General features: G+C 67.7%; 57 protein-coding genes and 1 pseudogene (2 of these 58 running past the window's edge). 20 read left to right on the plus strand and 38 right to left on the minus strand.

The genetic code is table 11. The annotated features are described in order from the left end of the window. The 3 genes from PGN16_RS08760 to PGN16_RS08770 all read right to left on the minus strand — a co-directional run. Positions 1 to 239: the 5' portion of a M23 family metallopeptidase gene (locus tag PGN16_RS08760; protein ID WP_335309029.1), read on the minus strand. Its footprint begins 898 nt before the window's first position; the window shows 239 of its 1,137 coding nt (coding positions 1-239); it begins with the start codon at positions 237 to 239; its stop codon lies off the left edge, out of view. Positions 240 to 441: 202 nt separating this feature from the next. Beyond that, positions 442 to 888, minus strand: a complete 447-nt coding sequence (locus PGN16_RS08765) for a peroxiredoxin (protein WP_335309030.1) — start codon at positions 886 to 888, stop codon at positions 442 to 444. Beyond that, positions 867 to 3,512 (minus strand): bifunctional [glutamine synthetase] adenylyltransferase/[glutamine synthetase]-adenylyl-L-tyrosine phosphorylase, encoded by a 2,646-nt coding sequence (locus PGN16_RS08770; protein ID WP_335309031.1) that lies wholly within the window; start codon positions 3,510 to 3,512, stop codon positions 867 to 869. Before PGN16_RS08770 ends, PGN16_RS08765 begins: the two co-directional genes overlap by 22 nt. A gap of 39 nt (positions 3,513 to 3,551) precedes the next feature. Between PGN16_RS08770 and PGN16_RS08775 the strand changes: the two genes are divergently transcribed. Further along, positions 3,552 to 3,731, plus strand: coding sequence for a hypothetical protein (locus tag PGN16_RS08775; protein WP_335309032.1), 180 nt, complete (start codon positions 3,552 to 3,554; stop codon positions 3,729 to 3,731). Between the two features lie 91 nt (positions 3,732 to 3,822). On the opposite strand, the gene PGN16_RS08780 is transcribed toward PGN16_RS08775, so the two are convergent. From PGN16_RS08780 to PGN16_RS08790, 3 genes are all read right to left on the minus strand, one after another. After that, positions 3,823 to 4,470, minus strand: a complete 648-nt coding sequence (locus tag PGN16_RS08780) for a sigma-70 family RNA polymerase sigma factor (protein WP_335309033.1) — start codon at positions 4,468 to 4,470, stop codon at positions 3,823 to 3,825. 103 nt (positions 4,471 to 4,573) lie between these two features. Continuing rightward, complete coding sequence (locus PGN16_RS08785) at positions 4,574 to 4,711, minus strand: hypothetical protein (RefSeq protein WP_335309034.1); 138 nt, start codon at positions 4,709 to 4,711, stop codon at positions 4,574 to 4,576. An 88-nt stretch (positions 4,712 to 4,799) separates the two neighbouring features. Next, the gene (locus tag PGN16_RS08790; protein ID WP_335309035.1) at positions 4,800 to 5,594 is read right to left on the minus strand and encodes a response regulator; all 795 of its coding nucleotides are present in this window, start codon (positions 5,592 to 5,594) and stop codon (positions 4,800 to 4,802) included. 266 nt (positions 5,595 to 5,860) lie between these two features. Here PGN16_RS08790 and PGN16_RS08795 point away from each other — a divergent pair, with 266 nt between their 5' ends. From PGN16_RS08795 to PGN16_RS08805, 3 genes are all read left to right on the plus strand, one after another. Then, positions 5,861 to 6,019, plus strand: coding sequence for a NepR family anti-sigma factor (locus PGN16_RS08795; protein ID WP_162143908.1), 159 nt, complete (start codon positions 5,861 to 5,863; stop codon positions 6,017 to 6,019). A 60-nt stretch (positions 6,020 to 6,079) separates the two neighbouring features. Next, on the plus strand, positions 6,080 to 7,618 hold the full coding sequence (locus tag PGN16_RS08800) for a sensor histidine kinase (RefSeq protein ID WP_335309036.1): 1,539 nt from the start codon (positions 6,080 to 6,082) through the stop codon (positions 7,616 to 7,618). A gap of 251 nt (positions 7,619 to 7,869) precedes the next feature. Next, complete coding sequence (locus PGN16_RS08805) at positions 7,870 to 8,004, plus strand: entericidin A/B family lipoprotein (protein WP_335309037.1); 135 nt, start codon at positions 7,870 to 7,872, stop codon at positions 8,002 to 8,004. 231 nt (positions 8,005 to 8,235) lie between these two features. Here the strand turns inward: PGN16_RS08805 and tatC are convergent, their stop codons facing one another. From tatC to petA, 10 genes and pseudogenes are all read right to left on the minus strand, one after another. Then, positions 8,236 to 9,018 (minus strand): twin-arginine translocase subunit TatC, encoded by a 783-nt coding sequence (gene tatC / locus PGN16_RS08810; protein WP_335309038.1) that lies wholly within the window; start codon positions 9,016 to 9,018, stop codon positions 8,236 to 8,238. Then, positions 9,015 to 9,482, minus strand: coding sequence for a Sec-independent protein translocase protein TatB (gene tatB / locus PGN16_RS08815; protein WP_335309039.1), 468 nt, complete (start codon positions 9,480 to 9,482; stop codon positions 9,015 to 9,017). Before tatB ends, tatC begins: the two co-directional genes overlap by 4 nt. 29 nt (positions 9,483 to 9,511) lie before the next feature. Beyond that, complete coding sequence (locus PGN16_RS08820) at positions 9,512 to 9,748, minus strand: twin-arginine translocase TatA/TatE family subunit (RefSeq protein WP_335309040.1); 237 nt, start codon at positions 9,746 to 9,748, stop codon at positions 9,512 to 9,514. Positions 9,749 to 9,776: 28 nt separating this feature from the next. Continuing rightward, entirely contained in the window at positions 9,777 to 10,346 is a 570-nt protein-coding gene (gene scpB / locus PGN16_RS08825; protein ID WP_335309041.1) for an SMC-Scp complex subunit ScpB, read from the minus strand. Next, positions 10,343 to 11,081, minus strand: a pseudogene (locus tag PGN16_RS08830) (segregation and condensation protein A). Before PGN16_RS08830 ends, scpB begins: the two are co-directional and overlap by 4 nt. A gap of 90 nt (positions 11,082 to 11,171) precedes the next feature. Beyond that, positions 11,172 to 11,714 carry a peptidase gene (locus PGN16_RS08835; protein WP_335309042.1) on the minus strand — a complete coding sequence of 181 codons (543 nt, stop codon included), beginning with the start codon at positions 11,712 to 11,714 and terminating at the stop codon, positions 11,172 to 11,174. An 89-nt stretch (positions 11,715 to 11,803) separates the two neighbouring features. Continuing rightward, a complete protein-coding gene (locus tag PGN16_RS08840; RefSeq protein WP_335309043.1) occupies positions 11,804 to 12,334 on the minus strand; it encodes an adenine phosphoribosyltransferase in 531 nt (176 codons plus the stop codon). Positions 12,335 to 12,451: 117 nt separating this feature from the next. Next, a complete protein-coding gene (locus tag PGN16_RS08845) occupies positions 12,452 to 13,294 on the minus strand; it encodes a cytochrome c1 (protein WP_335309044.1) in 843 nt (280 codons plus the stop codon). Between the two features lie 30 nt (positions 13,295 to 13,324). Then, positions 13,325 to 14,611, minus strand: coding sequence for a cytochrome b (locus PGN16_RS08850; protein ID WP_335309045.1), 1,287 nt, complete (start codon positions 14,609 to 14,611; stop codon positions 13,325 to 13,327). A 14-nt stretch (positions 14,612 to 14,625) separates the two neighbouring features. After that, a complete protein-coding gene (petA, locus tag PGN16_RS08855; protein WP_443019658.1) occupies positions 14,626 to 15,204 on the minus strand; it encodes a ubiquinol-cytochrome c reductase iron-sulfur subunit in 579 nt (192 codons plus the stop codon). 174 nt (positions 15,205 to 15,378) lie between these two features. Between petA and PGN16_RS08860 the strand changes: the two genes are divergently transcribed. Next, complete coding sequence (locus PGN16_RS08860) at positions 15,379 to 15,831, plus strand: tRNA (cytidine(34)-2'-O)-methyltransferase (protein WP_335309047.1); 453 nt, start codon at positions 15,379 to 15,381, stop codon at positions 15,829 to 15,831. Positions 15,832 to 15,930: 99 nt separating this feature from the next. Here the strand turns inward: PGN16_RS08860 and PGN16_RS08865 are convergent, their stop codons facing one another. After that, positions 15,931 to 16,719, minus strand: coding sequence for an AcvB/VirJ family lysyl-phosphatidylglycerol hydrolase (locus PGN16_RS08865; protein WP_335309048.1), 789 nt, complete (start codon positions 16,717 to 16,719; stop codon positions 15,931 to 15,933). 64 nt (positions 16,720 to 16,783) lie between these two features. Between PGN16_RS08865 and hemF the strand changes: the two genes are divergently transcribed. Together hemF and PGN16_RS08875 are read left to right on the plus strand one after the other, a co-directional pair. Continuing rightward, positions 16,784 to 17,626, plus strand: a complete 843-nt coding sequence (gene hemF / locus PGN16_RS08870; RefSeq protein ID WP_335309049.1) for an oxygen-dependent coproporphyrinogen oxidase — start codon at positions 16,784 to 16,786, stop codon at positions 17,624 to 17,626. Positions 17,627 to 17,688: 62 nt separating this feature from the next. Then, positions 17,689 to 18,225 (plus strand): GNAT family N-acetyltransferase, encoded by a 537-nt coding sequence (locus tag PGN16_RS08875; protein ID WP_335310309.1) that lies wholly within the window; start codon positions 17,689 to 17,691, stop codon positions 18,223 to 18,225. Here the strand turns inward: PGN16_RS08875 and PGN16_RS08880 are convergent. Both PGN16_RS08880 and PGN16_RS08885 read right to left on the minus strand, forming a co-directional pair. Then, complete coding sequence (locus tag PGN16_RS08880; RefSeq protein ID WP_335309050.1) at positions 18,195 to 18,938, minus strand: hypothetical protein; 744 nt, start codon at positions 18,936 to 18,938, stop codon at positions 18,195 to 18,197. The two genes, PGN16_RS08875 and PGN16_RS08880, sit on opposite strands and share 31 nt — an antisense overlap. Then, positions 18,935 to 19,762, minus strand: coding sequence for a hypothetical protein (locus tag PGN16_RS08885; RefSeq protein WP_335309051.1), 828 nt, complete (start codon positions 19,760 to 19,762; stop codon positions 18,935 to 18,937). The genes PGN16_RS08880 and PGN16_RS08885 overlap by 4 nt, the downstream gene beginning before the upstream one ends. 133 nt (positions 19,763 to 19,895) lie before the next feature. On the opposite strand from PGN16_RS08885, the gene lipB reads away from it, so the two are divergent. From lipB to PGN16_RS08900, 3 genes are all read left to right on the plus strand, one after another. Next, positions 19,896 to 20,582, plus strand: coding sequence for a lipoyl(octanoyl) transferase LipB (gene lipB / locus PGN16_RS08890; protein ID WP_335310310.1), 687 nt, complete (start codon positions 19,896 to 19,898; stop codon positions 20,580 to 20,582). Between the two features lie 92 nt (positions 20,583 to 20,674). Then, positions 20,675 to 20,935, plus strand: a complete 261-nt coding sequence (locus tag PGN16_RS08895; protein WP_335309052.1) for a hypothetical protein — start codon at positions 20,675 to 20,677, stop codon at positions 20,933 to 20,935. Between the two features lie 220 nt (positions 20,936 to 21,155). Continuing rightward, positions 21,156 to 21,845 carry a hypothetical protein gene (locus tag PGN16_RS08900; protein WP_335309053.1) on the plus strand — a complete coding sequence of 230 codons (690 nt, stop codon included), beginning with the start codon at positions 21,156 to 21,158 and terminating at the stop codon, positions 21,843 to 21,845. Positions 21,846 to 21,884: 39 nt separating this feature from the next. Here PGN16_RS08900 and queE read toward each other — a convergent pair whose 3' ends face one another. The 7 genes from queE to parE all read right to left on the minus strand — a co-directional run bounded on the left by queE (position 21,885) and on the right by parE (position 29,823). Beyond that, positions 21,885 to 22,517, minus strand: coding sequence for a 7-carboxy-7-deazaguanine synthase (gene queE, locus PGN16_RS08905; RefSeq protein WP_335309054.1), 633 nt, complete (start codon positions 22,515 to 22,517; stop codon positions 21,885 to 21,887). After that, positions 22,514 to 23,212, minus strand: a complete 699-nt coding sequence (gene queC, locus PGN16_RS08910; RefSeq protein WP_335309055.1) for a 7-cyano-7-deazaguanine synthase QueC — start codon at positions 23,210 to 23,212, stop codon at positions 22,514 to 22,516. Before queC ends, queE begins: the two co-directional genes overlap by 4 nt. A gap of 328 nt (positions 23,213 to 23,540) precedes the next feature. Further along, complete coding sequence (hslO, locus tag PGN16_RS08915) at positions 23,541 to 24,455, minus strand: Hsp33 family molecular chaperone HslO (RefSeq protein ID WP_335309056.1); 915 nt, start codon at positions 24,453 to 24,455, stop codon at positions 23,541 to 23,543. Between the two features lie 147 nt (positions 24,456 to 24,602). Beyond that, positions 24,603 to 25,520, minus strand: coding sequence for an ornithine carbamoyltransferase (gene argF, locus PGN16_RS08920; RefSeq protein ID WP_335309057.1), 918 nt, complete (start codon positions 25,518 to 25,520; stop codon positions 24,603 to 24,605). A 50-nt stretch (positions 25,521 to 25,570) separates the two neighbouring features. After that, the gene (locus PGN16_RS08925; RefSeq protein ID WP_335309058.1) at positions 25,571 to 26,773 is read right to left on the minus strand and encodes an aspartate aminotransferase family protein; all 1,203 of its coding nucleotides are present in this window, start codon (positions 26,771 to 26,773) and stop codon (positions 25,571 to 25,573) included. A 91-nt stretch (positions 26,774 to 26,864) separates the two neighbouring features. Further along, the gene (locus tag PGN16_RS08930; protein ID WP_335309059.1) at positions 26,865 to 27,506 is read right to left on the minus strand and encodes a YoaK family protein; all 642 of its coding nucleotides are present in this window, start codon (positions 27,504 to 27,506) and stop codon (positions 26,865 to 26,867) included. 340 nt (positions 27,507 to 27,846) lie between these two features. Next, entirely contained in the window at positions 27,847 to 29,823 is a 1,977-nt protein-coding gene (gene parE, locus PGN16_RS08935; protein WP_335309060.1) for a DNA topoisomerase IV subunit B, read from the minus strand. A 119-nt stretch (positions 29,824 to 29,942) separates the two neighbouring features. On the opposite strand from parE, the gene PGN16_RS08940 reads away from it, so the two are divergent. Next, positions 29,943 to 30,803, plus strand: coding sequence for an outer membrane protein (locus PGN16_RS08940; RefSeq protein ID WP_335309061.1), 861 nt, complete (start codon positions 29,943 to 29,945; stop codon positions 30,801 to 30,803). Positions 30,804 to 31,169: 366 nt separating this feature from the next. Here the strand turns inward: PGN16_RS08940 and PGN16_RS08945 are convergent, their stop codons facing one another. Then, positions 31,170 to 31,916: a GcrA family cell cycle regulator gene (locus tag PGN16_RS08945; RefSeq protein WP_335309062.1), complete on the minus strand. Its 747-nt coding sequence runs from the start codon at positions 31,914 to 31,916 to the stop codon at positions 31,170 to 31,172. A gap of 63 nt (positions 31,917 to 31,979) precedes the next feature. Between PGN16_RS08945 and PGN16_RS08950 the strand changes: the two genes are divergently transcribed. Both PGN16_RS08950 and PGN16_RS08955 read left to right on the plus strand, forming a co-directional pair. Next, complete coding sequence (locus PGN16_RS08950) at positions 31,980 to 32,831, plus strand: ABC transporter permease (protein WP_335309063.1); 852 nt, start codon at positions 31,980 to 31,982, stop codon at positions 32,829 to 32,831. After that, on the plus strand, positions 32,789 to 33,529 hold the full coding sequence (locus PGN16_RS08955) for a phosphatase PAP2 family protein (RefSeq protein WP_335309064.1): 741 nt from the start codon (positions 32,789 to 32,791) through the stop codon (positions 33,527 to 33,529). Before PGN16_RS08950 ends, PGN16_RS08955 begins: the two co-directional genes overlap by 43 nt. Before the next feature lie 168 nt (positions 33,530 to 33,697). Here the strand turns inward: PGN16_RS08955 and galE are convergent, their stop codons facing one another. Then, complete coding sequence (gene galE / locus PGN16_RS08960; protein WP_335309065.1) at positions 33,698 to 34,699, minus strand: UDP-glucose 4-epimerase GalE; 1,002 nt, start codon at positions 34,697 to 34,699, stop codon at positions 33,698 to 33,700. A gap of 67 nt (positions 34,700 to 34,766) precedes the next feature. Here galE and msrA point away from each other — a divergent pair, with 67 nt between their 5' ends. Beyond that, positions 34,767 to 35,306 (plus strand): peptide-methionine (S)-S-oxide reductase MsrA, encoded by a 540-nt coding sequence (msrA, locus tag PGN16_RS08965; protein ID WP_335309067.1) that lies wholly within the window; start codon positions 34,767 to 34,769, stop codon positions 35,304 to 35,306. A 263-nt stretch (positions 35,307 to 35,569) separates the two neighbouring features. On the opposite strand, the gene PGN16_RS08970 is transcribed toward msrA, so the two are convergent. Then, entirely contained in the window at positions 35,570 to 36,496 is a 927-nt protein-coding gene (locus tag PGN16_RS08970) for an L-threonylcarbamoyladenylate synthase (protein ID WP_335309068.1), read from the minus strand. A gap of 37 nt (positions 36,497 to 36,533) precedes the next feature. Here PGN16_RS08970 and PGN16_RS08975 point away from each other — a divergent pair, with 37 nt between their 5' ends. Next, positions 36,534 to 38,204, plus strand: a complete 1,671-nt coding sequence (locus PGN16_RS08975) for an acyl-CoA dehydrogenase (RefSeq protein ID WP_335309069.1) — start codon at positions 36,534 to 36,536, stop codon at positions 38,202 to 38,204. A 139-nt stretch (positions 38,205 to 38,343) separates the two neighbouring features. On the opposite strand, the gene PGN16_RS08980 is transcribed toward PGN16_RS08975, so the two are convergent. Genes PGN16_RS08980 through PGN16_RS08990 form a run of 3 tightly spaced genes read right to left on the minus strand, consistent with a single transcriptional unit; the run spans position 38,344 to position 39,821 of the window. After that, entirely contained in the window at positions 38,344 to 38,832 is a 489-nt protein-coding gene (locus tag PGN16_RS08980; RefSeq protein ID WP_335309070.1) for a hypothetical protein, read from the minus strand. A gap of 16 nt (positions 38,833 to 38,848) precedes the next feature. Further along, the gene (locus tag PGN16_RS08985) at positions 38,849 to 39,205 is read right to left on the minus strand and encodes a GntR family transcriptional regulator (RefSeq protein ID WP_335309071.1); all 357 of its coding nucleotides are present in this window, start codon (positions 39,203 to 39,205) and stop codon (positions 38,849 to 38,851) included. A gap of 37 nt (positions 39,206 to 39,242) precedes the next feature. Further along, positions 39,243 to 39,821, minus strand: coding sequence for a nitroreductase family protein (locus tag PGN16_RS08990; RefSeq protein ID WP_335309072.1), 579 nt, complete (start codon positions 39,819 to 39,821; stop codon positions 39,243 to 39,245). Positions 39,822 to 39,948: 127 nt separating this feature from the next. On the opposite strand from PGN16_RS08990, the gene PGN16_RS08995 reads away from it, so the two are divergent. The 3 genes from PGN16_RS08995 to PGN16_RS09005 all read left to right on the plus strand — a co-directional run bounded on the left by PGN16_RS08995 (position 39,949) and on the right by PGN16_RS09005 (position 44,758). Continuing rightward, on the plus strand, positions 39,949 to 41,748 hold the full coding sequence (locus tag PGN16_RS08995) for a peptide MFS transporter (RefSeq protein WP_335309073.1): 1,800 nt from the start codon (positions 39,949 to 39,951) through the stop codon (positions 41,746 to 41,748). Between the two features lie 108 nt (positions 41,749 to 41,856). Further along, the gene (locus tag PGN16_RS09000) at positions 41,857 to 43,485 is read left to right on the plus strand and encodes a long-chain-fatty-acid--CoA ligase (RefSeq protein WP_335309074.1); all 1,629 of its coding nucleotides are present in this window, start codon (positions 41,857 to 41,859) and stop codon (positions 43,483 to 43,485) included. 187 nt (positions 43,486 to 43,672) lie between these two features. Beyond that, a complete protein-coding gene (locus PGN16_RS09005) occupies positions 43,673 to 44,758 on the plus strand; it encodes a mechanosensitive ion channel family protein (protein ID WP_335309075.1) in 1,086 nt (361 codons plus the stop codon). Here the strand turns inward: PGN16_RS09005 and PGN16_RS09010 are convergent. From PGN16_RS09010 to PGN16_RS09035, 6 genes are all read right to left on the minus strand, one after another. Next, complete coding sequence (locus tag PGN16_RS09010) at positions 44,731 to 45,888, minus strand: GGDEF domain-containing protein (protein WP_335309076.1); 1,158 nt, start codon at positions 45,886 to 45,888, stop codon at positions 44,731 to 44,733. The genes PGN16_RS09005 and PGN16_RS09010 overlap by 28 nt on opposite strands. 94 nt (positions 45,889 to 45,982) lie before the next feature. After that, positions 45,983 to 47,380 carry an alpha,alpha-trehalose-phosphate synthase (UDP-forming) gene (locus tag PGN16_RS09015; RefSeq protein ID WP_335309077.1) on the minus strand — a complete coding sequence of 466 codons (1,398 nt, stop codon included), beginning with the start codon at positions 47,378 to 47,380 and terminating at the stop codon, positions 45,983 to 45,985. Continuing rightward, positions 47,377 to 49,158, minus strand: coding sequence for a glycoside hydrolase family 15 protein (locus tag PGN16_RS09020; protein ID WP_335309078.1), 1,782 nt, complete (start codon positions 49,156 to 49,158; stop codon positions 47,377 to 47,379). The genes PGN16_RS09015 and PGN16_RS09020 overlap by 4 nt, the downstream gene beginning before the upstream one ends. Continuing rightward, a complete protein-coding gene (otsB, locus tag PGN16_RS09025) occupies positions 49,155 to 49,898 on the minus strand; it encodes a trehalose-phosphatase (RefSeq protein WP_335309079.1) in 744 nt (247 codons plus the stop codon). The genes PGN16_RS09020 and otsB overlap by 4 nt, the downstream gene beginning before the upstream one ends. A gap of 47 nt (positions 49,899 to 49,945) precedes the next feature. Then, positions 49,946 to 50,578 carry a hypothetical protein gene (locus tag PGN16_RS09030; protein ID WP_335309080.1) on the minus strand — a complete coding sequence of 211 codons (633 nt, stop codon included), beginning with the start codon at positions 50,576 to 50,578 and terminating at the stop codon, positions 49,946 to 49,948. Between the two features lie 269 nt (positions 50,579 to 50,847). Then, on the minus strand, positions 50,848 to 51,909 hold the full coding sequence (locus PGN16_RS09035; protein WP_443019609.1) for an NAD(P)H-dependent flavin oxidoreductase: 1,062 nt from the start codon (positions 51,907 to 51,909) through the stop codon (positions 50,848 to 50,850). A 389-nt stretch (positions 51,910 to 52,298) separates the two neighbouring features. On the opposite strand from PGN16_RS09035, the gene PGN16_RS09040 reads away from it, so the two are divergent. Both PGN16_RS09040 and PGN16_RS09045 read left to right on the plus strand, forming a co-directional pair. Continuing rightward, positions 52,299 to 53,189, plus strand: coding sequence for a UDP-2,3-diacylglucosamine diphosphatase (locus PGN16_RS09040; protein WP_335309081.1), 891 nt, complete (start codon positions 52,299 to 52,301; stop codon positions 53,187 to 53,189). 4 nt (positions 53,190 to 53,193) lie between these two features. After that, positions 53,194 to 54,179, plus strand: the 5' portion of a protein-coding gene (locus PGN16_RS09045; protein WP_335309082.1) for a glycosyltransferase family 4 protein. It continues 37 nt past the right edge of the window; only the first 986 of its 1,023 coding nucleotides appear in the window; its start codon is at positions 53,194 to 53,196; its stop codon lies beyond the right edge, outside the window.

A 54,179-nucleotide genomic window follows, 5' to 3' on the forward strand; every position in this document is an offset into this window, starting at 1 on the left:
ACGCGCGCCTGCATCCGCTCGACCTTGTGCTCCATCGCCTGCATCCGCTGCGCCTGCGCCGCCGCGGCCGGCGTCAGCCCGGCCGCCTGTGCGACCTGCGTCGAGGCTTGCAGCGCGCCATAGCCGGCGAAACCGAGCAGAAGTGCGGCGCCCCCGCGCAGCAGCGCCGGGCGTCCGGCGATCACGGCGTTCAGGCGCACAAGCGGCCGCCCGGCCGGCAAAGAAGCGGTGTCGGTCATCAAACCCCAGATCAAGACTGCGACCGGCGCAACACGCCCCGGTCTTCCCCTTTTTCCGTGCCCGCTCGCGAAAAAACGCCGCAGCGAACGCAAAGGTTTGTGCGCGTCTAAAGGTTAATCAGGCAATAGCTTGTGCCCATGTGCGCGTCCAAGTGCCGGAGTCGTGCGCCGAGTCGTTGTAAGAAGCGGCAGTTCGCGTGATTTAGCGTGTCCTTGCGGCCGCAAGAACGGCCTCGGCATGGCCCGGAACCTTCACTTTGCGCCACGCCTGCACCAGCTTCGCCTCCCGATCGAACAGGAACGTCGCGCGCTCGATCCCCATATAGGTCTTGCCGTACAGTTGCTTCTCGCCCCACACGCCGAACGCTTCGGTAACGCTCCCGTCGAGATCGCTGGCGAGCGTGACGGTCAGCGCGTGCTTGTCGCGGAACTTGGCGTGCTTGGCGACCGTGTCGCGCGATACGCCGAGCACGGTGATGCCTGCAGCGGCAAACTCCTGGGACAAGGCTGAAAAGTCCTGCGCCTCGCGCGTGCAGCCCGGCGTGTCGTCCTTGGGATAGAAATACACGACCAGCGGGCGCGGCAGGTCATGCAGCCGCAACGGCGCGCCATCGACGCCGGTAGCGATCACGTCGGGGAGGGTGTCCATGCGATGCTCTCCTGCCAGCTTGCCGCGACGCTCTCGCGCACCCTCGCCAGCGTGGCAAGCACCGTCTCCCAATCAGGCAGCATCACCGCGCGCGCGATCAGCGCCCGCGTCGCGGCGGCGGCGGGCTCCTGCGCGTCGGGCGCGATCAGCCGGACGGTGACCAGCAGCCGTCCGAGCAGATCATAGGCGGCGCGCAGTTCGGGCGCGAACACGCCGGCCGCGATCAGCATATCCACCGCCCTGCCCAGATCGGGCGTGAACGCGATTCCTCTTGTCAGTTGCGCGACATGCACCGCGAACTCCAGGTCGACCAATCCGCCCGGCAGCAGCTTGGCATCCAACGGCCCTTGGGGCGGCTTGTGCTGCGCCATCTCGGCACGCATCGACGCTGCGTCAGCGGCGATATCGTGCGCGCGCCGGTCACCGTGCAGCACGCCCGCCACGATCGCCTCCACCGCCGCGCGCGCCGCCGCGCTGCCGTAGATCGCGCGCGCCCGCGTCAGCGCCATATGCTCCCACGTCCATGCTTCCTCGCGTTGGTATCGCGCGAAGGAATCGACGCTGACCACCAGCGGCCCCTGCGCGCCCGACGGCCGCAACCGTGTGTCCACCTGATACAGCGGCCCCGCCGCGGTCGGCACCGACAGCGCCGCGGTGACGCGTTGCGCCAGTCGCGAGAAATACAGCGTCGCTCCCAACGGCTTGGCACCATCCGATTCCGCGGTGAAATCGCCGGTGAACAGATAGATCAGGTCGAGGTCGGAGGCATGGGTCAGCGCCGCGCCGCCAAGCCTCCCCAGCGCCAGAAGCACCAATTCCCCCCTCGGCACCCGGCCATGCACCGCCTCGAACGCCGCGACCGTGGCCGCCGTCAGCACCTCGACCGCCGCCTCCGCGACCCGCGCATAGCCTGCCGCCACGTCCAGCGGATCGGCCCGCCCCGCGACGATCTGCGCGCCCAAGGCGAAGCGCCGATCACCGACGACGCGGCGGACATGCTCCAGCACCGCCTGATAATCCGCGTCCCGCTCGGTCGCACGCATCTGCGCCATCAACGTCGCCACGTCGCCGACCGGGTCGAAAGCGCTTGCATCGATCAACCCGTCGAGCAGGTCGGGCCGCCGCGCCAGCGCCTCGGCCAGCGTCGGCGCATGGCTCAATATGTCCGCCAGCAACGTCGCCAGCGCCGGCCGCGCCTCCAGCAAGCGGAAGATGTTGATCGCACTCGGCAATCGCTCAAGCAGGCGATCGAGCTGGTTCAGGGCCGTCATCGGCACCGCGGCTTGCGCCAGCGCCTCGACCAATCCCGGAAGTACCGCCTCCAGCGCGCTTTGCGCCGCGCCACTTCGCAAGGCCGGGTAGCGCGCCTCACGCCACGCGACGATCCGCCGCGCAGCGTCCGCGGTTTCGGCGAACCCGGCCTTCGCGAGATAGGCGAGCAGGCGTTCGGCATCGTGCGGCACCGCGGCGGCCGGGGCCGGCGCCAGCTTGTCGAAGGTCGCGGCGACGCGCGTGACCGCCGGGCGCAACAGGTCCAGCAATGCAGCGCCATCGGCAAGCCCGTGCAAGCGGGCGACCCGGTCGAGCCCGTCGCCGGTCGGCAGCGCATGGGTCTGCCGGTCGTCGATCATCTGGATACGATGCTCGATCGTGCGCAGCAGCGTATAGGAATCCGACAACGCCCGCGCGTCATCGGCGTCGATCCGCCCCGCCGCCGCCAGCGCGGCCAAGGCATCGCGCGTCGCCGGCGCACGCAGCGCCGGATCGCGTCCGCCGTGGATCAACTGGTGGATCTGGGCGAAGAATTCGATCTCGCGAATGCCACCCCGCCCCCGCTTCAGATCGTAACCGGGGCCGAACGCCTGCCCTTGCGCATGATGGTCGCGAATGCGACGCGTGATGTCGAGGATTTCGCCGACCGCGCCGAAATCGAGGCTGCGCCGCCAGATGAACGGGCGGATCGTATCGAGAAACCGCTGTCCCAGCGCGCGGTCACCCGCCGCCGCCCGGGCGCGAATGAACGCGGCGCGCTCCCATGGCAGCGCCTGCGACTCGTAATAAGCGATCGCCGCCTCGACGGGAATGACGATCGGCGTCGCCTCTGGCGAGGGTCGCAAGCGCAGATCGACGCGCAACACATAGCCATCGGCATCGCGCGCCTGCAGCAGTTCCAGCACACGCCGCCCGATCCGCACTGCCGCATCCGCCGCGTCCTCGCGCGGGCGGTGCGGCAGGGTGAGCGGATCGTAGATCAGGATCGGATCGATATCGGAAGAATAATTGAGTTCGCGACTTCCCTGCTTGCCCAGCGCGATCGCGGCGAAACCCTGCGGCACGGCATCGGGGGTACGCTCCACGATCGCGGCGGTGATCGCGCGATCGAGCGCGGAGTCGGCGAAGTCGGTCAATGCGGCGGTCACCGCGGTCAGGTCCATCGTCCCCGCCAGATCGCCCTCCGCGACCTGCAATGCGAGTTGTCGGCGCTCCAGCCGCAGCCTCTTTCCGATCGGCACGTCCGGGCTGGCGAGCGTGGCGGCGGTCACGTCCTCGCGCGCGATCAGCCCGTCCAGAAATGGTGCGAAGCGGGCAGCGCGCGCCCGCGCCTCGGCGACCGGATCAGTCATACGCCCGCAACCTTAGCGCAAAGTCGGCGTTGCGGCACCATGGTTCATGAAGCCTCCTCCAACGGCGTTCCTTCCCACGGCGCCTATGTCGTGCGTGATGAGCACGCCGCGGACGCGCTCGCTGCTCCGCTGCGGGCCGCATTCCGCAAGGAGACGAAGATGCCCTGCGAGATCGAGTGCTGCCTAGATCGGCTCCGGCGCGTCCGCTTTCGCGACTGATCTCACCTGGTGCCAATGCAAGTGCAGCGAGGCAGTCCAACGTCGGGTTGGACTGCCTCGCTGCGCTCACGATGACGAACAGGAACCTGAATCAGGCGTCGCGGTCGCGGCTCAACTCGTCGACTTCGCTCATGATCGAATCCAGCGTCGACCGTTCGCTGTCGACCTCGTGGTCACGACGCGACGACAGCGCGCTACCGGCCATCAGCGCCTCGAGCGCGACACGTCCGCGTGCCACCCGGCTCTTGATCGTGCCCACCGCGACACCGCAGATCTCCGCCGCTTCTTCATAGGCGAAGCCACCCGCGCCGACGAGGATCAACGCCTCGCGCTGCGGCTGCGGCAAGTGCATCAGCGCACGTTGCATATCGGCCAATTCTACATGCTTGTCCTGGCTGGCAGGTGCCGCAAGCACGCGGTCGGCGACCAGATCGTCCCACTCGCCCTTGAATCGCGCGCGACGCATCTGGCTCAGGAACAGGTTGCGCAGGATGATGAAGGTCCAGGCGCGCATGTTGGTGCCGGCCTGGAAACGCTTGCGCGCCGCCCAGGCCTTCAGCAACGTCTCCTGCACCAGATCGTCGGCCAGATCGCGATTGCCCGACAGCGATCGCCCGAAGGCGCGCAGGTGCGGGATCACCAGCGCCAACTGTTTCTTGAACTCCGGGTCGGAGAGCGCGACGTGCTCGACGGGCCCCGTCGCCGGCGCATCGTCTGCGAGCGTATTGGATTGGGTCATGCCGCTCCGTTGTGCTGGATCGGCGCCGTGCTGGCGCCCGTCCGAGCCGTCAAGATAGGTAGCGTCCGGCCGCTTGGCCAGTCCGTGCGTCAACATCCGCGTGTCAGGACAACAGGATCGCAGCGAAGATCGCGACCACCAGCAGCAATGACGCCACCAGGATGTATCGCGTCATGCCCGGCGTGCTGCCCGCCCGCGCCTCGTCGGTGTCGAGGTGAATGCGCTCGTTTTCGTCTGCCATAAGCGATGTAACCCTTCAGAACCGTTTTGGGTCCGTATCGAACACGGACCCGCAACAGGATGCCGGATCGTTAGGCAGCGCGCCGCGATCAGGCCGGAACGGTGCTCTCGTCGAAGAAGAGCGCCTGGCTGATCGCCGCCTTCACCGTGGACCGCTGGAACGGCTTGGTGATGAGGAACGTCGGCTCGGGCCGCTCGCCGGTCAGCAACCGCTCCGGGAAGGCGGTGATGAAGATCACCGGCACGTTGAACTCGGCCAGGATGTCCTTGACCGCGTCGATCCCCGAACTGTCGTCGGCAAGCTGGATGTCGGCGAGCACCAGACCCGGACGATCCTCCATCGCCAGCGCCACCGCCTCGTCGCGGGTCACCGCAACGCCGGTCACTTCATGCCCCAAGTCGCGGACGATCGATTCGATGTCCATCGCGATGATCGGCTCGTCCTCGATGATCAGCACGCGCGCACGGGTCTGCTTCTCGATCTCGGCCAGCGCCTCGGCGACCAGCGCATCGACCTCGGCCGCATCGACCTCGATCAGATACGCCGCATCCTCGGGGGTAAAACCTTCCATCGCGGTCAGCAGCAGCGCCTGCCGCGACAGCGGCGTCATCCGCGACAGCCGCGCGCGCGCCACCGCTTCCTGATCCTCGGCCGGCGTCTCCTCGGCGGTCTCGTCGAAATTGGCGGAATTCCAGATCGCCTGGAAGGTGCGATAGAGCCCGAGCCGCGGATCGACATCACGCGGAAATTCCTCCGGCGCGGCCACGATCGCTTCCAGCGTGGCGCGCACATACCGGTCGCCCTGCGCCTGGCTGCCCGTCAGCGCGCGACCGTAGCGGCGCAGGAACGGAAGGTGCGGCGCGAGTTGTTGTCCGAGCGACATGTGTAGAAAACCCTCCCTGCGGCGCGGCCCAGGCCGGCACCGCCGATACCCAAATGGATGCGGACGTCATGACAGGTCGCAGATGATACCCCCCGACCGGCGATTTTCGTCGCACGGCCATGGAACCAACGACGCCGGGTTTGGTTTCATCGGTCATACGTGCATTACGCGCTTGTCCGGTTGGGGCGTTCGTCCGACGAACGTCCTGCGGTGCTGTGTTGGCCCGTCTGGGGTGCCGATGGTCGGACTGTCTTAGGGGGTTTACGTTGACGTCGGATAAGGAAGCGCCTGAAAAGCCGAAAAAGGGCACCGCGGCACAATCGAAGAACCGCGACATGGGATCGGCGCTGCGCTCCGTCTACCAGAAGACCGTGGAGGAAGCGGTGCCGGACGACCTGCTCTCACTGCTCGGCAAGCTAGACTAAAGCGACGTGGCCGCCCCTTCCGCGGTTGACGCCCCCCGTCCCGCCGCGGGGCGTCTCGACATGGTGTCGCGCTGGCCCACCGGCGCAAAGCTGTTCCTGATCCTCAGCATCGCGCTTTTGCCGCTCGCGCTGATCGCGATCTTCGCGACATTGCGCGTGACGCAGATTGCCGACACCGAATTGCGTTCCCACCTGCGCGTCGCGGCATCCGAATCGAGCCGCGCGATCGCGATCGAGCTGGTCGGCGACATGACCGCGCTGCGCGTGGCGGTCGACGCATTGACCGCCGACCGCGGCGATGCCCCCAGTTGCGCACGCGCGCAGGGCGTGTTCGCCCAGCAATCCGCGGCGGGCACCGGGTTCGTCATCCTTGACCGGCGCGGCCGCGCCATCTGTGGCGAGCCGTTCCCCGGCGCCGCCGCCTTCGCGCGCCAGTCGCCGACCGATGCGGTGAGCGCGCGGCTCGTGGACAAGCGCGGGCTGATGCTTCGCTTCGCCGGACGCAACGACGGCCTCACCGCCGCGGCATATTTTCCTGCGCCCTTCCTCGCGCAGATCAGCCGTCCGAGCGGGTTCGCTCCCGATTACGGCCTGACGCTGGCGCTCGGCGACGAGCGGCTCGAACTGGACCCGCTCGACCGCGAAAGCGCGCTGGAGCGGCGTGAGACGATCCGCAGCGATCTCGGCATTGCCGGGCTCGCGCTGGAGATGCAGGTGCGCAGCGCGCCGATCGGGTCGCCGCTGCTGATCGCGCTCACCTTTCCGCTGCTGATGTGGGCGGCGGCCGCCGCGATCAGTTGGTTCGTGGTCGACCGGCTGCTGATCGCACCGTTGCGCGCACTGCGCGGCAGCATCGCGGCCTATGCGCCGGGCGATCAGCCCGATCCCGCCATGCTGCGCGCGCTTCCGGCTCAGGAGATCCGCGACCTGGGCGACACATTCCGCGCGCTCAGCCGCACGGTCGCGATCCACGAAGCCGAACTTGCCGACGGGCTGATGCGGCAAACCAAGCTGACGCGCGAGGTCCACCACCGCGTCAAGAACAACCTGCAGGTCATTTCCAGCCTGATCAACTTCCACGCCCGTGGCGCGCGCAGCGTCGAGGCGACGCAGGCCTATGCCTCGATCCAGCGGCGCGTCGATGCGCTCGCGGTCGTCCATCGCTATCACTATGCCGAGATGGAGGAAAATCGTGGGGTCGGCTTGCGGGCCGTGCTCGGCGAACTCGCCTCCAGCATCCGCGCCACCGCGCCGGAGGGCACGCGCGTCGGGATCGTGCTCGATATCGACACCTTCTACGTCACGCAGGACGTGGCCGTCGCAGTCGCTTTTCTGGTCACCGAGCTGGTGGAACTGGCGATGACCTGCGTCAGCGAGACGCAAGTGCGGATCACGCTCAAGCCGGTTGACGATCCGCAACGCGCACTGCTTCGCCTGTCGTCGCGCGCCCTGGTCGACACCGACCACCTACGCGAGGGGCTTCAGCATCGCTACGGGCGCGTGATCGAGGGGTTGACGCGGCAATTGCGCTCGACCCTTCAGCACGATCCGCTCACCGGCGCCTACGAAATCGCGATCGCGGTCACCGGGCGCGAGTAGCATTGTAAAATACTTTTGAATTCTCGCATGAAGCGCGGAACCCCGTCCAACCTTCGTCGTTCTCATCCTCGGATAGCGACTATACGCCCCCCCGCTTTCGCTATCCAAGACATGGGCCCGGAAGCACCTACCCTCCCCCCCCCGGTGGTGCTTCCGGGCCTTAACTTTCCCCCCTCCACCTTCATGGCTCACCGCGGAACGAACCGCGGCGATTACGCATTGTGCGCTATGGATTTTTTGGAGACTGTCCCATGCGTAAAGTTCTGACGGCTGCTGTCCTGGCGGGTGCCGTGCTGGTGTCGGCGTGCAACACCGTCCATGGTGTCGGCAAGGACGTGTCGTCGGCGGGCGACGCCGTCGCGGGCGCAGCGGACAAGAACAAGTAAGCTTCGTCACGCCGACGTACAAACGGGCGGCCCGTCGCATGACGGGCCGCCCGTTTTCGTAGAAGCGATCGGCTCGCCTCATCGCCGTCGCCCCGGACTCGATACGGGGCCCCGCTTCTTCCTGGCCGCCGTCAAGGAAAAGAAGCGGGCTCCCGGATCACGTCCGGGATGACGGTGGGAAGTCAGGCGGACGCCGTCGGTATCGCGGGCGTAAGGGCCCGAAAGCTCCGGTTATTCCGCGTTGGCGGCGGCAGCGACGTCCTCGCGTGCACGCCGACGCTCGGTGAACCAGATGCCGATGATCGCGGCCTCGTACAGGATCACCAGCGGGATCGCGAGCAGGAGCTGCGATCCGACATCGGGTGGCGTCAGCACCGCCGCGATGGCGAAGGCACCGACGATCGCATAGCGCCGTGCGCCGATCAGTTGCTTGCGGGTGACGATCCCTGCCCGCTCCAGCAGCATCAACAGCACCGGCAACAGGAACGCCGCGCCGAACCCGAACAGGAATTGCATGACGAAGCTGAGATAATTGCCGATCGCGGGCAATGCTTGCTGCTGCACCCCGCCGATCATTCCCGAATAGCCGAGCAGGAAATGCAGTGCCATCGGGATCGCGATGAAATACGCCATCGACGCGCCCATCAGGAACAACACCGGCGTCGCCAACAGGAACGGCAGCAATGCCCGCCGCTCCTTGCGATAAAGGCCGGGCGCGACGAACTGCCAGAGCTGGTTGGCGATCACCGGGAAGGAGATCATCATCGCCGAGAAGAACGCCACCTTCACCTGAACGAAGAACGCCTCGAACACCTGCGTGTAGATGACCGTCTTCTGCCCGGCATGGAGCAGCGGCTGGACGAGGAAGGCGAAGATGTCCTCCGCGAAATACCAGCAGACGAAGAACGCCACCAGGATCGCGGCGATGCAGTACAACAACCGCCGTCGCAGCTCGAGCAGATGGTCGAGCAACGGCGCGCGCGAATCTTCCAGTTCGTCGACGATCTCGGTCACGATGCAGCCTTGTCCTGGATCACGCGGCCATCGGGCGCATGACGATCGTCGCCGTCACGCACCTCAGTGGGTTGCTCGTTGCGCGGCTCGTCCGCCACCGCTGCCGGCTCGGGGACCACATGCGGCTTCTCGACCATCACGGGATGCTGGACGTCGTCGATCGGCGACGGGGCATCGCTGGCAGAGGCGTGATCGGGCAGCGCAGGCGCAGCCGGCGGGGTCGGGACGAACGGATGCTCGCGCATGATCCGCTCATTCTCCGCCTTCCACTTCTTCTCCATCTCCTCCAGCTCGGCCTCACGCACCATTTCGTCGAAGCCGTTGCGGAACTGGCGGCCGACCGCGCGCGCGCGGCCGACCCAATAGCCAAGGACGCGCATCGCCTTTGGCAGATCCTTGGGACCGATCACGACCAGTGCGACGAACGCGACCAGCAGGAATTCGGAGGGAGCGATATCGAACATTCAGCGCGCGCCGGGCTTGATACGATCGGTCAGCGGCGTTCCTCGCGAACACGATCGGCATCGCGGTCGAACGCCGGCTCGGCGTGGCTCTTGGCCTCGATCCGCGCCTTGGGACGATCGTCCTCGTCCTCTTCGGCCATGCCCTTCTTGAAATTCTTCACACCCTTGGCGACGTCGCCCATCAGGTTCGAGAAACGACCGCCGCCCAACAGCAGGATCGCGACCACCGCGAGGATGAGGATATGCGGAAGGCTGAAACTGCCCATGACGAAATCTCCTAAGATGGAACCGTATCTAGTCTTCCTCGACGGCGTTTTCCACCGCGAGTTGATCGAAGGCCAGATCGACCGGGTCGAGCAGCCCGGCGGCGCGCAGATCGTCGACGCCGGGAAGGTCGCGACGGCTCTTGAGCCCGAAATGTGACAGAAATTCGGGGGTCGTGGCGAACATCAGCGGACGCCCGGGCACTTCGCGCCGTCCGGCGGGCCGTACCCACCCCGCCTCCATCAGCACGTCCAGCGTGCCGCGTGCCGTCTGCACCCCGCGGATCGCCTCGATTTCGGCGCGGGTCACCGGCTCGTGATAGGCGATGATCGCCAGCGTCTCGATGCCCGCGCGACTCAGGCGCCGGATTTCGTCGCGTCCGCGCCGCAGCAGATGCGCAAGGTCCGCCGCGGTCTGGAAATGCCAGCGCCCGCCGCGCTCGACCAGTTCGAAGCCGCGTCCGCGATAATGGATCGTCAGACGATCCAGCGCTCCGCGCACGTCGCCCTCGCCGGCATGGGCGCGGATCGCCTCGCGCGTCAGCGGTTCGGTGGCGGCGAACAACACCGCTTCGACCGCGCGATCATACGCGTCGCTCATGCCGCGGGCCGACGCACGTAGAGCGGCGCGAACGGCGCCTCCTGCTGCAACTCGGCCCTGCCCTGCCGCGCGAGTTCCAGCGCAGCGAGGAAGCTCGACGCCAGCGCCGACCGCCGCAGCGGATTGCTGCCCGTCTCGGGCAGGAAGCGCTCCAGCGCCTGCCAGTCGATCGTCGTACCCAACAGCGCCGCCACCCGCGCGAGTGCCGCCTCCAGCGTCACCACCTCCCGATCACGCACCACGTGCAGCGCGGGCCGGGCGCGGGCAGTCACCTGCCCGAACGCCGCCAGTAGATCATAATATTCGACCGACCAGAACGCCTTGCGATCGACATGCAATCCCTCGGGCGCGCCGCGCAGGAAGACGTCGCGGCCCAGCCGAATCGCGCGCCATCAGGCGCGCCCCGGCCTCACGCATCGCATCCAGCCGCTCCAGCCGAAGCTGGAGCTTGATCGCCAATTCCTCTGGATCGGTCTCTACCTCGGCCTCGCGCGGCAGCAGCAGCGCGGATTTCAGATAGGCCAGCCATGCCGCCATCACCAGATAATCGGCGGCCAGCTCCAACTGCAGCACGCGCGCGCGTTCGACATAAGCGAGATATTGCTCGACCAGATGGAGGATCGAAATATCGCGCAGATCCACCTTCTGCGCGCGTGCGAGCGACAGGAGCAGGTCGAGCGGTCCTTCGAAACCGTCCAGGTCGAGCGTCAATTGCGTGGGCGGCTCGCTCGTCATGCCGTGCCGCTAATCATCAAGGCCGTTCTGTCCCCCACGCCGTAGAGACTGGCATATCGGGCACCGCTCCGCCAGAGCCGGTGGGTGCCGTCAACGGCGCTCGCGCGGTCGAAACGCGCGATCGGGGCGCGGTGTACGGATGCCCTCGGCACGATTCTGGCCACGCAGATCGCGGAAGTCGCGGCGGACGTCGTTGCGATAGGCGCGCCGCGCGTCCTGGCGTTGCTGACGGAACTGGTCGCGCGTGATCTGGCCATTGCGATAGGCCTGCCGGTCGCCCCGCACGTCGTTGCGATAATCCCGCCGCTCGCGCCGGACGTCGCCCCAATTCTCGCGCACGTCACGGTCACCGTAGCCATACCGCCGCTGCGCCCAATAACGTCGCTGGCCGTCGTTCCAGGGATAGGCGCGGCGATAGCGATCGTAGACGTACACGCCCGTACCGGGATAATAATAATCCCCGTACCAACCATAATAACCGTTGCCGTAGCCGCCGGCGTAATAAGGATCGTTGTAATAGCCGCTACCGGCACCGATCCCGATCCCCGAATAGCCATAACCATCGGTACACGAAGCGGTCGCCATCGACAGACCACCCAACAGCCCGATCAGCAGCACGCGTGGCGCGAACATCCTGGCCTCTCCTCACATGGAGCATGGTGGCGATACGCACCACCAATCGAGGTCAACGAGGGGTGAACCGCGTGGTTCCGGCCGCGTGCTCAGTGGCCGGGAAAGGCGACCAGCGCGGATACCGCGATGTCCTCGGCGCGGAGCAGGTCGGCGCCGCCGAGATCGGGGAGGTCGACGACGAACTGGGCCTGCGCGACCACCGCGCCCGCCTTACGAAGCAGCCGCACCGCCGCACGCGCGGTGCCACCGGTGGCGATCAGGTCGTCCACCAGCAATATGCGCGCGCCGGGCGCGCAGGCGTCGGCGTGGATCGCGATCCGGTCGGTGCCATATTCCAGCGCATAATCTTCTGCGATCGTCGCGCCGGGCAATTTGCCGTCCTTGCGGATCAGCAGCACGCCGGCCTGCAACGGGATCGCCAGCGCGGCGGCGAAGAGGAAGCCGCGCGCCTCGACGCCGGCGACCAGGTCGACCGGGCCCTCGACCGCCGCCACCATCCGCTCGACGCAGGTCGCGAGTCCCTGCGGCGAGAGCAGCAACGTGGTGATGTCGCGAAACTGGATGCCCGGCTTGGGGAAGTCGGGGATGGTGCGGATCAGCGCCTTGAGGTCGTCGTTCATACGCTCCGCCTACACGAAAACGGCGACCGGGGGAGTGCCCGGTCGCCGCTTACACCTGATGGACGTCGCCTCATGACACGTCCCGACCCTGCTGGCGCGCCGGGTCGGGACGCCCGATCAATGCTTCACGTCGCGCCACACGTTCTGATAGGCACCCCAGGTCAGATAGACGAAGATCAGCAGGAAGATCACCACCGCGACGCCCGCCGCATGGCGCGCCTCGAGGTTCGGCTCGGCGGTCCAGGTCAGGAACGCGGCGACGTCGCGCGCCATCTGGTCCTTGGTCGCCTTGGTCCCGTCCGAATAGGTCACCTGCCCGTCCGACGTGATCGGCGGCGGCATCGCGATGTTGAGGTTCGCGAAATACGGATTGTAGTGCAGCCCCTCCGGCGTCTTGGCGTCTGGGAACTCCTGCAGCAGCTCGGCCGGCTGGTCGCGATAGCCGGTGATGAGCGCATGGACGTAGTTCGAGCCGTCCTCGCGCGCCTTGGTCATTAGCGACAGGTCGGGCGGGAGCGCATTGTTGTTCGCCGCGCGCGCCGCGACCTCGTTGGCGAACGGCGACGGGAAGTGATCCGACGGCAGGTTCTTGCGCGTCGCCGCCTCGCCCGTTTCCGGGTTCACGCTCGGCTGCTCGATCACCCACTGGGTGGCGATCGCCTTCACCTCGGCCTCGTTATAGCCGATCTTCTGCAGGTCGCGGAACGAGACGTACTTCAGCGAGTGGCAGGCAGCGCAGACTTCCTTGTAGACCTGGAAGCCGCGCTGGAGCTGCGCACGATCGAACTTCCCGAACAGCCCGGCCGAGGACAGGTGGATGTTCTCCGGGTGCTTATGGAACGCATGTTCGGCGGTGTGCGGTGCCGGGTTCTGGATCGCGTCCTTCGCGGTGAAGAAGAGCGCCAGCGCCAGCACGAAGACGAATCCCGCGCCGACCAGCAGTGAAATGAGACGAACCATCTTCTGTCGAATCCTCTCTTCGTCTCTGTCTCAGCTCGCCATCGCGGTCTGCGCGGGGCTGGTGCCGCCGTGCTTCGCCAGCACCGCCTCGGTAATCGAGTTAGGCAGCGGGCGCGGACGCTCGGCCGCCGACACCAGCGGCAGGATGATGAGGAAGTGCGCGAAATAATATCCCGCCGCGATCTGGCCCATCATCACGTTGCGCGCGGTCGCCTCGGCCCCACCGACATAGCCGAGCACCAGCACGTCGAGCAGCAGCACGAGCAGGAACCAGCGGTACGTCGGACGATAATTCGCCGAGCGCACCGGCGAGGCATCCAGCCACGGCAGGAAGAACAGCAGCAGGATCGACCCGAACATCGCCAGCACGCCCCACAGCTTCGCCGGCAGGATGAAGTCCGCGGTGAAGCTCTTCAGGATCGCGTAGAACGGCAGGAAGTACCATTCGGGCACGATATGCGCCGGGGTCGAGAGCGGGTTCGCCTCGATGTAATTGTCCGGGTGACCCAGCAGGTTCGGCGAGAAGAACACGAACAATGCGAAGATCAGGAAGAACACGCCGACGCCGACGCCGTCCTTGGCGGTGTAGTAAGGGTGGAACGGCACCGTGTCCTGCTCGCCCTTCACGTCGACGCCGGTCGGGTTGTTCGAGCCCGGAATGTGCAGCGCCCAGATGTGGAGGATGATGACCCCCGCGATCACGAACGGCAGCAGATAGTGCAGCGAGAAGAAACGGTTCAGCGCGGCGTTGTCGGGCGCGAACCCGCCGAGCAGCCAGACCCGGATCGTCTCGCCGACCAGCGGGATCGCCGAGAAGAAGCCGGTGATGACCTGCGCGCCCCAGAAGCTCATCTGCCCCCAAGGGAGCACATAGCCCATGAAGGCGGTCGCCATCATCAGCAGGAAGATCACGACGCCCAGCAGCCACACCATCTCGCGCGGCGCCTTGTACGATCCGTAATACAGCCCGCGCCCGATGTGGATGTAGACGACCGCGAGGAACATCGACGCGCCGTTGGCGTGCGCATAGCGCAGGAACCAGCCGGCGTTGACGTCGCGCATGATGCTCTCGACCGAGCCGAACGCGACGCCGGCATTGGCGGCGTAATGCATCGCCAGCACGACGCCGGTGACGATCTGGATGACCAACGCCGCGCCCGCGAGCACGCCGAAGTTCCAGAAATAATTGAGGTTGCGCGGCACCGGATAGCCCGCGCCGATCGCGTTGTAGACGAGGCGCGGCAGCGGCAGCTTCTCGTCCACCCAGCGCATCAGCGGCGCCTTCGGCTCGTAATGCTTGGCCCAGGGAAAGCTCATGTCGGTATCTCCCCTCAGCCGACCGTCACGACGGTGTCGGAATTGAACGTATAGTCGGGCACGTGCAGGTTCTGCGGCGCCGGTCCCTGCCGGATGCGCCCGGCGGTGTCATAGGCCGAACCGTGGCACGGGCAGAAATAGCCGCCGAACGGCCCCTTGTTCTCGCCCTCGCCCGCGCCCAGCGGCACGCAGCCGAGGTGCGTGCAGACGCCGAGCGTGATCAGCCAGTTCTTCTTGCCCGCCTTGGTGCGCTCTTCCAGCGTCTGCGGATCGCGCAGCGAGGAGACGTCGACCGCATCGGCCTCGCCGATTTCCTTCGGCGTCAGGTTGCGGACGAACAGCGGCTGCTTGCGGAAGCTGGCCTTGATCGCCTGCCCCGGCGCGATCTTCGAGATGTCGATCTCGGTGGTGGACAGCGCCAGCACGTCGGCCGACGGGTTCATCTGATTGATCAGCGGCAGGACGATCGCGACCGCGCCGACCCCGGCGAACGACACCGCGGCGATGTTGATGAAGTCGCGGCGGCGCGGATCGTGCGCTTCCTCATGATAGGGCGCGGGATCTTCGCCGAGGGGGATTTCCTGCTCTGCCATCGCCATTCGCGTCACACCTCTGCCCGTTCCTCTGTCCGGCGGGTGGCTGATGCCGCGTGCGACACTGTTGCTCCCCGCCTGTGGCCTGCCCGTCCCCACGGCGGCCTTTCCGGCCTGATAGCCGTGCCCTCGCCGCTTTGCCAACAGCATTTTGCGTGCGTAAGGACGGCGGCGATGCGGATCGCACTCTACCAACCGGACATTGCGGGCAACGTCGGCACGCTGCTGCGGCTCGGCGCGTGCCTCGGCGTGGCGGTCGATCTGATCGAGCCGATGGGCTTTCCGTGGAGCGATCGCGCGCTGGCGCGCTCGGGAATGGACTATGCCGGCAAGGTCGAGGTCCGCCGTCACGTAGACTGGGACGCGTTCCTTTCCGCCAGTACCGGCCGGATCGTGCTGGCGACCACCACCGGCGCGGTGCCGCTGACCGCGGCGAGGTTCGCGGCCGATGACATTTTGTTGCTGGGCAGCGAAGGGGCCGGGGTGCCGACTGACGTGCACGACCGTGCCGACCTGCGCGTGCGCGTACCGATGCGCGCCGGGCTGCGCTCGCTCAACGTCGCGGTGGCGGGGGCGATGCTGCTGGGCGAGGCGCTGCGGCAGACGGACGGCTGGCCGGCGGACTAGGGCCGCTCGACATCCTCCCATCGCCTGCCTTCTCCCGTCATCCCGGACGTGATCCGGGATCGCGCTTCTAACGTCGTCGGCAAGAAGCGGGGCCCCGGATCAGGTCCGGGGCGACGAGCAAGGGACTGCCCGGCTCGATCCCTCGACGGTGCTGCACCGGGAAGCTGAACGTCGACCGACCTCAGCACGCGCGACCGCGCCGAGCACGTGCACGAGCAGGCCCTCGCCATCGTGGTGGAGATTGTGGCCGCCCGGCATCGCGATGATCTTCGCGCCCGGCACGCGCAGCTTCGGGCAGAGGCTGTCGTCCTCCTCGTCGCCATAGATGCAGGTCAGCGGCGCCCAGGTCAGCGTGTTGCCCGTCTCCGCGCCGAGACTGTCGGGGGTTCCGCGATAGACCCAGCCGGTCGGATCGGCGCGATAGAAGACCGTCTCCCCCGGCAGGATCAGCACGATCCCGGCGACGTGCGCGCGCAGGTCGGCGGGCAGATGCGCCAGCCCGGTCTGGACGATGTCCGCGCCATAGGACTGGCCCATCACCACCACCCGCTGCTGCCCGGTGCGTTTCAGCGCAGTGCGCACCGCATCGGCGACGAACGCGTCGACCTCCGCGCGGGTGCGGCGGAACCGGAAGAAGACCGGCGACGAGACGCCGAGCACCGTGACGTGATGCTCGGTCAGCCCGCGCGAGGTCGAGGCGCCGAGCAGGAAGCGCAGCCCCATGTCGCCGGAAATGTTGACGACCCCGATCGGGCGTGCGGGCGGCTGTGCCGGATAGAGATGGTACGGATCGCGATCGAAATAGCCGCCCGCCGCGACCATCGCGCAGACGAAGGCGGAGCTGACCGCGGTCACGCGCACCCCGCGCCAGAAGGATTTGGCGTTCATGTGCCCCGCTCTGCCATTGCCGCTGCGCCTTGGCCAGCGCGCACCGACGCGCTAGGTCGGCGGCATGATGACGCTGGATGACGAACAGGCCGCCGCGCGCGCCTGGTTCGAGGAGTTGCGCGACCGGATCTGCGCGGAGTTCGAGGCGATCGAGCGCGAGGCCGGCTCGGATGCCGGGTTCGACTATACGCCCTGGGACCGCCACGATCCCGGCGGCCTGCCCGGCGGCGGCGGGGTGCGCGGCGTGATGAAGGGCCGTGTGTTCGAGAAGGTCGGCGTCAACGTCTCGACCGTCGGCGGCACCTTCGAGGGCGAATTCGGCAAGACCATCCACGGCGCGGGCGACGATCCGCGCTTCTTCGCCACGGGCATCAGCCTCGTCGCGCACATGGCCAATCCGCATGTGCCGGCGGTGCATATGAACACGCGCTTCCTCGTGACGACCAAGCGCTGGTTCGGGGGCGGCGCGGACCTCAACCCGCCGCTGCCGATCGCCGAGGATACCGAGGACTTCCACGCGACGCTGGCGCGCGCCTGCGACGCACACGATCCCGAGCATTATCCGCGGTTCAAGAAGTGGGCCGACGATTATTTCTACATCCCGCACCGGCAGGTGCATCGCGGGGTCGGCGGGATCTTCTACGATCATCTGGAGGGCGATTTCGCGCGCAACTTCGCGTTCACGCAGGATGTCGGGCGCGCGTTCCTCGACGTCTATCCGCGGATCGTGCGGCGACGGATGGACATGCCGTTCAGCGAGGCCGACATTGCCGAGCAGCGCGCGTGGCGCGGGCGCTATGCCGAGTTCAACCTCGTCTATGACCGCGGCACGCTGTTCGGGCTCAAGACCGGCGGCAACATCGACGCGATCCTGATGAGCCTTCCCCCCGTGGCGACCTGGGCCTGACGGTGGCGGGGCTGACCCAATTGCGTGACGATCAGGTCGCCGCGATCGTCACGACGCTGGAGATGACCGAGCGCCCGCGCCCGCGCGCACTGCCGGACGCCTCGCTGCGGCTGGTGCGGTGGGAGCAGCCATCGCCCGACAAATACCGGACGCTGTTCCGCCGCGTCGGCGCGCCATGGCTGTGGTTCTCGCGGCTGGTCATGGACGATGCCGCGCTCATCGCGATCGTCCATGATCCGGCGGTCGAGGTCTATGCCGTGGTCGATCGCGCCGGAATCGAGGTCGGGATGCTGGAACTGGATTTCCGCCACCCAACCGCGTGCGAGATCGGCTATTTCGCGCTCGTCCCCGAACTGGCGGGGCGCGGGCTCGGGCGCTGGCTGATGGCGCAGGCGCTGGGGCTCGCGTGGCGCAGCGGCATCGTGCGGGTGTGGGTGCACACCTGCACGCTCGACCACCCCAGGGCGCTCGGCTTCTACCGCGCGCAGGGCTTCGTCGCGACCAAGCGGACGATCGAGACGTTCACCGATCCGCGCGTGCTCGGCGTGCTCCCCGCCGATGCCGCGCCTCAGGTCCCCTTGCTGGCGCGGATTCGGTAAGCGACGACGCCGAGCAGCAGCAGCGCGACCGCGTAGCTCGTTCCGATCGCGGCGATCAGCGCGTCGACCAGCGCCAGAGCAAGCGGATTGCCCATCCCACTGCGCAACGACTCGTCGGCGAGCAGCAGCGGCGACACCGTCAGCCATTGCGCGAGGAACAGGGTGACGATCGCCCCGGTCAGCGCGCGATCCAGCCCCTTGGTCATCTTCCAGCTCAGCCGCAGCGAGGCGAGCGGCTTCAGCGCCGGATGCCGCGCCATCGCCGGGACCGCGACGATCAGCCGCGCCTGCACGTACAGCCCCGGCAGCACCAGCAGCCACAGCCCCATCGCCACCGGCACCGCCATCGCCGCGGTCGCGATCGTGAACGCCACCAGTCGCACGATCGCCTGCCCCAGCGCCTGCCCGATCGTCAGCCGGTCCGGCTCGAGCAGGAACAGCGCGATCGCCGCGATGCCGTAGGTGCCGATCAATTCCGCCAGCAGGAACCAGATGCCATTGTCCTGGCTCCAGAGCGCGACGTTGCTCAGCCACGCCTCCATCGCCACTTCGCTGCGCGGCCCCGTCGGCAATGACGGCAACGGATCGCACAGAAGCGCGGCGGCGAAGGCGGGCAGGAAGACGAAGGTGCCGGCGATCGGCAGCAGCAGCGTCGCATCGCGTCGGAACAGACGCCATACGACCGACAGCAACCCGGCGAAGCCGATCGTCATGCCAGCGGCGCCATCCGGTGCTCGCGCTCGACCGCGGCGACATAGAAGCGTGCGTAGAACACGCTCTGCACCATCGTGGCGCCGGCCGAGATCAACGTGCTGATCACCGCCACCACGAACCCTACGCCGCCCTGCGCCTCGCCGCCCAGGATCAGCCGCGCGATGATCCCGACCACCGACGTGGCGGCGAGCATCGCGACGGTCGTGATGATGAAATAGAGGATCAGCACGCCGATCAGCTTCAGCGTCGATCCCTTGCTCAGCGCCAGGCTGCGGCGCAGCGCACCCAGCCCGCGCCGTTCGTTGGTGACGATCCCGAACAACGGCACGATCCGCGCGCTGAACCATAGCCCCAGCAGGACCGCCAGCAACACCGACAGTCCCGCGCCGGCCGTATAGCCGGGCGCGGCGTGCGACATGTCGAGCTTGCCGCCCATCGACAGCGTCGCGCCCGACAGCGCCAGCAAAGCGCCCGCGGGAATGAACACCACGATCGCCGCCGCCACCAGCACGACCAACACGCCCAACGCCGGCAGTAACCGCTCACCTGCGATCCGCAACGCCTGCGCGCGGTCGACCGCCGGATCGCTCGCGACCGCGGTCATCGCCAGCACGCCCAGGATCAACAGCACCAGCACACCCAGGCGAAGCAACGGCCCGACGATCGCGGCGGAACCGGCCAAGGGCACCAACGTCCCCAGCGCCGCCCCGACGATGCCGGGCAACACCAGCGTCAGCAACGCGATGCTCGTGAGGATTCCGGCCCGCCCGCGCAGGACGTCCACCGTCCGATCCCACACGTCGCCGATCCTGATCATCGCCACCTCATGCCGCCTGCGGATGCCTCTACTCCGGGCGTAGGGGCAGTTCGGTCGCTCGGCAATGGTCGTCGTCCACGGGCGGACGCTTGCCAACCGCCCGGCGTGCTCGCATCTGTGCCGCGTGGACACGAACAGCATGACCGACATCGCAGCGGGCGTTACCGGCCCGACGGGGATCGAATGGCGCGTGACGCCGGGGCTGACCGATTATGCGGTCGCGCTGGCGGAAATGGAGGCGCGCGCTGCGGCGGTCGCCGCCGGCGAGGCGCGCGAGCTGATATGGCTGCTCGAACATCCGCCGGTCTATACCGCCGGCACCAGCGCCGATCCCAGCGAGCTGGTCGATCCGCGCTTTCCGGTCGTGCCCGCCGGCCGCGGCGGGCGCTACACTTATCACGGCCCGGGACAGCGCGTCGGCTATCTGGTGCTCGACCTCAACAAGCGCGGCCGCGACGTGCGATGTTTCGTTCATGCGGTCGAGGGATGGGTGATCGACGCGCTGGCGCGGATCGGGATCGCCGCCTTCCGTGCGCCCGGCCGGATCGGGATCTGGACGCATGACGCCAGCGGGCAGGAAGCCAAGATCGGCGCGATCGGCATCCGTGTACGCCGGTGGGTGACGCTGCATGGATTTTCGGTCAACCTTTCGCCAGACCTGCAACACTTTACCGGGATCGTGCCGTGCGGATTGGCCGAATATCCGGTGACCAGCGCCGCCGCATTGGGGATTGGTTCGGACCCTGCAACTTTCGACGCTGCTCTGGCGTTCACCGCCGAGGCCTTTCTCAATAGCCTGACTTGTGCCGGTGAAAACGAGACTTGAGAGGCCGATCATCTGTCATTAATGTCCATGTCGGTTTGGGAACAAAAAAACGGCCGCAGGGTCGCCAAATCCACAGTCTAGGGAGCAATTTCATGCGTGCAGTCATCACCAAGTTCGTGGCCGGCTCGGCGCTCGCGGCGGCCGCTCTCGCGGTTTCGGCGTGCGGTTCGAAGACCGAAGGCACCGAGAACACCATGGTCACCGACATGAATGCCACCGAGGGCATGGACACCATGACCGACAACATGACCGCCGTCGACGGTGGCATGAACAGCGGCGCGATGGCCAACGATTCCATGATGAGCAACGACATGATGATGTCGAACATGGGCGGCATGTCGAACGCGATGTAATCTGCCGCACTGGCGATTGTATCCGAAAGGCCGTCCGGCACGACCGGGCGGCCTTTTTCTTTGCGCATGCGAACCGTTACGCCCCGCCAACAAGTCTCGGCCTCGCAAGGCATTTGCGATGAACCGAATCCGATGCGCGATAGTTTGCGCTTGGGTCATCACCCCAAATCATCGTAAAAGCCCGACAACGGCACGGGCGTGTGCGAGGAGTGTTGGGGAAATGCAAAAGGTGGGGTTCGCCCGCGCGATCGCGGCGTTGGCGGCTGGATTGCTGGTCACGACGCCAGCGGCGGCACAATTCTATATGAAGAGCAAGGATCTGCGCGGCGAGCGCGTGCGCGGTGACGAACCGGGCATCGGACAGCTACTGCCCGGCGCAAACGCCGACGAACTGCGCGCGGCGATGGTCTGGAACATGCGCGCCGCGTTGAACGTCGCCGCGCTGCAATGCCAGTTCGAACCGACGCTGCTCACGGTCCAGAACTACAATGCGATTCTGGCCGATCATAAGCAGGAGCTGGCGCAATCCTACGCGCTGCTCGGCAAGTATTTCGAGCGCACCGCCAAGTCGAAGAAGGAGGGCCAGAACGCGCTCGACCAGTTCGGCACCCGCACGTACTCGGGCTTTGCGACGGTCGCGGCGCAATATGGCTTCTGCACCACCACGTCGAACATCGGGCGTGAAGCGCTCTATGCGCCGCGGGGCTCCTTCGGCGAGATCGCGCTCGGCCGGATGCGCGAGGTCCGCAACAGCCTGACGCCGTGGGGCGAGCAGCAATTCCCGCGGATGCTGGTCTCCCTGACCCCCGCCGCGCTGCCGCGCTTCGACAAGGCATGCTGGAAGAAGGACGAGTTCGTCGTCAAGAAGTGCGGGCAGCCGTTCGGCGCGGTCAGCTACGCCGCGCGGTGATGCCGCGGCCGGTGCGGCGAACCGCACCGGCCATTACGATCAGCGCAAGCCGAGCAGCTTGTGCGTCTGGAGCGACAGCCGCCAGCGCGGGCGATCCATGACCACCGCCATCGCCGCGGCGACATTCGCGTCGCCGGCCGCATCATCCAGCGGCTGAAGCAGGAAGTGCTGGAAGTCCCAGCCCTCGATCGCCGCGATGTCGGTGCCCGGCTGCGGCCAGACGAGCTTCAACTCGTCGCCGATGCGCTGCACCGTCTCGCTGCCCGCCTTGGGGCTGATGCACACCCAGTCGATGCTGGGATGCACCGCCAGCGTCCCGTTGCTTTCGATCGCGATCTCGAACCCGGCGTCATGCAACGCATCGACCAGCGCATCGTCGACCTGCAGCATCGGCTCGCCCCCGGTCAGGACGACGAAGCGTCGCGCACTCCCCTCGCCCCAGAAGCGCTCGACCGCCGCGACGAGCGCCGCGGCATCCGCGAACTTGCCGCCGCCCGGCCCGTCGGTACCGACGAAATCGGTGTCGCAGAACCGGCACACCGCGGTCGCGCGGTCCTGCTCGCGCCCGCTCCACAGGTTGCACCCGGCGAAGCGCACGAACACCGCGCGTCGCCCCGCCTGCACGCCCTCGCCCTGGAGCGTCAGGAACATTTCCTTGACGGCATAGCTCATGGCGCGGGCGGCGTGACCGCATAATCGGTCGGATCGGCGACGCCCGCTTCCTCGAACCCTTTGTGCCGCAACCGGCAACTGTCGCACAGTCCGCAATGCCGCGCGCCGGGTGCGGGATCGTAGCACGACCAGCTCATCCCCATGTCCAGACCCAGCCGCGCGCCCTCCCGGACGATATCGGCCTTGGTCATGTGCTGGAGCGGCGCGCGGAAGCGGAACGGCACGCCCTCGACCCCGGTCTTGGTCGCGAGTTCGGCGAGATGCTCGAACGCGGCGATGAACTCCGGTCGACAGTCGGGATAGCCCGAATAATCCAGCGCATTGACGCCGAGATAGATGTCACGCGCCCCCGCCGCTTCCGCCCAGCCGAGCGCCAGGCTGAGGAAGATCGTGTTGCGCGCCGGCACATAGGTGACCGGGATCGCTTCTCCGACGCCGTCCTTGGGCACGTCGATCGCGCTGTCGGTCAGCGCCGAGCCGCCGAACGCCGACAGGTCGATCGGCAGCACGACGTGACGAACCGCGCCGAGCGCCCGCGCAACGCGGCGGGCGGCGGCGAGTTCGACCTGATGCCGCTGATTATAGTCGATCGACAGCGCGTAAAGCGAATGCCCGGCCTCGCGCGCCAGCGCCGCGGACACCAGGGAGTCGAGCCCGCCCGAGACGAGCACGACCGCAGGAGTGGAATGGGTCATGATCCGCGCGAGCTAGGCGCACTCCCGCTCCAGTGCAACCACCGCGCTGACCGAAGATGGTGCAAAAAGAACGGGCCGCCCATGGGCGGCCCGAAGGGTGCCCGTACGACCGGGCGGGGGAGAGAGCATGCCGCCGAAACAGCATGGCATCCTTATGACGGACAAGGGTTAATGAACGGTTAGGACGGATCGGGTGCTCTCAACCCGCATCCACTCTTGTCGCCCCGGACCTGATCAGGGGCCCCGCTTCTTCTTCGAACCAGCCGAAGCAGCGGGATCCCGGATCAAGGCTCTCTCCTGAGCTTGTCGAACGGTCCGGCGCGACGGATTACGCCGCCAGATCCTCCGCGCGCAGCGGGAAGACCGTCGAGCAAAAGGCGCAATCGACCGCGATCAGCCCGCGCTCGTCCGCCATCTCCAGCCGCTGTTCGAGCGGGAAACGCTCCAGCACCGAACGGATATGCTCGACCGTGCAGCGACAGCCGCGCGAGACCGGCTGCCCGTCGAGGACGCGCACCTCGCTCTCCTCGTTGAACAGCCGCCATAGCAGCGTCTCCAGCGGCAGTTGCGCGTCGGCCAGCTCGTCAACCGCGATCGTCCGCCCCAGCGCCTCGACATGCTCCCATTCGGGGTGGTCGAGCTTGGTGTGGAGCCGCTCGCGCCCTTCCTCGCCCTCGGGCAGATGCTGGAGCAGCAGGCCGCCCGCGACGCACTTGCCCGCCGCGTCCTTGTGCATCCCGACCCGCACGAGCGTCGGGATCTGCTCGGACTGGTAGAAATAGCTCTGCGCCGCCTCGGCGAGCGTCGCGCCGTCGAGCGGCACGATCCCCTGATAACGCTCGCCGGTGCTCGCCAGATCGAAGGTGATCGCGAGATAGCCCGGCCCGAACAGCGCGAACAGCGTCGGGTCGGCCGGCGCCGCCGCCAGCTTCTCGGCGTCGTACTGGACGTAGCCGCGCACCTCGCCACCGCGCCAGTCGCAGACCAGCAGCTTGACGATCCCGTCCTCGGTCTGCGTCTGCATCGTCAGCTGCCCGGCCGGGTCCTTGAGCGTCGCGCCGATCAGCGCGGTCAGCGTCAGCGCCTCGGCGAGCAGCTTCTCGATCGCGGGCGGATAGGCGTGCGCGGACAGGATCGCGTCGAGCGTCGGCCCGAGCCGCACCGCGCGCCCGCGCGCATGGCGGTCGGGGATGGTGAAGCCGAGCGCGCGGTCGAGATCGGGGGTCGTGGTCTGATCGGTCATCGTGTCTTTCGCCACCGAACCGTCACCCCGGGCTTGACCCGGGGTCCCGCTACCTCGTGGCGCAGGAAAAGCGGGACCCCGGTTCAAGACCGGGGTGACGAAGGATGTTCCGGTGAAACGCCTAGATGGTGGCACCCCCGCCCGCGATCAACCGATCTGCCCGAGGCACCAGCGCAGCACCGATTTTTGCGCATGGAGCCGGTTCTCCGCCTCCGCCCAGATCAGCGACTGCGGCCCGTCGATCACCTCCGGGGTCACTTCCTCGCCGCGGTGCGCGGGCAGGCAGTGGAGGAACTTCGCGTCGGGCTTCGCGGTGGCCATCAGCGCGGCATCGACCTGATAGGGCATCATCGCCGCCAGCTTGGTCTCGGCATGTGCCTGCCCCATCGAGATCCACGTATCGGTGACGACCACGTCCGCGCCCGCCACCGCCTCGCGCGGGTCGGCGACGATGCGCGCCCGGCCGTTGCCGCGCGCGACCGACGCTTCCTCCGGCTGGAACCCTTGCGGACACGCCGCGACAACGTCGAAATGCATCAGCCCCGCCGCCTCGACGATCGAAGCGAGCACGTTGTTGCCGTCGCCCAGCCATGCGACCTTCAGCCCGGGCAGCGCCTTGCCGCTTTCGATGATCGTCAGCAGATCGGCCATGATCTGGCACGGGTGCGATTCGTCGGTCAGCCCGTTGATGACCGGGACGGTGGCGTAATGCGCCATTTCCTCGATCTTGGCGTGATCGTCGGTGCGGATCATGATCGCGTCGACATAGTTCGACAGCACGCGCGCGGTGTCGGCGACCGTCTCGCCGCGACCGAGTTGCATCTGCCCGGCCTCCATGACGATCGACTGGCCGCCGAGCTGGCGCACCGCCATGTCGAACGACACGCGCGTGCGCGTCGAATTCTTCTCGAAGATCATCGCCAGCACATGGCCGGCGAGCGGCGCGTCGGCATCGACGCGCCCCTTGGTCCAGCCGCGGCGCGCCTGCTTGCGCGTCAGGGCATCGTCGAGCATCGCGGCAATCGCGTCCGGCCCGGCATCGGTCAGGTTCAGGAAATGGCGCATCGTCTCTCCCCCGCTCCGGCCCCCGCGTCGAGGGGGCGGAGATCAGGCCATCAATCGTCGGCGACCGGCACGTAGACCCGCGCCGCTTCGCTCAGCTTCTCCACGCACTCGGCGATGTGACTCTCGTCGATCACCAGCGGCGGCAGGATGCGGACGACGTTCTCGCCCGCCGCGACCAGCAACAGCCCGTGGTGATCGCGGCAATGCGCGACGAAGCGGCGGCTGTCGCTCTTCAGCTTCAGCCCCTGCATCAGCCCGTGCCCGCGCACCGAGTCGAACAGCCCGTCATGGTTGGGGATCAGCTGCTCCAGCGACGACCGCAACCGCTCGCCCATCTGCGCGACCTGGTCGAGGAAGCCGTCGGCGAGGATCACGTCCAGCACCGCCTCGCCCGCCGCCATCGCCAGCGGATTGCCGCCATAGGTGGAGCCGTGCGTACCGAACACCATGCCCTTTGCCGCCTCGGCGGTGGCGAGGCACGCGCCGAGCGGGAAGCCGCCGCCGATGCCCTTGGCCGCCGCCATGATGTCGGGGGTGATCCCGTACAGCTCGTGCGCGAAGAACTTGCCGGTTCGGCCATAGCCCGCCTGCACCTCGTCGAGCACCAGCAGCAGGCCGTGCTCGTCGCACGCCTTGCGCAAGCCCTGCAGGAAGTCCTTCGTCGCCGGGCGGATACCGCCCTCGCCCTGAATCGGCTCGACCAGGAAGCCGGCGGTGTTGCCGTCGATCAGCGCGAGCGCGCCCTCCAGATCGTTGAACTGCGCATATTTGAAGCCCGGCAACAGCGGCTCGAACCCGTCGCGCATCTTCGGCTGGTTGGTGGCGGAAATCGTCCCCAGCGTCCGCCCGTGAAAGGCGGTGTCGAAGGTGATGAGATCGTGCCGCTCGGGGTTGCCGTTGGCGAAATGGTAGCGGCGCGCGGTCTTGATCGCGCACTCGACCGCCTCCGCGCCCGAGTTGGTGAAGAACACCGTGTCGGCAAAGGTGTTGTCGACCAACCGCTGCGCGAAATGCTCGCCCTGCGGGCTGCCGTACAGGTTGCTGACGTGCATCAGCGTCGCGGCCTGTTCCGCAATCGCCTTGGTCAGCGCCGGATGGCCGTGGCCAAGCGCGTTGACCGCAATCCCGCTCGCGAAGTCGAGATACCGGCTGCCGTCCTCGCCAAAGAGGTACACGCCCTCACCGCGCACCGGTCGCACGCCGCACCGCGGGTAGACGGGCATCAGCGGCGGGATGGATGCGTCAGGCGACACGGGGCCTTCTCCTCGAACGAAAGCGGGCGGCCCGACATGGACCGCCCTCGTGGCGCTTGTAGAGGCAAATATTCGCGCAAACAACACCGCGTCAGCGTTGCGCCAGCCCCCTGGCCGCCGCCGCGATCGCCAGCGCGAAGGCGAAGCACGCCGCGCCCCACAAGGCATCGGTACCCAGCGCGTGATAGGCGTAGGTCCCGCCCAAGGCGCCGAGCACCAGCCCGCCCCAAAGCAGCAGATACGGCACCCACCCGGTCGCCGAGGCGGTACCGAGCAGCGCGCCGGCCAGCGACTGGCCGAGCCGCACCAACGTCCCCGTGACATAGGTGATCGGGATGCTCACCCCACCGCCGCGCTGGAACACGACGTTGAGCGCGCCCATCGCCGCCGCGAGCAACACCGCGCCCGGCCCGTCGACCATCAGCAACGCCGACCAGGCAAGCAAGGCGGTGCTGAACAGGATCATCGCCATCGGGGACCAGCGCCCCAGCCGCTCGCCGAGGATCGACGCGGTCATCACCCCGGACAGGAAGCCGAGGATCAGCGCCACGACCGTGATCGTCGCCCCGTCGCGCTGGACCAGATCGATCCCGAGCAAGGTCGAATTGCCGCTCATGAACGACACGAACAACCCGCCGATCCGCAGGAACCCCACGGCATCGACGAACCCCGCCAGCACCGCCAGCGCAATCGCGAGCGGCCAGTCGGCGCGCGGTCGTTCCGTTATCGGCATGACGGCCACTTCGTCAGACGATCGCCAACCATGTTCGACACCTTGACGTCATTGCGAGCGCAGCGAAGCAATCCAGTGCGTCCTGGTCCGACCCTGGATTGCTTCGCTGCGCTCGCAATGACGAAAGTGCGGGAATCGCCGCCGCTGGAAACAGACGAATTTGCGAAGATCATCGCATGCAAGCCCTTGAACTCACGCAGCCACCCCTCCTTCGTCGCCCCGGACTTGATCCGGGGCCCCGCTTCTTCTTGCCGGACAAAGGAAGGAAGAAGCGGGATCCCGGATCAAGTCCGGGATGACGAAAGACCGGAGTTCGATCGCCCTCCGCAACATAACCCCCTCACGCGTCGATCGCCTCCTCATCCAGCCGCGCGGCATTCTCCTGAATGAACGCGAAGCGATGCGCGGGATTGGTCCCCATCAGCCGGTCGACCAGATCCTTCACCCCCGCGCGTTCCTCATATTCGTGCGGCAGCGTGATACGGATCATGCTGCGCTTCGCCGGGTCCATCGTCGTCTCACGAAGCTGCTGCGGGTTCATCTCGCCCAGCCCCTTGAAGCGTGCGACCTCGACCTTCTTGCCCTTGAACGCGGTGCGCTCCAGCTCGGCGCGGTGCGCGTCGTCGCGCGCATACAGGCTCTTGGTCCCCGCGGTCAGGCGATAGAGCGGCGGTTGCGCCAGATAGAGATGCCCCTGCCGCACCAGATCGGGCATCTCCTGAAAGAAGAACGTCATCAGCAGCGTCGCGATATGCGCGCCGTCGACATCGGCGTCGGTCATGATGACGACGCGTTCGTAGCGCAGCTGCTCGGGGCGGCAATCCTTGCGCGTGCCGCAGCCCAGCGCCTGGATCAGATCGGCGATCTCCTGATTGGCGAGGATCTTGGCGCTGGTCGCCGAGGCGACGTTGAGAATCTTGCCGCGGATCGGCAGGATCGCCTGCGTCTTGCGATCGCGCGCCTGTTTCGCCGAGCCGCCCGCCGAATCGCCCTCGACGATGAACAATTCGGTGCCGTCCGAGGCATCGGCGGCGCAATCGGTCAGCTTGCCGGGCAGCCGCAGCTTGCGCGCCGAGGTCGCGGTCTTGCGCTTGACGTCGCGCTCCGCCTTGCGCCGCAGCCGCTCGTCCATGCGCTCCAGCACATAGCCGAGCAGCGCCTTGCCGCGGTCCATATTGTGGCCGAGCCAATGGTCGAAATGGTCGCGCATCGCCTTCTCGACCAGCCCGGCGGCCTCGGGCGAGGTCAGCCGGTCCTTGGTCTGCGACTGGAATTGCGGGTCGCGGATGAACACCGACAGCATCAGCTCGCTGCCGACCATCACGTCGTCGGCGGTCAGCTCCTTGGCGCGCTTGTTGCCGACCAGATCGCCGAACTGGCGCAGCCCGCGCACCAGCGCCTGCCGCAGCCCCTGTTCGTGCGTGCCGCCATCGGGGGTCGGGATCGTGTTGCAATACCAGCTGTAGCTGCCCTCGCTCCATAGCGGCCACGCCACCGCCCATTCGACCTTGCCCTGGCTGTCGGCGAAATCCTGCTGCCCCGCGAAGAAGTCGGCGGTCGCGCATTCACGGCCCGCGATCTGTTCCTTGAGGTGATCGGACAGCCCACCGGGAAACTGGAACACCGCCTCGGCCGGCGTGTCGTCGGTGATGAGCGATGCGGCGCATTTCCAGCGAATCTCGACCCCGGCGAACAGATACGCCTTCGACCGCGCCAGCTTGTAGAGCCGCGCCGGCTTGAAGTGCAGTTCCGGCCCGAAGATCTCGGTATCCGGGACGAAGCCGACCGTCGTCCCGCGTCGGTTGGGCGCCGCGCCGACCGTCTCGAGCGGCCCCAGCGTCTGCCCGCGCGAGAAGCGCTGGCGATACAGCTGCCGGTCGCGCGCGACCTCGACCACCGTCTCGCTCGACAGCGCGTTGACCACCGACACGCCGACGCCGTGCAACCCGCCCGAGGTCGCATAGGCTTTCCCCGCGAACTTGCCGCCCGAGTGGAGCGTCGACAGGATCACCTCCAGCGCCGACTTGTCCGGAAACTTCGGGTGCGGGTCGACCGGAATGCCGCGGCCGTTGTCGTGGATCGTCAGTCGGTTGCCCGGCTCCAGCGTGATCTCGATCCGCGTCGCATGACCCGCGACCGCCTCGTCCATCGCATTGTCGAGCACCTCGGCGGCGAGATGGTGCAGCGCGCGTTCGTCGGTGCCGCCGACATACATGCCCGGCCGGCGGCGGACCGGTTCCAGCCCCTCCAGCACCTCGATCGACGACGCATCGTAACTAGCGGGGGCAGCGGTGGCGGACGCGAAGAGATCGGACATAGGGGGTATATACGGAACAGACGCCGCCTGCGCCACCGCGCGCCGACCAGCAACCGTTCGTCACGCAACCTATATCGGGAGCGTCCCGTTGCCGACCCGTATTGTCAGGGAGTTGGTGAATGAAGGCGTATCTTCTCGCGGCGGTCGCCGCGCTGGTTTCGGTGCCCGCCCTCGCGCAGGACAGCACGAATGGCGACCCGGCGGTGACCAGCGGTTTCTCGGGTATCTATGTCGGCGCGTCGGGCGGTTATGACGTCCAGCCCAATGACGGCGGGTCGACGATCCTGTTCGACCGCAACCTCGACGGACGGTTCGGCGACACCGTGCTGACCGGCACCGGTGCGAACGCGTTCGGCCCGGGCTTCTGCGGCGGCCGTGCGCAGGCCGCGACCGGTCCGCAGAACGGCGGCCCCGGTTGCCGCAAGGACAAGGACGGCTGGGCGTACAACGCCCGCGTCGGCTTCGATCACCAGTCGGGCCCGATCGTCTACGGTGTAGTCGGCGAGTTCGGAAAGACCCACATCAACGACAGCGTCACGGGCTTTTCCTCGACGCCGGCCAATTACGTGATGACGCGCGAGATCGGCTGGGAGGCCGCGGTGCGCGCCCGCGCCGGCTTCACCCCCAACGACTCGACGCTGTTCTACGGCACGTTCGGCCCGTCGCTGGCGCGGATCGACCGCGATTTCTCGTCGAGCCAGAGCACCAACAGCTTCGAGCAGCGCGGCAAGCGCAACCAGTTCGGCTTTCAGGGCGGGGGCGGCATCGAGCAGCGCATCGGCGACCATTTCTCGGTCGGCATGGAATATGTCTACCACCAGTATCAGGACAACGATTTCCGCGTCCGCGCCGCCGGCTTGGCCGGCACGCCGTTCACCAACGCCAACAACGGCGGAACGGTCAGCGGGACGGACTTCCGGCGCTCGGACGACAAGTTCAACTGGCACAGCCTGCGCGCGACCGCGGCGTTCCGGTTTTAAGGCGAAGGGTGGCCCCGGCCAGCACAGCTGGTCCGGGGACTCACCCAAGCCCGGCCAGCGGGGCAACGCCCCGTCTGACGACGCGGCTTCGCCGCGGCGGGGCTGGTAGGAAGGCCTACACACACGCGCGTACCCCGCGAAGGCCGGGGCCCAGTCGGGAAGGCCGCAGCAACTACGCGCAACGCGAGTTACGAGCGTCTCCCAACTGGGCCCCGGCCTTCGCCGGGGTACGCGCCCGTCAGATGTACTTCAACAAGGCCCCACCGCGGGCAAAGCCCGCGTCGTCGGGCGCGGCTGTAGCCACGCCGGCCGGGCCGATCGCCGATTGCGTGCTCCAGCTTTCGCTGGAGCTTGCGCGATCGGCCGTCACCGCATCCGTGGACCACCGAACGGCAGCGGCGGCGCCCGCCGGTCACGCCGCGGCAACTGCGCCTGATACGCATGACCGCAATGCGTCACGCAATACGGGAACCCCGGGTTCACCTTCTCGCCGCAGAAATGGAAGTCCGGTTCGCCCGGATGCCCCAGCGGCCACTTGCAAATCTTGTCGTTCAGATCGAGCAGCGACGTCTTGTCGGCATATTCCGGCGCAGTGCGCGCGGGCACCAGCCGGCGCGGCGGCGCGGGAGCGATCGGCGGCTGCTGCTCGCCGGGTGCCTGACGGACGAACCCGCCCGGCCCGACCGACCGCAGGATCGGCTGCGGCGGCCGTTCGGGCGCCGGCGCGGCCGGTGCCGCATCCTCGGCGGCGAAAGGCGCATCGTCCTCCTCCTCGTCGTCAGCCTCGACCACCGGAGCAGGCGGCGGCGGCGCGACCGGCGCGGCGGCGACCGGCTTGGGGCGCGGCTCCGGCTTCGGCTCGGGAGCCGGCGGCGGCGGCGAAGCAGCGGCGGCCGGTGCCGGCGCGGCGGCAGCGCTGGCCTTTTCGGCGGCGACGCGCGCCTCTTCCTTGCTGACCACCGGCGACGGGCGCGATTGCAGGCCGAGTCGATGCGCCTTGCCGATCACCGCATTGCGGCTGACGCCGCCCAGTGCTTCGGCGATCTGGCTGGCGGTCTGGCCGCCCTCCCACATCGTCTTGAGCGTATCGATGCGCTCCTCGGTCCAGGACATGATCGTCTTCCTCGTTCGCGTTCCGGTTGCGGGCGACGGCGGCAGCGGGTACCCGCCTTTGCGATGAGCAGCCAGCCCCCTATCGGACAAATTCCATCAGGCGTCAGAAACGCCCCCGGCGTCCCGGTCATCCGGAACGTCAACTGGGGCGGCCTGAAGACCCTCTATGTGAAGGAGGTGCGCCGTTTCTTCAAGGTGCAGCTCCAGACGATCTGGGCGCCGGCGATCACGACGCTGATGTTCCTGGTGATCTTTACCGTCGCCAATGGTGCGCGCAGCCCGGTGCGCGTCGGCGGCACCGACGTGGCGTTCTCGGACTTCATCGCGCCCGGGTTGATCGTGATGGGGATGCTCAACAACGCCTTCGCCAATGCCAGCTTCTCGCTGCTCGTCGGCAAGATCCAGGGCACGATCGTCGACTATCTCCAGCCGCCGTTGTCGACCGCCGAACTGCTCGCCGCGCTGACCGGCGGCGCGGTGACGCGCGCCTTCTGCGTCGGCGCGACGGTGTGGCTGGCGATGGCGCTGTGGCCCGGCGTCCACGTCACGCCGCAGCATCCATGGGCGGTGCTGTGGTTCGGGCTGCTCGGCGCGGTCTTCCTCAGCCTCGCCGGTGTGCTGACCTCGATCTGGGCGGAGAAGTTCGACCATGCCGCCGCGGTCACCAATTTCGTGATCGCGCCGCTGACCCTGCTCAGCGGCACCTTCTATTCGGTCGATCACCTCGCGCCCGCGTTCCGCGCGTTCAGCCATGTGAACCCGTTCTTCTACGTCATCTCGGGCTTTCGCTACGGCTTTCTGGGCACCGCCGATTCGGCCGTAGCGACCGGCAGCGTCGTGATCCTCGCGATCGACGTGGCGCTCGGGCTGCTGTGCTACACGCTGCTGCGCCGTGGCTGGAAGCTCAAGAGCTGACCGACGCGCTGTCCTCGGCCGAGCCACCGTCGACGCCCCCCGCTCCGCGGCTGGCGTGGATCGCGCTCGCGCTCGCCGGGCTGATCGCCGCCGCGCTGCTCGCCTTCGAGATCCGCGACGGCGCGCCGCTGGCGTGGGACCGCGCGATCATCCTTGCGCTGCGCACCCCGGGCGACACCGCCCAACCGCTCGGCCCCGCCTGGCTGCACGAGGTGATGGTGAACATCACCGCGCTGGGCAGCGGGACGATCCTGACCTGCGTCGTTCTCGCGGTCGCCGGGCTGCTGCTGGTGCAGCGGCTCTGGCTGACCGCCGCGATGGTGCTGGTCGCGACCATGGTCGGCGGAGCGCTCGCCGGAGAGGCCAAATATTGGGTCGGCCGTCCGCGCCCGGAGCTGGTCGACCATCTGGTGCAGGTGACCGGGCTCAGCTTCCCGAGCGGCCATGCCACCAACAGCGCGATCATCTATCTGACGCTCGCCGGGCTCGTCGCGCAGGTGACGCCGCGCCGCGTCGTGCGCCGCTACGTGCTGGCGCTCGCGGTCATCCTTGTCGGCGCGATCGGCGCGAGCCGGGTGTATCTCGGCGTCCACTGGCCGTCCGACGTGCTCGCCGGCTGGTGCGCGGGCACCGGCTGGGCGGCCTTGTGGTGGTGGATCGCCGCGACCGTGCGCGGGCGGATGAGCGCAGGGCGATAGCACGCCTCTTTCGGTCACCCTGTACCCCATTCTCGTCACCCCGGCGAAGGCCGGGGTCCAGTCGGGAAGGTCGCCGTTGCGGCGCGCAACAGTCCTAATCGACGTTCCGTAACTGGACCCCGGCCTTCGCCGGGGTGACGGTAAAAAGATGAGGTAAGCCGCTACGCCTTACCCCTGCCGCTCGGCGAGCTTGCGCTCCCACGCCAGCGCGTCGCGGACGATGCCTTCCAGATCGTCGCGCTTCGGCGTCCAGTCGATCGTCTTGAGGATCGCGCTATTGTCCGCGACCAGCTCGCCCGGATCGCCCGGCCGGCGTCCCTGCAGCTTGCGCTCGATCGTCCGGTTGGTGACGCGGTCGACCGCATCCAGCACCTCGAGCACCGAGAACCCGCGCCCGTAACCGCAATTGAGCACATGGCTCTCGCCCGGCTGGTCGATCAGCAGCTTGAGCGCGGCGACATGCGCCTCGGCCAGATCGCTGACGTGGATGTAGTCGCGCACGCCGGTGCCGTCGCGGGTCTCGAAATCGGTGCCGAACACCCCGACGCTGTCGCGCTTGCCGGTCGCGGCCTCGACCGCGATCTTGATGAGATGCGTCGCGCCGATCGTCGATTGGCCGCTGCGCCCCTCGGGGTCCGCACCCGCAACGTTGAAATAGCGCAGGCAGCAATGGTTGATCGGATGCGCCGCCGACACGTCGCGCAGCATGAACTCGGTCATCAGCTTCGACATGCCGTACGGGTTGATCGGCGCCTTCGGATCGTTCTCCGAAATCGGCACGCGCTCGGGGGTGCCATAGGTCGCGGCGGTCGAGGAGAAGATGAAGTGCGGCACGCCCTCGGCGACCGCGCTCTCGATCAGCGTGCGCGTCGCGGCGGTGTTGTTGCGATAATACTTCAGCGGATCGCTGACCGATTCGGGCACCACCACCGATCCGGCGAAGTGCATGATCGCCTTGACGTTATGCTCACGGATCACGTCGCGGACACCCGGATCCTCGACCGCGATCTGCACGAACGCCGCGCGCCCGTCGACCGCCCAGTCGAACCCGGTGACGAGATTGTCGATCACCACGACCTCATAGCCGGCATCGAGCAGCGCCAGCACCGCATGGCTGCCGATATAGCCCGCGCCGCCCGTCACCATCACCTTGCCGTTCAACGCCGTCATGTCAGTCTCCCGAAACGTTGCCGCCGCGTAGCGACTTCCTACATGGGACGCAAAGGAGACGAGTTTCATGACGGAATATGCGACGCTGGCCGGCGGCTGCTTCTGGTGCACCGAGGCCGTGTTCAAGGACGTGATCGGCGTCGAAAGCGTCGAGAGCGGCTATATCGGCGGACACGTCCCCAACCCGACCTACAAGCAGGTCTGCGGCGGCGACACCGGCCATGCCGAGGCGATCCGCGTCGGCTTCGATCCCGAACAGGTCAGCTATGCCGATCTGCTCGACATCTTCTTCGCGACGCATGATCCGACGCAGCTCAACCGGCAGGGCAACGACGTCGGCACGCAATATCGCTCGGCGATCTTTCCCGAGACGGTGATGCAGGAAGAACAGGCCAACCAGGCGATCGCGCGCGCGCAGGAGACGGCGTCGGGCAAGATCGTGACGACGATCGAGCCGTTCTCGGACTGGTACATCGCCGAGGGCTATCATCAGGATTATTGGGACGGCGAAGGCCAGCGCAATCCCTACTGCCTCGCGGTGATCCCGCCCAAGCTGCAGAAACTGCGCAAGAGCTTCGCGGCGCGCAGCAAGGCGGTCACGGCCTGATCCGTCGCCCCTGCGCAGGCAGGGGCCTATGTCTTTACCGTGCGTCGGACCATCTGACACAGAAGCGACGCTCCTGTGTCAGAAGTCTCACAGAACGAAACAGCCATAGGCTCCTGCCTGCGCAGGAGCGACGGCTCGAACACCAAACAATCGTCATTCCCGCGAAGGCGGGAATCCAGAACCTCAGCCGTGCCGGCTTCTACCAAGACCTGCGCGTCTGGATCACCGCCTGCGCGGGGATGACGATGGTTCGGCGGCAGGGCTTAGCGATGCGCCGCGCGCCGGAGCCGATCGTTGATCGCTACCCCCACCCCCGTCTCCGGCACCGCCGCGACCGCAATCCCCGCACGATCGCTGGCATCCGCGCGGTGGAGCGCATCGAACAACCGCGCCGCCGCTTCCTCGAGATCGCCGCTCGCCGACAGCGTGTCATCCCCCGCGACCGCGCCGAAACCGATCAGCCACTCCCCCGCTTCCGGCGTCACCGCCATCAACCGCAACGGCTTGCGCGGCGCATAATGCGTCGCGAGTTGCCCCGGCGCGCTGACATGCGCGGTCGTGCCCGCCGCAACCGGCAGCACCTCGCCCAGCATCTCGGCCGTCACCGGCCCCGGCCGCAGGATCGTCCGCCCGGCGACGATCGTCGACTCGACCCCCGTCGCGGTCGCACCGTCATCGAGGATCAGCGCCACCGCCCCGCCGAGGCTCGCCGCGACATGCGCCGCGCGCGTCGGGCTGATCGCGTTGCTCGCATTGGCCGACGGCGCGGCCAGTGGCGCGCCGCTCGCCGCCAGCAACGCCTGCATCGCCCGGTGTGCCGGCACGCGGATCGCGATCGTATCGAGCCCCGCGGTCACCAGCGACGCGATCCCCGCCTCCGCGCGCACCGGCAGCACCAACGTCAGCGGCCCCGGCCAGAACCGCGTCGCCAGCGCGCGTGCATCGGCATCGAACACCGCGAGCCGCTCCGCCGCCGCCAGATCCGGCACATGGACGATCAGCGGGTTGAAGCTCGGCCGCCCCTTGGCCGCATAGATGCGCGCCACCGCAGCCGAATCACGCGCGTCGGCGGCGAGTCCGTAGACCGTCTCGGTGGGCACCGCGACGATACCGCCGGCACGAATAATGCCGGCGGCTTCCTCGACGGCCGCCGTGCCGTAACGTCGAATGACAGGGTCTTGAGCACGCATCGCGCTCGGCTATAGCGGCTGGACAGGAGAGAGAGAAATGCCCTTCGCCGCCGCCACCGCCGATCAGCGCTTCGTGCTCGACCATGTCGTCCGGCTGGACGAGATCGCCGCCGCCGACCGCTTCGCCGCCGCCTCGCCCGACGTGATCGAGGCGGTGCTCGACGGCGTGGCGCAGTTCGCGGCCGGGGAATGGGCGCCGCTGCTGCGCACGGGCGACACGATCGGCGCGACATGGACCCCCGATGGCGTGAAGATGCCCGCCGGCTTCCCCGAAGCCTACCGCGCCTATGTCGAGGGCGGCTGGGGCACGATCGGCGTCGACGAGCAATGGGGCGGACAGGGCTTGCCGTTCGTCGTGCAGGCCGCGGTGCTCGAGACGCTCGGCACCGCCAACATGGCGTTCGCGCTCTGCCCGACGCTGACGGTCGGCGCGATCGAGGCGCTGGCGCATCACGGCTCGCCCGAGCAGCAGGCGACTTATCTCCCGAAGCTCGCGACCGGCGAATGGACCGGCACGATGAACCTGACCGAGCCGCAGGCGGGCAGCGACGTCGGCGCGCTGCGCACGACGGCCACGCCGCGCGGCGACGGCACGTTCGCGATCGAGGGCACCAAGATCTTCATCAGCTTCGGCGACCACGATCTGGCGGAGAACATCGTCCACCTCGTGCTCGCGCGTACCCCCGACGCCCCCGCCGGCACGCGCGGCATCTCGCTGTTCCTCGTGCCCAAGGTGCGGCTCGACGGCACCCCCAACGACGTGCGCGTCGTGTCGATCGAGCACAAGATGGGGCTCCACGCCTCGCCGACCTGCGTGCTGTCGTTCGGCGACAACGACGAGTGTCTCGGCGAGCTGATCGGCCCCGAGTTCGGCGGGATGCGCGCGATGTTCACGATGATGAACAACGCCCGCCTCAACGTCGGCTTGCAGGGCGTCCAGTCGGCGGAGGCCGCGACGCAGGCCGCGGTCGCCTATGCGCGCGACCGCGTACAGGGCGCGCGCGACGGCAAGGCGGCGGCGATCATCGAACATGCCGACGTCCGCCGGATGCTGCTGCGGATGAGGGCGCAGACGATGGCGGCGCGCGCGCTCGTCTATTACGCCTGCGGACAGGTCGATCGCGCGACGCTCGGCGATGCGCGCGCGAAGGAGCGGCTGGAGATCATGACCCCGCTCGCCAAGGCGCACGCCACCGACATCGGCAACGAGGTCGCGAGCCTCGGCATCCAGATCCATGGCGGCATGGGGTACGTCGAGGAAACCGGCGCGGCGCAATTCTTCCGCGATGCGCGGATCACTCCGATCTACGAGGGCACCAACGGCATCCAGGCCGCCGATCTGGTCGGGCGCAAGCTGGCGCTGTCGAACGGCGGCGCGTTCGCCGACGTGATCGCCGACCTGCGCGCCGAGGCGCAGGCACCGGCGCTGATGCGGCTGATCGACGCCTGCGAGGCGGTCGGGCGGCGCTTGCAGGGCGCGAATGCCGACGACCGCCATGCGGCGAGCTATCCATTCCTGACGATGCTGTCGGTCGCGGCGTGCGGCTGGCTGATGGAGCGGCAGACGCGCGTCGAGGGCGCGGATCAGGTCAAGAAGGTGGCTGCGGCCTTCTACCTCGACCAGATCGTTCCCGAGGCGCTGGGGCTGGAAGCGGCCGCGAATGCCGACGCGTCGGTGCTCTATGCGCTACCGGCCGAGGCGTTCTGACCTGTCCGCTACCGTCGTCCCGGGCTTGACCCGGGACCCCGCTTCTTCGTGGGTGTCGACAAGAAGCGGGGCCCCGGATCAAGTCCGGGGCGACGTTTAGAGGAGGGCAGTCCGCTTATTCGGGGCGGGCCTACCGGGCTCACTCCCCCGACGGACACCCATTGACCGGCGCCGGCCCCGCCTTGTCAGGATACCAGCGCGCCACCTTGCGATCCTGATCGTACAGGCACACCGCCGCGTCGGTCCCGTCCGGCCGGATCGCCACCGCCCAGTTATGCGGCCCGCAATTGTGCGGCTCGCACCCGAACGCGACCAGTTTCCCCTCGACCAGCGCGATCGGCGTCGCGGTCACGTCGCTGCCGAGCACCAGCGCCCGCACCGCCTTCTCGGGCACCACCGCCGCCACCGCCTCGCGCACCTGCGGCTGGCGCAGGAAGCTCGGCGCGGCGCCCTTCGGCTCGGTCGGATATTTGCCGACATAGGCGGAAAGATCGGCCACCGGCGACGGCGCGGCGCTCGGCGTCGGTGACGGCGCGGCCACACTGGGGGTTGGCGTCGGCGCGGCGGGCTCACGCTGGCACCCGGCCAGCACGACGCCCAGCGTCAGCGGAAGAAGAAAGGCACGCATCACCGCATCAATAGCGTCACGCCGGTGCCCGTTCCAGCAGCGTGGCGGCATCCAGCCCCAGCAACGCGATCCGCTCGCGGATGCGCGGCCATTGCTGCGCGACGAAATCCTCGCGCTCCGCCGTTCGCAGCCGCTCCGCCGCACCGGGCAGCACGAACATGCCGACCCCGCGCCGCACCTCGACATAGCCGTCGTCCTGAAAGCTCTGATACGCTTTCGCGACCGTCAGCGGGTTCGCGCCATGTTCGGCGGCGAGCGCCCGGACCGAGGGAAGCTGGTCGCCCGCGCCGAACTCGCCGCGCAGGATCGCCGCCGCGATCGTGCCGCGCAGGCGGAGATAGACGGGCGAGTCGTCGTTGCTGAGCGCTGCCATGCTGCCTTAATACAGCATGGGTCTAGCGGTGTCGAGATCAGCCCTGCCAGTCGCTCCACAGCCGCGCCTCGTCGGGCCGCGGACGCTCGTCGAGCGCGCGCCCAGGCGTGCCGATGAAGATGAATCCCGCGATCCGCTCCGGCGCTTGCCCGAAGGCGTCGCGCACCCGATCCGAAAACGCCGGCCAGCCGGTCAGCCACCCGCCCGCAAAACCATGCGCATGGACGGCGTGGAGCAGGTTCATGCACGCCGCCCCCGCCGACAATTCCTGCTCCCACAACGGGATATGGCTGTCCGGCCGCGGGCTGGACAAAGCGACCACCAACGCCGGTGCCTGACGCGCGAATTGCTCCATCGCCTCGATCTCGGCACGTCCCGCTGCGGGACGCTCTTCGCGATAGGCGTCGACCAGCAACGCGGCGAGCGCATCGCGGCGGTCGTCGCCGACGATCACGAACCGCCACGGCGCGAGCTTCCCGTGATCGGGGGTGCGCCCGGCGATGCGGATCATCTCAACCAGTTGCGCGTGATCCGGGCCGGGCGCGATCAGGTCGCGCGGCTTGCCCGAACGGCGCGTGGTCAACAGCGACAGCGGCGAGGAAAGGTCGTTGAACATGGCGCGACCGTGGATAGGCGATGTGACAGGATATTTACAGCGCCCGCTTAACCGTTAGTCTCCGCCGCAACCTTGTGCCCGCTCCTTGCCGCGGGCGACGACCCATATTCTGGAGAGCTTGCCCCTCATGGTGGAAACCCCGACCGCGGACAGCCCGCACGAGCCGGACATCAGTCACGTCAATCCGGCCCAGGAAGCGACGTGGTTCGGCCACCCCCGTCAGCTCGCCCGCCTGTTCACGACCGAAATGTGGGAGCGGTTCGGCTTCTACGGCATGCGCGCGCTGCTCACGCTCTACCTGACGCAGCATTTCCTGTTCGGAGACCGGCAGGCGACCGGGCTGTACGGCGGCTATACCGCGCTGGTGTACCTGACCCCGTTGATCGGCGGCTATCTCGCCGACCAGTATCTCGGCTCGAAGCGCGCGGTGAAGTTCGGCGCGGTGTTGATGGCGATCGGCTATTTCACGCTCTGCTTCGGCGGCGATACTGCCAAGCCGTTCGCGACGATCGATGGCCAGCGCTATGAAGTCGCGATCGAGAAGAGCGCCGCGGGTACCGAAACCCGCTACGTGCTCGACGGCGCGAAGCGGCTGGCGATCAAGGGCAATGATGACGGCACCGTCGCGTTGCTCGGCACCGATGGCCAGCCGGAGCGCACCGTCGCCAAGGGCGCGTTCCAGTCGGATGGCGAGCGCAGCCCGTTCTACGTCACCGTGATGCTGCTCGCGCTGTGTCTGGTGTCGGTCGGCAACGGCTTCTTCAAACCGAACATCTCGACGATGGTCGGCGAGCTGTACCCGGTCGGCGACCGCCGCCGTGATACCGGGTTCACGATCTTCTACATGGGGATCAACATCGGCTCGACGCTGTCGCAATTGCTCTGCCCGCTGCTCGCGACGATGGTCGGCTGGTGGGCCGGCTTCGGGCTGGCGGCGATCGGGATGCTGGCGTCTTGGTCGCTGATCCAGTTCGATGGCGGGCGGCTCAACGGCTATGGCGAATCGCCCGTGCAGCCCGGCCAGCGCGACCGTGCGCTGGGCATCTATGCCGCCGCGTTGATCGGTGTGCCGATCTTCTACCTGCTGTTCACCAACCTGATGAACGCGCCCGAGCCGGTCGCCGGCACCGGGATGATCGGCTACATCATTGCGCTGCCGCTGATGGGCAAATTGCTGTTCGGCACCTTCCTGATCGCGGTGCCGGGCATCCTGATCTGGTCGTTCGCTAACGGCGCGCGTGCCGAGTTCCAGATGATGCTGGCGGCGATGGTGCTGATCGTCTTCAACGTCGTGTTCTGGACCTTGTTCGAACAGGCCGGATCGAGCCTGACGCTCTATGCCGATCGCAACACCGATCTGTCGGTCTTCGGTTTGTTCTCGCTGTCGGCGGGTCAGACGCAGTTCTTCAACGCCTTCTTCATCGTCGTCTTCGCACCGATCATGGCGGCGATGTGGACCAAGCTGGCGGAGGCGGGGCGCGAGCCGTCGATCCCGGTCAAGTTCGGGATCGCGCTGATGCTGGTCGGGTTCGGCTTCCTGTTCCTCGTCTTCGGCGGTCGCTTCGCGGGCGCGGACTTCAAGGTCGCGATCTGGTGGCTCGCCGGGCTGTACCTGATCCACTCGGTCGCGGAATTGTGCATCTCGCCGGTCGGGCTGTCGATGATCACCAAGCTGTCGATCGCGCGTGTTGTCGGGCTGATGATGGGCGTGTGGTTCCTGTCGGTGTCGGTGGCGCAATATGTCGCCGGGATCGTCGCGCAGGTCGCCAGCGTCGAGACGGTCGGCGGGCAGGTGACCAACCTCAAGGTCAGCCTCGACACCTATAACGGCGTGTTCTGGACGATCGGCCTCGCCGCCACCGCGATCGGCCTGCTGCTGATCGCGCTGTCGCCGGTCATCCGGAAGTGGATGCACGGCGTCCAGTAATCGACATCAATCGATACGCGACAAGCGCGCGGCCATCTGGCAGCAAGAAGGCGGCGACCCGGCAACCGGGCGCCGCCTTTTTCGTAGGCGTATCAACGAGGAGTGCGGATGCCGGAATTGTTCGGATTGATGCAGGACAGCGCGCTCACCGTCGATCGCTTCCTGGATCATGGCGCGACCTGGCACGGCGAGCGCGAGATCGTCTCGCGCGAGGCGGATGGCGGCATCACCCGCACCGACTATCGCCGCCTCCACCATATGGCCCGGCAGGTGTCGGACGCCTTGCTCGCCGCCGGCATCGCCCGCGGCGACCGGGTGGCGACGCTCGGCTGGAACGGCGCGCGCCACATGGCGTCGTGGTACGGCACCACCAACATCGGCGCGGTGCTCCACACGCTCAATCCGCGGCTGTTCCCTGAACAGATCGCGTGGATCGCCGCACATGCCGGCGACCGGCTGCTGCTCGCCGATCCCGCCTGCGCCGCGCTCGCCGCGCGGCTGGTGCGCGATGTGCCGTCGATCGAGAAGGTCGTGTTCCTGTGCGACCGCGCTGCGCTTCCCGCGACCGACTATCCGGCGGTCGCGTTCGACGACTGGATCGCGCCGCACGCCGGCAACGCTTCATGGGGCGGGTTCGACGAGCGGCTGGCGTGCGGGCTTTGCTATACCTCGGGCACCACCGGCGATCCCAAGGGCGTGCTCTACTCGCACCGCTCCAATTACCTCCACACGATGATGGCGTTGCAGGCCGATGCGCTGGCATTGACGCAGCGCGACACGGTGCTGCTGGTGGTGCCGATGTACCATGCCAACGCCTGGGGGGTCGTCTATGCCGCGCCCGCCGCGGGCGCGAAGCTGGTGCTGCCCGGCGCGCGGATGGACGGGGAGTCGCTCTACGAGCTGATCGAGCAGGAGGGCGTCACCTTCTCCGCGGCGGTGCCGACCGTCTGGCAGGGGTTGCTGCACTATCTGCGCGGCACCGGGCGTGCGTTCTCGACGCTGCACCGCGTCGTGATCGGCGGCGCCGCGCCCCCGCCCGCGCTGATCCGCGCCTTCCAGGACGATTATGGCGTGGAGGTGGTGCAAGGCTGGGGGATGACCGAGACGTCGCCGCTCGCCACCCTCTCCTCGCCCACTGCCGAAGTGCTGGCGCAGCCCTATGACGAACAGGTGCGGCGCAAGGCGATGCAGGGACGCTTGCAGGTCGGGCTCGACTTCCGGCTGGTCAACGACGCCGGAGAGAAGCTCCCGCACGACGGCCAGACCGCCGGACGCTTGCTGATCCGCGGGGCGACGATCACCAGCGGCTATTTCCGCGACGACACGCCCGTGCTCGACGCCGACGGCTTCTTCGACACCGGCGACGTCGCGACGATCGACGCGTCCGGCTACATGCACATCACCGACCGCGCCAAGGACATCGTCAAGTCGGGCGGCGAGTGGATCAGCTCGATCGAGATCGAGAATATCGCCAGTGGCCACCCTGCGGTGGCGATCGCGGCGGTGATCGGGGTCGCGCATCCGAAATGGGACGAACGCCCGATCCTGCTGGTCCAGCCCGCGCCGGGGCAGACCCCCGACAAGGCGGACGTGCTCGCCTACCTCGACGGCAAGATCGCGCGCTGGTGGATGCCCGACGACGTGCTGGTGGTCGAGGCGATCCCGCTCGGCGCGACCGGCAAGATCGACAAGAAGCTGCTGCGCCGCCAGTTCGCCGACTATCGCCTGCCGGAATAGACGTGTCCACATGCCGTTCGTGCTGAGGAGAGGCTGAGCCTGTCGAAGCCTCGTCTCGAAGCACCGCCCTTCGAGACGCCATTTCGACAAGCTCAACGGCTCCTCAAGGCGAACGGATGGAGAGCACCGGAACACCGCGCCCCGCCACCTCGTTACGCCCCCGACCACCGATAACGTGAGGGAGACGATGGCGGACGCGATCAGGACCGCGCGCGGCTGGCTGCACGATCTGCCCGGCTGGCTGTCCGACATCTTCTATGTGGCGGCGGTGCTGGCGCTGGCGCTGGTGCTCCACCGTATCGTCATCTGGGTGGCGCGCCGCGCCACCGCGGCGCGCCCCGAGAGCGCCAGCGCCTTGTTCGTCGAGCGCATCCGCAAGCTGCTGCGCTGGCTGATGCTCGCGATCGCGCTGGCGGCGGTGCAGCCGGCGCTCGACCTCACCCGCGGTCAGTCGGCGTTATGGGGGCGGATCGCCGCGCTACTGGTGCCCGGGCTGATGGGCTGGTGCGCGATCGTCGCGGTCGGGACGGTCACCGACGTGATGATCCGCCACGCCGACATCAGCGTCGCCGACAATCTGCGCGCGCGTCGCCGCCGCACCCGGCTCGGCATCTTCCAGCGCATCTTCGTCTCGGTCATCATGCTGGTCACGATCTGTACGATGCTGATGACGATCCCCAGCGTCCGCAGCCTCGGCGTCACGCTGGCGGCGTCGGCGGGCCTCGCCGGCCTCGCGGTCGGCGCCGCGGCGCAGCCCGCGCTCAAGAACCTGATCGCCGGCTTCCAGATGATCTTCACCGAGCCGATCCGCATCGACGACGTCGTCATCATCGACAACGAATGGGGCCGCATCGAGGAAATCCGCCTCACCTATGTCGTCGTGAAGATCTGGGACGAGCGGCGGCTGGTCGTCCCCGTCTCCAAGTTCCTCGAACAGAGCTTCCAGAACTGGACCCGCCAGTCGAGCGCGTTGCTCGGCAGTGTCTTCTGGTACGTCGACGCCGATGCCGACGTCGAGGCGCTCCGCACGAAGCTGGGCGAGATCGTCACTGCCAACCCGCGCTGGGACGGCCGCTTCTGGAACCTGCAGGTCACCGACGTGAAGCCCGACGGCTCGGTCGAGCTACGCGGGCTGATGACCGCCAAGGACGCCTCGACCGCCTTCGACCTGCGCTGCGACGTGCGCGAGGCATTGCTGGCGCACATCCGCGCCGAACAGCCGACCGCGCTGCTCCGCCGTCGCGCCTATGTCGCGCTCGAAAGCGCGGGATAGATGCGGTCGCGCCCGGCCTGCTTCGCCGCATAGGCGTGGCGGTCGGCGCGATCGAGCAAGGTGACCAACGTATCATGCGGCCGCAGCTCGGCGATGCCGCCGCTGACCGTCACCTCGGGCAGCTCCGGCCCGAGCCGGGCGACCGCCGCGCGGATCGCCGCCGCCGCGCGCCCCGCATCGCGCAGGTTCGCGCCGCGCAGCAGCGCCACGAACTCCTCACCCCCCAGTCGCGCGACCAGCGTACTCGGCGGCAACGCGCAGGTCAGCGCCTGCCCGAACGCGTGCAGCACGGCATCGCCGGTCGCGTGCCCGAAGCGATCGTTGACCTGCTTGAAATGATCGAGATCGAGCAGGATCGCCGCCACCGGCTCTCCGGTTCGCCGGGCTGCGGCGATCGCGGTGCGCGCCCGCCGCTCGAACCCGCGCCGGTTGGCGATGCACGTCAGCATGTCGGTTTCCGACTCGACGCGCGTGGAGCGCAGGATCGACCGCACGATCATCAACAGCACCGACAAGGCGCTGGTGATCATCAGCAAGCCGCCGAGCGCCTGCGACAACAGCGCATAGCTGCTGTCCGCATAGTCGCGCATCGTCTCGCCCGAGCCGAAGACCGCGGCGAAGACCGGCTTGACCGCGAAATAGCTGGCGGTGACCGCGAAGACGACGCCCAGCCCCGCCCACCACGGGTCGCACCGCTCGCGCACCGCGCGGATCGCGATGATCGTGCAGAGCAACAGCATCGCATAGAACGGAAATTGATAGACCAGCCCGTAGCCGATCGTGTTGCGAGTACTGTCGTCGAGCATGACCCGGCCGACCAGCGCGATGGCCGCGATCGCGGGCGCCACCGCCCGCGGCGGCACTCGCCCGCTCAGCACGATGACGCCTTGCGTGAAACACAAGGTCGAGATCACCAGCGACAGATAGCTGGTGGCGGTGAACAACAGCGGCGTGCTGGTGAACCGCACGCCCAATTCGCTGATCGGCGTCAGCAATCCTATTGCATAAGTCGCGCAAAACCAACCAGTTGCGCGCTGCTGCGGGTAAGACGCACGCAAGACCGCAAAGGTGGCCGCGAACAATATCGCCACACAGGCATTGACGATCAACGCATAGATGGCACCACTCACACACGCACCACTGTGATTCTCGATTAGCAGTCCGTGCAATGAAGATGCGGCGGCAGCAACCCGAACGCCAGCCCGCGTGTCAGTTTATTTTCATTCAGCGATCGGCCTCCGCGGTGGCGACCACGCTATTCTCCAGCGCCGACAGGAAGGTCTGCGCCCACCAGGTCACGTCCTGTTCCTGCACCCCGGCCATCAACCGCTCCCAACGCCGCACACGCTCCTCGCGCGGCATCCGCAGCGCCTGATAGATCGCGTCGGACACCTCTTCGGCGCTATAGGGATTGACGAGCAGCGCGTCGGTCATCTGCTCCGCCGCTCCCGCGAAGCGCGACAGCACCAGCACGCCGGGATCTTCCGGGTCCTGCGCCGCGACATATTCCTTGGCGACCAGGTTCATCCCGTCGCGCAGCGGCGTCACCAGCCCGATCTTGGCGGCGCGGTAGATGCCCGCCAGATGATCGCGCGGATAACCCTGGTTGACGTAGCGGATCGGCACCCAGTCGACGTCGGCATGGGCGCCGTTGATCCGCCCCGACAGACCTTCCAACGACTGGCGGATGCGCTGATAGCTCTCCACCGACACGCGGCTGGGCGGCGCGATCTGGAGCAGGAACACTTCCTTGCGTTCTTCGGGATGCTCGTTGAGGAAGCGCTCGTAACCGAGGAACCGCTCCTCCAGCCCCTTGGAATAATCGAGCCGGTCGACCCCGACGATCATGTCGCGGCCGTCGGCGCTGTCGCGCATCCGGCGATAAGCGAGCCGCGCCGGCACGCTCTTCGACATTTCGGCGAACTCGACCGCGTCGATCCCGATCGGGCAGGCGATCAACTCGACCTGCCGGTCGCCGAGCCGCGCGATATTGTTCTCGATCGTCGCGCCCATGTCGTGTCGCGCGAAATCGCAGAACGACTCCAGCCATTCCTCGGTATGGAAGCCGATCAGGTCATAGGCGAACAGCGACTCCCCCAGTTCGCGCGCATTGGGCAGCGTCCCCAGCAACCGCCGCGGCGGCCACGGGATGTGCAGGAAGAAACCGATCCGGTTGGTGCACCCGCGCGCGCGCAACTCCGCGCCCAGCGGGAACATGTGATAATCCTGAATCCAGATCACATCGTCCGGCTCGATCAGCGGGCGGACCGTGTCGGCGAAGCGCTGGTTGGTGCGCTTGTAGCCGCCCGCGAAGTCGCGCTCATATTCGGCCAGATCGATGCGATAGTGGAACAGCGGCCACAAGGTCCGGTTGGCGTAGCCGTCGTAATATTCCTGGACGTCCTGCTCTTCCAGATCGACCGTCGCGGTGGTGACGCCGTGATTGCGCTGGAAGTTGATATGGCCGGTGAACTGGTCGGTCTGCTCCCCCGACCAGCCGAACCACATGCCGCCGCGATCGCGCAGCGCGGCGGCGAGCGCGACCGCCAGCCCCCCCTGTGCGCCGGCGGTCGAGCCCTTGGGCGCGGTGACGCGGTTGGAGATGACGATCAGGCGATTCAACGGATACTACTCCACGGTTTACTGAGCATGGCGGCGCAGTTGATCATGCCGACCAACGAATAGGTTTGCGGATAATTTCCCCACAGCTCGCCGCTTTGCGGGTCGATGTCCTCGGACAGCAGCCCGGCGGCGGTGCAACGCGACAGCATTTCCTCGAACAACACGCGCGCCTCGTCGCTGCGCCCGGTGAGGAACAGCGCCTCGATCAGCCAGAAGGTGCAGACGTTGAACGCGGTCTCGGGCAGCCCGAAATCGTCCTCGGTATCGTAGCGCAGCATCGTCGAGCCGCGCCGCAGCCCCTTCTCGATCGCCACCAGCGTGTCGAGGAAGCGCGGATCGTCCGCTTCCAGAAAGCGCAGGTCGAGCAACTGCAGCACGCTCGCGTCGAGGTCGTCGCCCGCGAAGGTCGCCGACATTCGCCGCGTATCCTCGCGCCACGCCGCGCTCTCGATCCGGTCGCGGATCACCTGCGCGCGCTCCGACCAGAGCGCCTCGCGCTCGGGCAGCTTCAGCCGCTCGGCGGCATTGGCGAGCCGGTCGCACGCCGCCCAGCACATCGCGCTCGAATAGGTGTGGACGCTCTGCCGCGTGCGCAGCTCCCACAGCCCGGCGTCGGGCTGATCGTAATAGGCCCAGGCGCGCTCGCCGACGCGCTCCAGCGCCTCGAAATCCTCGACCCCGCTCTTGCGGAACAGCCGGTGGTCGAAGAAGGCGTGGACCGAACACAGCACGATCTGGCCGTAAGCGTCATGCTGGATCTGCTCGGCGGCCTGATTGCCGACGCGCACCGGCCCCATCCCGCGATAGCCGGCAAGCGATTCCTCGATCCGCTCGGGCAACTGCGCCTCGCCCAGCACGCCGTACAGCGGCTGGATATGCCCGCCGCGCGCGCCGTCGACGATGTTGCGAAGATAGCCGAGATAGCCCTCCAGCACGTCGAGCGCGCCGAGCCGGTTGAGCGCCTGCACCGTATAATAAGCGTCGCGGATCCAGCAGTAGCGATAGTCCCAGTTGCGCTGCGACCCGGCATGTTCGGGCACCGAGGTGGTCAGCGCGGCGACGATCGCGCCGGTTTCCTCATGCTGGCACAGTTTCAGCGTGATCGCGCAGCGGATCACCACTTCCTGCCATTCCAGCGGCACCGCCAGCCCGCGCACCCAACCCTGCCATTCCTGCGTCGTGCGGTACAGCATCAGGTCGACGGTACTGGCGAGATCGCCCTGGAAGCTCTCGTCCGGGCCGAGGAAGAAGTGCAGCGGCCGCTCGACGCGGAACGCGTGTTCGCCCTGCACCATCGCGATCGGCGCGGTGGTGGTCAGCCGCAGCGCGATCGTGTCCATCAACAGCCGCAGGTGGTTCGATCCGCCGACCTGCTCGCGGCAGCCGCCGCCCCAGCCGCAGGTCGGGCGCAGCGCGACGCGGACGCGCGGGCTGCCCGCGATCGGCCGCACGATCCGCGCAAACGCCACCGGGCGATAGGTGCGCCCTTCACGCGCGAACCGCGGACAGAAATCGATCACCTCGATCGCGCCGCCATGTGAATCCCGATGCGTGGTGACGAGGATCGGGGTGTTGCGGATATATTCCTGCTCGATCGACACGCTGTCTTCGAGGCAGATCCCCCAATAGCCGGTGTCCGGCTGCTCGCCGCCCAGCAGCGCGGAGAACAGCGGGTCGCCGTCGACGCGCGGTACGCAGCCCCAGACGAACCGTCCCTCGCGATCGACCAGCGCGCTTACCTGGCAATTGCCGATCGGCCACAGATCCAGCGTCGTCATGTCTTCTCCCTGCATGCGGCGTCGAGCCAGGCGAGCACGTCGGCGACGCCCTCGACCCGGTAGGTGGCGGCGGTGTCGCGCGCCGGGCCGACCAGCACGCCCGCGCCGCCCATTGCGGCGGCCGCGGCGAAGCCGGCCTCGTCGGTCACGTCGTCCCCCACGAACACAGGAACCGTGCGCTGCCGTAACGGTTCCCGCATCAACAGCTCGACCGCCGCGCCCTTGTCGCGCCCGGCCATCCGCAGCTCGACCACCATCTTGCCGTGCTGAAGGTGCAGGTCATGGACGGTGGCGAGCTGTTCGGCGAGCGCGGTCATCGCCTCACCGGCCTCGGGCGCGCCGCGGAAATGCAGCCCGACGCCGAACGGCTTGTCCTCGATCAGTGTCCCCGGATGCGCGGCCGCGAACGCCTGCGCCTCGGCCAGCGCAGCGTCGAGCGCGGCGGAGCGGTCGGGCGCGGTGATGCTGCCGTCGGGCGCGGCGACCTCCAGTCCATGGCTGCCCGCGATCGGCAGCGCGGCGGGCGCGACCAGCGCGCTGATCTCGTCGACCGGCCGCCCGCTGACGATCGCCACCCCGCCGGGCAAAGCGGTTCCCAGCCGCCCCAGCAACGTCGCCAGTCCGTCGGCGACCTCCACCCCGTCCGGCGTGTCGGCGATCTCGACCAGCGTCCCGTCGAAATCGAGGAACAGGCTGGCGTCGGTCAACAGCGAAGGGGGCGGCGGCAACAGGTCGGTCATGCACGCTCAAACCCGGCGCGCGCGATTTCGATGCAAGCGCGCAACGATTACCCGGCCGCCGCGACGCGCACCAGCGCCCCCGATTGCCAGCGATCGTACGCGGTGAAGAAATCGGTGAACGGTGCCTCCAGAACTGGCAACCGTTGCGCGGCAAACGCCGCCAAACCCGACACCGGCACGCTCGTAACCGACCCCAAAGCGTCACGCGCGGCACCGCAGAACCCCTGATGCGCGAAATCCTGTGCAAAAAAGTTGTACAATCGCGTCATCTGATCGTCGAACGCATCCTCCCATTGCGTGCCGCGGGAGGCCCGATATTCCTGCTGCAACGCCTTCTGCGCGCTCGCCAGCTCGACCTTACGGGTGGTGAGCATCGCATTGTATTCATTGACCATCACCGCCTGATCCGGCCCATGACACGCCAGCACCGCGACGTTCAGCGCCGCGCGCAGATGCCAGATGCTGCCCGCGCTCGACAGCCCGACATTCGGCGTCGCCCACCGCCCATCGGCCAGCCGCGCCGGTATCCGCATCCCCGCCCGCGCGCCCGCCGGCATCGGCGCTAGCGTCATCTTTACAATGGGTTGCGACGGAGGCGGCGGCGGCGCGGCAGGCGGCGTGCGCGAGCAGGCGGCGGCCAGCAGCGACGCGGCCCCGATGGCGAACAAACGCAGGCGCATCGTGAAACCCCTTTTCGAACGCGACCTTGCAGCGATCCCATCACGAAACGGTCAGCGATAGAGTCGAGCCGCTACGCCGTGCGCCAGACGGGCCGAGGCGAGTCGATGGTCTCCGGGAAAGTTCATAGCCCGCCGTCATTCGCGCGAACACGACCGTAAGCCGCTCCGCTATCTCCTTCCGTCATCCCGGATCAAGTCCGGGGCGACAACCAGGGATGTCGAGATCGAAGAAGACAGCGTGCGACGAAATCCAGCGTGTCCAAACGGTTCTACCCCACCCGCTTCTCAAACGCCTGCGCCGCTTCGGCCATCAAGGTCGCGATGATGTCGGCGATCGGTTCTTCCTTGGTGACCATGCCGACGGACTGGCCGGCCATCACGCTGCCATGCTCGACATCGCCCTCGATCACCGCACGACGCAGCGCGCCCGCCCAATAATGTTCGATCTGCAACTGCGCTTCCGCCATCGCGACGCTGCCCTCGTCGAGCGCCTGCGCGACTTCACGCTGGCGCGCCGTAAACAACTCACCGCCCGCGTTTTTCAGCGCGCGCACCGGGATCACCGGCAGCCGCGGATCGAGCTGCACGCTTGCCACCGCATCACGCGCTGAAGCCCGGATGAACGCCTTCTTGAAGTTCGGATGCGCGATGCTCTCGCTCGCACACACGAAGCGCGTGCCCAGCTGCACCCCCGCGGCCCCCATATCGAGATACCCCGCGATCGCCTCCCCGCGCCCGATCCCGCCCGCGACGAATACCGGTACGACGGCAGACAGTTCCGGCAGCATCTCCTGTGCCAGCACGCTGGTCGAAACGGGGCCGATATGCCCGCCGGCCTCCATCCCCTCGATCACCAGCGCGTCGACGCCCGAGCGGACCAGCTTCTTGGCCAGCGCCAGCGTAGGCGCGAAACAGATCGCCTTCGCCCCGCTCGCCTTGATCGCCTCCAGCGATCCCTTCGGCGGCAGCCCGCCCGCCAGCACGACATGCCCGACCTTATGGTTCGCGCACACCTCGATCAGCGCGGTCAGATCGGGGTGCATCGTGATCAGGTTCACGCCGAACGGCTTGTCGGTCAGCGCCTTGGTCGCGGCGATCTCGGCATCGAGCAGCGCCGGCGTCATCGCGCCGCACGCGATCACCCCGAACCCGCCCGCATTCGACATCGCCGAGACGAGGTGCCGCTCCGACACCCACGACATCGCGCCGGCCATGATCGCCACCTCGCTGCCGAGGAAATGCGCCCCGCGCTCCATGCGTGCAACGAGGCGCTTTTCTCCGGCGGTCGAGGCGGAAACGGCCGGCGCAGCGGCGGTCAAGGTGTCGGTCATCGCCCCTGACTAGGCGGGGCGTCGATCGCTGGCAACATAGCCAGTCGATCACTGCGCCTGCAATCGTTCTCACTAATCGAAATTATGCGCGAAGAACGGCAGCGATCCGTACTTTTCCGCACCCCGCAGACGTGTCACGTTCCTGTCATAAGAATGAGGATGAGGACCCTGAAAATGACCGCCGGTTATAATTTCTCGACGCGCCGCCGCTTTGCCACGTTGGCGGGCCTGGTCGTCGCGAGTTGGGGCGTGATCGCGGTGACGATCGACGCGATGGTGCACCTGACGCGCTGACGCGGAACCGTCACCGATCGGCCATCTCGCCGTCACCGCGGCGAGACAGGCGCGTCACATGAAGGCGGCATAGCGGCGGCGAGGGAGAGCCGCTCATGTCGCCGATCGCCGCCACGCTCGCGCCCGTCTCCGGGCATATCGCAGACGTCACCGATCTGTTCGATTTCGCGCACTCGCGCCCGCACCGCCCGGAGGAGCCGGCCGGCGAGCGCCGCCGCTATCGCACCATCTGGATCAGCGACGTGCACCTCGGCACGCGCGGCTGCAACGCGGACATGCTGATCGACTTCCTCGACCATGTCGACAGCGACACCATGTATCTGGTCGGCGACATCGTCGACGGCTGGCAGCTCAAGAAGCGCTTCTACTGGCCCGCCGCGCACAACGACGTGATCTGGCGGCTGATGAAGCGCGCGCGACGCGGCACGCGGATGATCTACATCCCCGGCAATCACGACGAGATGTTCCGCCAGTTCGCGGGGCTCGATTTCGGCGGGATCAAGATCCGGCGCAAGGCGGTGCACGAGACCGCCGATGGCCGCCGCCTGCTGGTGCTCCACGGCGACGAATTCGACGCGATCACCCTGTCGCATCGCTGGCTCGCGCATGTCGGCGACGCCGCCTATACCGCGCTGATGACGCTCAACCGCGCGGTCAGCGCGGTGCGCCGCAAGTTCGGGATGCCCTATTGGTCGCTCAGCAAGCACGCCAAGGCCAAGGTCAAGAACGCGGTGGCCTTCATCTCGCGCTTCGAAGAGATCGTCGCCGAAGCGGCGGGCAGCCGCGGGGTCGACGGCGTGGTGTGCGGACACATCCACACCGCCGAGATGCGTGACATCGCCGGGGTCGCTTATTACAACGACGGCGATTGGGTGGAAGGGTGCAACGCCTTGGTCGAACATTTCGACGGCACGATGGAAATCCTCAACTGGGGCGACGAGATCGCGCGCCGCGAGGCAACACCCGTCACGGCGCTTGCCGCCTGACGCGATGCGGATCGCGATCGTCACCGATGCCTGGGCGCCGCAGGTCAACGGGGTGGTCCGCACACTGGAGAATGTGATCGCGGAACTGCGTGGCGACGGGCATGAGGTGCTGGTCGTTTCGCCTGCCGACGCCCCGTCGATCCCCTGCCCCACCTACCCCGAAATCCGGCTCGCGTTCATGCCGCCCGCCACGATCGGACGGCGGATCACCCGCTTCGGCGCGGAAGCGGTGCATATCGCCACCGAGGGACCGCTCGGCGTCGCGGCGCGGCGCTGGTGCCTGTCGCGCCGTCTGCCGTTCACCACCGCCTATCACACCCAATTCCCCGATTATGTCGCGGCGCGTACCGGTGCGAACCCGGAGTGGATCTGGCGCTATGTCCGCTGGTTCCACACCCCCGCCGCCGCGGTGCTCGCCTCGACACCGACGATCGAGCGCGCGCTGAACGCCCACGGCCTGACCCGCATTCGTCGTTGGGGGCGCGGCGTCGCGCCGCTGTTCCGTGCCGAGGGCGAGCGCAACGCCGTGATGGCCGCGCTTGCCGGTCCGGTGCTGCTCCATGTCGGGCGCGTCGCGGTGGAGAAGAACATCGCCGCCTTCCTCGCCGCCGACGTGCCCGGCACGAAGGTGGTGGTCGGTGACGGCCCGGCGCGCGCCGCGCTCGAGCGCCAACATCCCGATGCGATCTTCCTCGGTGCCTTGTTCGGAGAGACGCTCGCCGCTGCCTATCGCGCCGCCGATGTGCTGGTCTTCCCCAGCCGAACCGATACCTTCGGATTGGTGATGATCGAGGCGCTGGCGTGCGGCACGCCGGTTGCCGCCTTCCCGGTCCCCGGCCCGGTCGACGTCCTGACGCCTGCGACCGGCGCAATGGACGAGGACCTGCCCGCCGCGATCGCCCGCGCGCTGACGCTCGACCGCGCCGACTGCGCCGCGGCGGGCGCGCGCTTCACCTGGCCGGCGAGCGCGCGGCAGTTCTTGGACGCGCT

This window comes from Sphingomonas phyllosphaerae, from assembly GCF_036946485.1.
In the GTDB taxonomy this organism is placed as follows: domain Bacteria; phylum Pseudomonadota; class Alphaproteobacteria; order Sphingomonadales; family Sphingomonadaceae; genus Sphingomonas; species Sphingomonas phyllosphaerae_E.

Excerpts from the sequence above, each read along its gene's own strand:
- PGN16_RS08765 (WP_335309030.1), bottom strand. The coding sequence starts at position 888 with ATGGACACCCTCCCCGACGTGATCGCTACCGGCGTCGATGGCGCGCCG.
- PGN16_RS08770 (WP_335309031.1), bottom strand. The coding sequence starts at position 3,512 with ATGACTGATCCGGTCGCCGAGGCGCGGGCGCGCGCTGCCCGCTTCGCA.
- PGN16_RS08775 (WP_335309032.1), top strand. The coding sequence starts at position 3,552 with ATGGTTCATGAAGCCTCCTCCAACGGCGTTCCTTCCCACGGCGCCTAT.
- PGN16_RS08780 (WP_335309033.1), bottom strand. The coding sequence starts at position 4,470 with ATGACCCAATCCAATACGCTCGCAGACGATGCGCCGGCGACGGGGCCC.
- PGN16_RS08785 (WP_335309034.1), bottom strand. The coding sequence starts at position 4,711 with ATGGCAGACGAAAACGAGCGCATTCACCTCGACACCGACGAGGCGCGG.
- PGN16_RS08790 (WP_335309035.1), bottom strand. The coding sequence starts at position 5,594 with ATGTCGCTCGGACAACAACTCGCGCCGCACCTTCCGTTCCTGCGCCGC.
- PGN16_RS08800 (WP_335309036.1), top strand. The coding sequence starts at position 6,080 with ATGGTGTCGCGCTGGCCCACCGGCGCAAAGCTGTTCCTGATCCTCAGC.
- PGN16_RS08805 (WP_335309037.1), top strand. The coding sequence starts at position 7,870 with ATGCGTAAAGTTCTGACGGCTGCTGTCCTGGCGGGTGCCGTGCTGGTG.
- tatB (WP_335309039.1), bottom strand. The coding sequence starts at position 9,482 with ATGTTCGATATCGCTCCCTCCGAATTCCTGCTGGTCGCGTTCGTCGCA.
- PGN16_RS08820 (WP_335309040.1), bottom strand. The coding sequence starts at position 9,748 with ATGGGCAGTTTCAGCCTTCCGCATATCCTCATCCTCGCGGTGGTCGCG.
- scpB (WP_335309041.1), bottom strand. The coding sequence starts at position 10,346 with ATGAGCGACGCGTATGATCGCGCGGTCGAAGCGGTGTTGTTCGCCGCC.
- PGN16_RS08835 (WP_335309042.1), bottom strand. The coding sequence starts at position 11,714 with ATGTTCGCGCCACGCGTGCTGCTGATCGGGCTGTTGGGTGGTCTGTCG.
- PGN16_RS08840 (WP_335309043.1), bottom strand. The coding sequence starts at position 12,334 with ATGAACGACGACCTCAAGGCGCTGATCCGCACCATCCCCGACTTCCCC.
- PGN16_RS08845 (WP_335309044.1), bottom strand. The coding sequence starts at position 13,294 with ATGGTTCGTCTCATTTCACTGCTGGTCGGCGCGGGATTCGTCTTCGTG.
- PGN16_RS08850 (WP_335309045.1), bottom strand. The coding sequence starts at position 14,611 with ATGAGCTTTCCCTGGGCCAAGCATTACGAGCCGAAGGCGCCGCTGATG.
- petA (WP_443019658.1), bottom strand. The coding sequence starts at position 15,204 with ATGGCAGAGCAGGAAATCCCCCTCGGCGAAGATCCCGCGCCCTATCAT.
- PGN16_RS08860 (WP_335309047.1), top strand. The coding sequence starts at position 15,379 with ATGCGGATCGCACTCTACCAACCGGACATTGCGGGCAACGTCGGCACG.
- PGN16_RS08865 (WP_335309048.1), bottom strand. The coding sequence starts at position 16,719 with ATGAACGCCAAATCCTTCTGGCGCGGGGTGCGCGTGACCGCGGTCAGC.
- hemF (WP_335309049.1), top strand. The coding sequence starts at position 16,784 with ATGATGACGCTGGATGACGAACAGGCCGCCGCGCGCGCCTGGTTCGAG.
- PGN16_RS08875 (WP_335310309.1), top strand. The coding sequence starts at position 17,689 with ATGACCGAGCGCCCGCGCCCGCGCGCACTGCCGGACGCCTCGCTGCGG.
- PGN16_RS08880 (WP_335309050.1), bottom strand. The coding sequence starts at position 18,938 with ATGACGATCGGCTTCGCCGGGTTGCTGTCGGTCGTATGGCGTCTGTTC.
- lipB (WP_335310310.1), top strand. The coding sequence starts at position 19,896 with ATGACCGACATCGCAGCGGGCGTTACCGGCCCGACGGGGATCGAATGG.
- PGN16_RS08895 (WP_335309052.1), top strand. The coding sequence starts at position 20,675 with ATGCGTGCAGTCATCACCAAGTTCGTGGCCGGCTCGGCGCTCGCGGCG.
- PGN16_RS08900 (WP_335309053.1), top strand. The coding sequence starts at position 21,156 with ATGCAAAAGGTGGGGTTCGCCCGCGCGATCGCGGCGTTGGCGGCTGGA.
- queE (WP_335309054.1), bottom strand. The coding sequence starts at position 22,517 with ATGAGCTATGCCGTCAAGGAAATGTTCCTGACGCTCCAGGGCGAGGGC.
- queC (WP_335309055.1), bottom strand. The coding sequence starts at position 23,212 with ATGACCCATTCCACTCCTGCGGTCGTGCTCGTCTCGGGCGGGCTCGAC.
- hslO (WP_335309056.1), bottom strand. The coding sequence starts at position 24,455 with ATGACCGATCAGACCACGACCCCCGATCTCGACCGCGCGCTCGGCTTC.
- argF (WP_335309057.1), bottom strand. The coding sequence starts at position 25,520 with ATGCGCCATTTCCTGAACCTGACCGATGCCGGGCCGGACGCGATTGCC.
- PGN16_RS08930 (WP_335309059.1), bottom strand. The coding sequence starts at position 27,506 with ATGCCGATAACGGAACGACCGCGCGCCGACTGGCCGCTCGCGATTGCG.
- parE (WP_335309060.1), bottom strand. The coding sequence starts at position 29,823 with ATGTCCGATCTCTTCGCGTCCGCCACCGCTGCCCCCGCTAGTTACGAT.
- PGN16_RS08940 (WP_335309061.1), top strand. The coding sequence starts at position 29,943 with ATGAAGGCGTATCTTCTCGCGGCGGTCGCCGCGCTGGTTTCGGTGCCC.
- PGN16_RS08945 (WP_335309062.1), bottom strand. The coding sequence starts at position 31,916 with ATGTCCTGGACCGAGGAGCGCATCGATACGCTCAAGACGATGTGGGAG.
- PGN16_RS08950 (WP_335309063.1), top strand. The coding sequence starts at position 31,980 with ATGAGCAGCCAGCCCCCTATCGGACAAATTCCATCAGGCGTCAGAAAC.
- galE (WP_335309065.1), bottom strand. The coding sequence starts at position 34,699 with ATGACGGCGTTGAACGGCAAGGTGATGGTGACGGGCGGCGCGGGCTAT.
- msrA (WP_335309067.1), top strand. The coding sequence starts at position 34,767 with ATGACGGAATATGCGACGCTGGCCGGCGGCTGCTTCTGGTGCACCGAG.
- PGN16_RS08970 (WP_335309068.1), bottom strand. The coding sequence starts at position 36,496 with ATGCGTGCTCAAGACCCTGTCATTCGACGTTACGGCACGGCGGCCGTC.
- PGN16_RS08975 (WP_335309069.1), top strand. The coding sequence starts at position 36,534 with ATGCCCTTCGCCGCCGCCACCGCCGATCAGCGCTTCGTGCTCGACCAT.
- PGN16_RS08980 (WP_335309070.1), bottom strand. The coding sequence starts at position 38,832 with ATGCGTGCCTTTCTTCTTCCGCTGACGCTGGGCGTCGTGCTGGCCGGG.
- PGN16_RS08985 (WP_335309071.1), bottom strand. The coding sequence starts at position 39,205 with ATGGCAGCGCTCAGCAACGACGACTCGCCCGTCTATCTCCGCCTGCGC.
- PGN16_RS08990 (WP_335309072.1), bottom strand. The coding sequence starts at position 39,821 with ATGTTCAACGACCTTTCCTCGCCGCTGTCGCTGTTGACCACGCGCCGT.
- PGN16_RS08995 (WP_335309073.1), top strand. The coding sequence starts at position 39,949 with ATGGTGGAAACCCCGACCGCGGACAGCCCGCACGAGCCGGACATCAGT.
- PGN16_RS09000 (WP_335309074.1), top strand. The coding sequence starts at position 41,857 with ATGCCGGAATTGTTCGGATTGATGCAGGACAGCGCGCTCACCGTCGAT.
- PGN16_RS09005 (WP_335309075.1), top strand. The coding sequence starts at position 43,673 with ATGGCGGACGCGATCAGGACCGCGCGCGGCTGGCTGCACGATCTGCCC.
- PGN16_RS09020 (WP_335309078.1), bottom strand. The coding sequence starts at position 49,158 with ATGACGACGCTGGATCTGTGGCCGATCGGCAATTGCCAGGTAAGCGCG.
- otsB (WP_335309079.1), bottom strand. The coding sequence starts at position 49,898 with ATGACCGACCTGTTGCCGCCGCCCCCTTCGCTGTTGACCGACGCCAGC.
- PGN16_RS09030 (WP_335309080.1), bottom strand. The coding sequence starts at position 50,578 with ATGCGCCTGCGTTTGTTCGCCATCGGGGCCGCGTCGCTGCTGGCCGCC.
- PGN16_RS09035 (WP_443019609.1), bottom strand. The coding sequence starts at position 51,909 with ATGACCGACACCTTGACCGCCGCTGCGCCGGCCGTTTCCGCCTCGACC.
- PGN16_RS09040 (WP_335309081.1), top strand. The coding sequence starts at position 52,299 with ATGTCGCCGATCGCCGCCACGCTCGCGCCCGTCTCCGGGCATATCGCA.